Annotated in this window: 45 protein-coding genes (1 of these 45 running past the window's edge); 31 read left to right on the top strand and 14 right to left on the bottom strand. The window is 55.6% G+C overall.

Features of this window, described 5'->3' with window-relative positions; genetic code table 11:
- Nucleotides 1-250: 250 nt before the first annotated feature.
- The 3 genes from B2T33_RS10155 to B2T33_RS10145 form a co-directional block, all read right to left on the bottom strand.
- Nucleotides 251-1,204, bottom strand: coding sequence for a glycosyltransferase family 2 protein (locus B2T33_RS10155; RefSeq protein ID WP_197145469.1), 954 nt, complete (start codon nucleotides 1,202-1,204; stop codon nucleotides 251-253).
- Nucleotides 1,205-1,417: 213 nt separating this feature from the next.
- Nucleotides 1,418-3,376, bottom strand: coding sequence for a 3-hydroxyacyl-CoA dehydrogenase NAD-binding domain-containing protein (locus tag B2T33_RS10150; RefSeq protein ID WP_197145468.1), 1,959 nt, complete (start codon nucleotides 3,374-3,376; stop codon nucleotides 1,418-1,420).
- Between the two features lies 1 nt (nucleotide 3,377).
- The gene (locus B2T33_RS10145; RefSeq protein ID WP_197145467.1) at nucleotides 3,378-4,214 is read right to left on the bottom strand and encodes an alpha/beta hydrolase; all 837 of its coding nucleotides are present in this window, start codon (nucleotides 4,212-4,214) and stop codon (nucleotides 3,378-3,380) included.
- Between the two features lie 180 nt (nucleotides 4,215-4,394).
- Here B2T33_RS10145 and B2T33_RS10140 point away from each other — a divergent pair, with 180 nt between their 5' ends.
- From B2T33_RS10140 to B2T33_RS10070, 15 genes are all read left to right on the top strand, one after another.
- The gene (locus B2T33_RS10140) at nucleotides 4,395-6,689 is read left to right on the top strand and encodes a bifunctional salicylyl-CoA 5-hydroxylase/oxidoreductase (protein ID WP_286791923.1); all 2,295 of its coding nucleotides are present in this window, start codon (nucleotides 4,395-4,397) and stop codon (nucleotides 6,687-6,689) included.
- A 5-nt stretch (nucleotides 6,690-6,694) separates the two neighbouring features.
- Nucleotides 6,695-7,453 (top strand): SDR family NAD(P)-dependent oxidoreductase, encoded by a 759-nt coding sequence (locus B2T33_RS10135; protein ID WP_286791922.1) that lies wholly within the window; start codon nucleotides 6,695-6,697, stop codon nucleotides 7,451-7,453.
- A 2-nt stretch (nucleotides 7,454-7,455) separates the two neighbouring features.
- Complete coding sequence (locus B2T33_RS10130) at nucleotides 7,456-7,950, top strand: MarR family winged helix-turn-helix transcriptional regulator (protein WP_245227956.1); 495 nt, start codon at nucleotides 7,456-7,458, stop codon at nucleotides 7,948-7,950.
- Nucleotides 7,943-8,755 carry an enoyl-CoA hydratase family protein gene (locus tag B2T33_RS10125; protein ID WP_286791921.1) on the top strand — a complete coding sequence of 271 codons (813 nt, stop codon included), beginning with the start codon at nucleotides 7,943-7,945 and terminating at the stop codon, nucleotides 8,753-8,755. The genes B2T33_RS10130 and B2T33_RS10125 overlap by 8 nt, the downstream gene beginning before the upstream one ends.
- Nucleotides 8,755-9,906, top strand: coding sequence for an acyl-CoA dehydrogenase family protein (locus tag B2T33_RS10120; protein ID WP_286791920.1), 1,152 nt, complete (start codon nucleotides 8,755-8,757; stop codon nucleotides 9,904-9,906). Before B2T33_RS10125 ends, B2T33_RS10120 begins: the two co-directional genes overlap by 1 nt.
- Before the next feature lie 25 nt (nucleotides 9,907-9,931).
- Complete coding sequence (locus B2T33_RS10115) at nucleotides 9,932-11,557, top strand: AMP-binding protein (protein ID WP_286791919.1); 1,626 nt, start codon at nucleotides 9,932-9,934, stop codon at nucleotides 11,555-11,557.
- The gene (gene kynU / locus B2T33_RS10110) at nucleotides 11,554-12,747 is read left to right on the top strand and encodes a kynureninase (RefSeq protein ID WP_286791918.1); all 1,194 of its coding nucleotides are present in this window, start codon (nucleotides 11,554-11,556) and stop codon (nucleotides 12,745-12,747) included. The genes B2T33_RS10115 and kynU overlap by 4 nt, the downstream gene beginning before the upstream one ends.
- A 1-nt stretch (nucleotide 12,748) precedes the next feature.
- The gene (kynA, locus tag B2T33_RS10105; RefSeq protein WP_286791917.1) at nucleotides 12,749-13,597 is read left to right on the top strand and encodes a tryptophan 2,3-dioxygenase; all 849 of its coding nucleotides are present in this window, start codon (nucleotides 12,749-12,751) and stop codon (nucleotides 13,595-13,597) included.
- A gap of 137 nt (nucleotides 13,598-13,734) precedes the next feature.
- Entirely contained in the window at nucleotides 13,735-14,874 is a 1,140-nt protein-coding gene (locus tag B2T33_RS10100) for an ABC transporter substrate-binding protein (RefSeq protein WP_008891971.1), read from the top strand.
- A 79-nt stretch (nucleotides 14,875-14,953) separates the two neighbouring features.
- Nucleotides 14,954-15,871 (top strand): branched-chain amino acid ABC transporter permease, encoded by a 918-nt coding sequence (locus B2T33_RS10095; protein ID WP_286791916.1) that lies wholly within the window; start codon nucleotides 14,954-14,956, stop codon nucleotides 15,869-15,871.
- A complete protein-coding gene (locus tag B2T33_RS10090; protein ID WP_064781973.1) occupies nucleotides 15,871-16,857 on the top strand; it encodes a branched-chain amino acid ABC transporter permease in 987 nt (328 codons plus the stop codon). The genes B2T33_RS10095 and B2T33_RS10090 overlap by 1 nt, the downstream gene beginning before the upstream one ends.
- A complete protein-coding gene (locus B2T33_RS10085; protein ID WP_064781972.1) occupies nucleotides 16,850-17,599 on the top strand; it encodes an ABC transporter ATP-binding protein in 750 nt (249 codons plus the stop codon). The genes B2T33_RS10090 and B2T33_RS10085 overlap by 8 nt, the downstream gene beginning before the upstream one ends.
- Before the next feature lies 1 nt (nucleotide 17,600).
- Complete coding sequence (locus B2T33_RS10080; RefSeq protein WP_064781971.1) at nucleotides 17,601-18,290, top strand: ABC transporter ATP-binding protein; 690 nt, start codon at nucleotides 17,601-17,603, stop codon at nucleotides 18,288-18,290.
- A 1-nt stretch (nucleotide 18,291) separates the two neighbouring features.
- Nucleotides 18,292-18,723 carry an acyl-CoA thioesterase gene (locus B2T33_RS10075; RefSeq protein WP_064781970.1) on the top strand — a complete coding sequence of 144 codons (432 nt, stop codon included), beginning with the start codon at nucleotides 18,292-18,294 and terminating at the stop codon, nucleotides 18,721-18,723.
- Nucleotides 18,716-19,111, top strand: coding sequence for a RidA family protein (locus B2T33_RS10070; RefSeq protein ID WP_063090420.1), 396 nt, complete (start codon nucleotides 18,716-18,718; stop codon nucleotides 19,109-19,111). The genes B2T33_RS10075 and B2T33_RS10070 overlap by 8 nt, the downstream gene beginning before the upstream one ends.
- Before the next feature lie 85 nt (nucleotides 19,112-19,196).
- On the opposite strand, the gene B2T33_RS10065 is transcribed toward B2T33_RS10070, so the two are convergent.
- The 4 genes from B2T33_RS10065 to B2T33_RS10050 form a co-directional block, all read right to left on the bottom strand.
- A complete protein-coding gene (locus B2T33_RS10065; protein ID WP_064781969.1) occupies nucleotides 19,197-20,357 on the bottom strand; it encodes an ABC transporter permease in 1,161 nt (386 codons plus the stop codon).
- Nucleotides 20,354-21,274 carry an ABC transporter permease gene (locus B2T33_RS10060; RefSeq protein WP_064781968.1) on the bottom strand — a complete coding sequence of 307 codons (921 nt, stop codon included), beginning with the start codon at nucleotides 21,272-21,274 and terminating at the stop codon, nucleotides 20,354-20,356. Before B2T33_RS10060 ends, B2T33_RS10065 begins: the two co-directional genes overlap by 4 nt.
- A gap of 13 nt (nucleotides 21,275-21,287) precedes the next feature.
- Nucleotides 21,288-22,385, bottom strand: coding sequence for an ABC transporter ATP-binding protein (locus B2T33_RS10055; protein ID WP_120225340.1), 1,098 nt, complete (start codon nucleotides 22,383-22,385; stop codon nucleotides 21,288-21,290).
- Nucleotides 22,386-22,543: 158 nt separating this feature from the next.
- On the bottom strand, nucleotides 22,544-23,686 hold the full coding sequence (locus tag B2T33_RS10050) for a substrate-binding domain-containing protein (protein WP_286791915.1): 1,143 nt from the start codon (nucleotides 23,684-23,686) through the stop codon (nucleotides 22,544-22,546).
- 234 nt (nucleotides 23,687-23,920) lie between these two features.
- Here B2T33_RS10050 and B2T33_RS10045 point away from each other — a divergent pair, with 234 nt between their 5' ends.
- Entirely contained in the window at nucleotides 23,921-25,435 is a 1,515-nt protein-coding gene (locus B2T33_RS10045) for a PLP-dependent aminotransferase family protein (protein WP_286791914.1), read from the top strand.
- A gap of 68 nt (nucleotides 25,436-25,503) precedes the next feature.
- Here the strand turns inward: B2T33_RS10045 and B2T33_RS10040 are convergent, their stop codons facing one another.
- Entirely contained in the window at nucleotides 25,504-26,823 is a 1,320-nt protein-coding gene (locus B2T33_RS10040; protein ID WP_286791913.1) for an aminotransferase class III-fold pyridoxal phosphate-dependent enzyme, read from the bottom strand.
- 196 nt (nucleotides 26,824-27,019) lie between these two features.
- On the opposite strand from B2T33_RS10040, the gene B2T33_RS10035 reads away from it, so the two are divergent.
- The 4 genes from B2T33_RS10035 (at nucleotide 27,020) to B2T33_RS10020 (ending at nucleotide 32,132) form a co-directional block, all read left to right on the top strand.
- Nucleotides 27,020-27,754, top strand: a complete 735-nt coding sequence (locus tag B2T33_RS10035; protein WP_197145453.1) for a TSUP family transporter — start codon at nucleotides 27,020-27,022, stop codon at nucleotides 27,752-27,754.
- 36 nt (nucleotides 27,755-27,790) lie between these two features.
- A complete protein-coding gene (locus B2T33_RS10030; protein ID WP_197145452.1) occupies nucleotides 27,791-28,549 on the top strand; it encodes an SDR family oxidoreductase in 759 nt (252 codons plus the stop codon).
- Nucleotides 28,550-28,686: 137 nt separating this feature from the next.
- Nucleotides 28,687-30,120, top strand: coding sequence for a sigma-54-dependent transcriptional regulator (locus B2T33_RS10025; RefSeq protein WP_197145451.1), 1,434 nt, complete (start codon nucleotides 28,687-28,689; stop codon nucleotides 30,118-30,120).
- The gene (locus B2T33_RS10020; protein WP_286791912.1) at nucleotides 30,117-32,132 is read left to right on the top strand and encodes a sensor histidine kinase; all 2,016 of its coding nucleotides are present in this window, start codon (nucleotides 30,117-30,119) and stop codon (nucleotides 32,130-32,132) included. The genes B2T33_RS10025 and B2T33_RS10020 overlap by 4 nt, the downstream gene beginning before the upstream one ends.
- On the opposite strand, the gene B2T33_RS10015 is transcribed toward B2T33_RS10020, so the two are convergent.
- Nucleotides 32,101-32,679, bottom strand: coding sequence for a GNAT family N-acetyltransferase (locus B2T33_RS10015; RefSeq protein ID WP_252723954.1), 579 nt, complete (start codon nucleotides 32,677-32,679; stop codon nucleotides 32,101-32,103). The two genes, B2T33_RS10020 and B2T33_RS10015, sit on opposite strands and share 32 nt — an antisense overlap.
- A 410-nt stretch (nucleotides 32,680-33,089) precedes the next feature.
- On the opposite strand from B2T33_RS10015, the gene B2T33_RS10010 reads away from it, so the two are divergent.
- The 8 genes from B2T33_RS10010 to B2T33_RS09975 all read left to right on the top strand — a co-directional run bounded on the left by B2T33_RS10010 (nucleotide 33,090) and on the right by B2T33_RS09975 (nucleotide 43,301).
- On the top strand, nucleotides 33,090-34,814 hold the full coding sequence (locus B2T33_RS10010; RefSeq protein WP_286791911.1) for an OFA family MFS transporter: 1,725 nt from the start codon (nucleotides 33,090-33,092) through the stop codon (nucleotides 34,812-34,814).
- 307 nt (nucleotides 34,815-35,121) lie between these two features.
- Nucleotides 35,122-36,015 (top strand): LysR family transcriptional regulator, encoded by an 894-nt coding sequence (locus B2T33_RS10005; protein WP_286791910.1) that lies wholly within the window; start codon nucleotides 35,122-35,124, stop codon nucleotides 36,013-36,015.
- Between the two features lie 111 nt (nucleotides 36,016-36,126).
- Complete coding sequence (locus B2T33_RS10000; RefSeq protein WP_286791908.1) at nucleotides 36,127-36,591, top strand: formate dehydrogenase subunit gamma; 465 nt, start codon at nucleotides 36,127-36,129, stop codon at nucleotides 36,589-36,591.
- Nucleotides 36,588-38,144 (top strand): formate dehydrogenase beta subunit, encoded by a 1,557-nt coding sequence (locus tag B2T33_RS09995; RefSeq protein WP_286791907.1) that lies wholly within the window; start codon nucleotides 36,588-36,590, stop codon nucleotides 38,142-38,144. The genes B2T33_RS10000 and B2T33_RS09995 overlap by 4 nt, the downstream gene beginning before the upstream one ends.
- 4 nt (nucleotides 38,145-38,148) lie before the next feature.
- Nucleotides 38,149-41,028: a formate dehydrogenase subunit alpha gene (fdhF, locus tag B2T33_RS09990; protein ID WP_286791906.1), complete on the top strand. Its 2,880-nt coding sequence runs from the start codon at nucleotides 38,149-38,151 to the stop codon at nucleotides 41,026-41,028.
- Nucleotides 41,029-41,121: 93 nt separating this feature from the next.
- Nucleotides 41,122-41,346, top strand: coding sequence for a formate dehydrogenase subunit delta (locus tag B2T33_RS09985; RefSeq protein ID WP_063090392.1), 225 nt, complete (start codon nucleotides 41,122-41,124; stop codon nucleotides 41,344-41,346).
- The gene (gene fdhD, locus B2T33_RS09980) at nucleotides 41,343-42,152 is read left to right on the top strand and encodes a formate dehydrogenase accessory sulfurtransferase FdhD (protein ID WP_286791905.1); all 810 of its coding nucleotides are present in this window, start codon (nucleotides 41,343-41,345) and stop codon (nucleotides 42,150-42,152) included. The genes B2T33_RS09985 and fdhD overlap by 4 nt, the downstream gene beginning before the upstream one ends.
- Before the next feature lie 237 nt (nucleotides 42,153-42,389).
- Nucleotides 42,390-43,301 (top strand): dihydrodipicolinate synthase family protein, encoded by a 912-nt coding sequence (locus B2T33_RS09975; protein WP_286791904.1) that lies wholly within the window; start codon nucleotides 42,390-42,392, stop codon nucleotides 43,299-43,301.
- Nucleotides 43,302-43,326: 25 nt separating this feature from the next.
- Here the strand turns inward: B2T33_RS09975 and B2T33_RS09970 are convergent, their stop codons facing one another.
- Nucleotides 43,327-44,055 (bottom strand): GntR family transcriptional regulator, encoded by a 729-nt coding sequence (locus B2T33_RS09970; protein ID WP_286791903.1) that lies wholly within the window; start codon nucleotides 44,053-44,055, stop codon nucleotides 43,327-43,329.
- A gap of 209 nt (nucleotides 44,056-44,264) precedes the next feature.
- Between B2T33_RS09970 and araD the strand changes: the two genes are divergently transcribed.
- The 3 genes from araD to B2T33_RS09955 all read left to right on the top strand — a co-directional run bounded on the left by araD (nucleotide 44,265) and on the right by B2T33_RS09955 (nucleotide 48,313).
- Nucleotides 44,265-45,998 (top strand): L-arabinonate dehydratase, encoded by a 1,734-nt coding sequence (gene araD / locus B2T33_RS09965; protein ID WP_286791901.1) that lies wholly within the window; start codon nucleotides 44,265-44,267, stop codon nucleotides 45,996-45,998.
- Between the two features lie 11 nt (nucleotides 45,999-46,009).
- Nucleotides 46,010-46,729 carry a ribonuclease activity regulator RraA gene (locus tag B2T33_RS09960; RefSeq protein ID WP_286791899.1) on the top strand — a complete coding sequence of 240 codons (720 nt, stop codon included), beginning with the start codon at nucleotides 46,010-46,012 and terminating at the stop codon, nucleotides 46,727-46,729.
- 69 nt (nucleotides 46,730-46,798) lie between these two features.
- Entirely contained in the window at nucleotides 46,799-48,313 is a 1,515-nt protein-coding gene (locus B2T33_RS09955) for an aldehyde dehydrogenase (NADP(+)) (RefSeq protein WP_120225326.1), read from the top strand.
- Between the two features lie 107 nt (nucleotides 48,314-48,420).
- On the opposite strand, the gene B2T33_RS09950 is transcribed toward B2T33_RS09955, so the two are convergent.
- The 4 genes in view from B2T33_RS09950 to B2T33_RS09935 are tightly spaced (at most 58 nt apart) and all read right to left on the bottom strand, a layout consistent with a single transcriptional unit that may run on beyond the window.
- The gene (locus tag B2T33_RS09950) at nucleotides 48,421-49,692 is read right to left on the bottom strand and encodes an ROK family transcriptional regulator (RefSeq protein WP_286791896.1); all 1,272 of its coding nucleotides are present in this window, start codon (nucleotides 49,690-49,692) and stop codon (nucleotides 48,421-48,423) included.
- Nucleotides 49,693-49,750: 58 nt separating this feature from the next.
- A complete protein-coding gene (locus tag B2T33_RS09945) occupies nucleotides 49,751-50,932 on the bottom strand; it encodes a fumarylacetoacetate hydrolase family protein (protein WP_008892003.1) in 1,182 nt (393 codons plus the stop codon).
- A gap of 17 nt (nucleotides 50,933-50,949) precedes the next feature.
- Nucleotides 50,950-51,777: an ATP-binding cassette domain-containing protein gene (locus tag B2T33_RS09940; RefSeq protein WP_120225323.1), complete on the bottom strand. Its 828-nt coding sequence runs from the start codon at nucleotides 51,775-51,777 to the stop codon at nucleotides 50,950-50,952.
- Nucleotides 51,778-51,788: 11 nt separating this feature from the next.
- Nucleotides 51,789-52,510: the 3' portion of a sugar ABC transporter permease gene (locus tag B2T33_RS09935; RefSeq protein WP_286791893.1), read on the bottom strand. The gene runs 544 nt beyond the window's last position; the window shows 722 of its 1,266 coding nt (coding positions 545-1,266); its start codon lies off the right edge, out of view; the stop codon is at nucleotides 51,789-51,791.

Here is a 52,510-nt window from a genome sequence, read left to right as displayed (position 1 = left end):
CCTGCCCCCGCAACCAACATTAAAAAGCTCGCCCTTGTGGCGGGCTTTTTTAATGTTCGCTTGCCGGGTGCATACGGATTGGAACATCGCAAACAGGCCAATGCCTGTTTGCAGGTTCTTTGCGAAGGCCAATGGCCGGAGCTGGCGGAGCCCATAGGGCGCAGACTAATCCTGCCCCCGCAACCAAAACGACAAACCCCGCCATTGGCGGGGTTTGTCGTTTTAGTCTTGGGTCAGAAACCAAATGAGCTCAACCCTTTGCGGTCGGCGGAATGCGTACCCCGCGGTCAGGGCGGAAAGAAGCACAAGTGGCTAGTGTGCGGTCAAAGGCACTTCCGATGTTTGGGAAAATCTTAGCGTTAAGATACCGACAAAATTCTTTAGAAAACACGGTCGCGTTTTCTTGTCGTTTCACCCATGTCCAAGCGCGGCTTGTCGCGCGTTGAAGCATTTTGGTACGAACATTTGTATCCATATTGGGATGGTCGTAGATGAAATATGCAAGTGCAGCATTGAGGTCATGGAGAACCTGAGATCCTCCAGCCAACGCGGAAGCACGGTTGTTGGTCTTTTCGACGGTTGGGCACCAATTCAGAATGCTTGGAACAAGGACAAAGTCTGTCTGGTTTGCGAGGCGCAGCGTGAAAGAATAATCTTGAATAAAGACGCGCGGGTCACATCCGCCTGCAGCACGAACTGTTTCTGTCTTGGCGAGAACACACGTCAGGTTGAAAATTGCCAGTTTGAGGGCGCGCTCGATTGGATTAGCCAGGAGCTGTGGTTTTTCGTCTGACAATGGTAGGTCTGGTGCATCCATCTTCTCGGAGTTCGCGGAAACGACCTCGCCCAAGCTCCACGCGAGCCCGACATCGAACTGCTTTAGTGCCTTATAAAGTTCTATGGTCGCGCGAGGATGGAGAATGTCATCACCGTCGCAAAACTTGATAAAGGGACGTGTTGCTGCGTCAATGCCGACATTGGTTGCGATCGCGGGGCCAGCGTTTTTCTGGGTGATGATCTTTACGTTGTCGCGATTATTTGAACATTCTTCTAAAACAGCAAGGCTATTATCCGTCGAGCCGTCGTCGATGAAGATGTATTCACAGTCTCCGACGTCTTTTTGAGCAAAAATCGCGCTCAGTACATTGGGGATGAAATCTTCTTTGTTATAAAATGTTGCGACAAAGCTGACATCTGGCTTCAACGGTCCAATTCCTTCACAAGGCTTGCTGTTTGAGTGCTGCAATCAAGAATTTTGGTTGTTTTTGGTTCTCCAAGTGGACGCTTTTATCAGGCCCAACTGCATTAGTCACCTCTGTGGTCAGGCTGTCAAAGAGACCGGTCTTCACGCTGACGAAATGTCTAAAAACTGGAGGCGAGGTCTTCTGATAATGAATTACGCATACTGTTGCACCGCTTAGTCAGATACCGTCATAAATATCGGCCCACCCTTATGCCTCGGGAAGCCGTACCCATTGACCATGACAACATCGATGGCATCAGCACTGGTGGCGATCCCTTCTGACATGATCTTGTCGCCTTCATTCCGCATGGCGGTCAGGATGACATTCATAATTTCCGTGCTGGTGAAATCACGCCGGGTAATGCCCTTTTTCTCTGATTCGGCGATCACCAATGCATCGACCTCCGGATCAGGCTGAGCCTTGCCGTGTTCATCGTAACGATACCAGCCAAGGCCGTTCTTTTTGCCAAAACGTCCCATCTCGCAAAGGTAATCCCCCAAAGCGACATAACGTTCTGACGGATCGCGGAACGGGGCGAGGCGTTTGCGGGTGGCCCAGGAAATCTCAAGGCCCGCCATATCCTGCATGGCAAACAGGCCCATCGGGAAGCCGAATTCAACCATCGCGGCATCAATTTGATGAGGCAGTGCGCCGTCTTCGAGCATATATTCACAATGCTTGCGATAAGCCGACATGATCCGGTTGCCAATAAAGCCATCGCAGACCCCGCACGGTACCGCAATCTTGCCAAGGGCGCGGGCGAACTCGAATGCGGTCGCGAGGCTTTTGGCGTCGGCCTTGTCGGTTCGGACAACCTCAAGCAGCTTCATGATATGGGCGGGTGAGAAGAAATGCAGACCAATTACGCGCCGCGGATTAACGCTGCGCGCGGCAATTTCATTGATGTCGAGATAGGATGTGTTGGACGCAAGCACCGCATCGGCTTTGCAATGGAGGCCTAGTTTGCCAAAGACATCATGTTTGACGGCCATATCTTCAAACACAGCCTCGACCACCAGATCGGCATCAGACAAGGCAGCGTAATCAATGCTGGTCGAAAAGGACGCCATCAGAGCATCAAAACGATCTTGGCTGATCAGGCCGCGCTTGAGGCTGCCGGCAAGGTGTTTTTCAACCGTCGCACGGCCATTGTCACAGGCAGCTTCATCGCGTTCGATGATCGTGACATCAAAGCCCGCGAGCAGGGATGCAGTGGCAATGCCAGCCCCCATGATGCCGCCGCCAATCACACCGACCTGGCGGATCGGGTTCGGTTCGACACCCTTGAGTTCGGGCAGTTTGGCAACAGAGCGTTCGGCAAAGAAGATGTGACGCAGCGCCTTTGACTGATCGCTGTCACGCAGTTCGATGAATTTTTCGCGTTCAAAATCAAGGCCTGCATCCGGGCCGTGTTCGATACCATTTCGGATGGCGGAGATGGCCGCAAGCGGGGCGACCTGACCACGGGCCTTCTTTTTCGTCGCGGATGTTATGTCATCCCATTGCGCAGAGCTCGGCGCAGCAATGGGATCACGGGCAAGAAGCGATGCCGGTGTTTCACGACTGAGGATGGTTTTGGCAAAGTCGCGTGCGGCATCGCCCAAGGCACCGTGGGTAATCGCATCAAGCAAGCCGATCTCGTTGGCCTTGGTGGCCGAAACCGGTTTGCCGCTGGTAATCATCGAGATGGCCTCTGCGACCGGGACAAGTCGTGGCAAGCGGACCGTGCCACCAGCCCCCGGGATCAGGCCGAGGTTGACTTCCGGCAGGCCAAGTTTGGCGGTGCTATCGGCAATGCGGTAATGACAACCAAGGGCCACTTCCAGTCCACCACCAAGAGCGTGACCATGAATGGCGGCGATGACCGGTTTGGTTGCGGCCTCTATGCGTTTGATCACGTCGGGCAGGATCGGCGCCTTTGGCGGTTGGCCAAACTCGCTGACATCGGCACCGGCAATGAAGGTCTTGCCGTCGCAAATCAGGATCGCGGCGCGGATGTCATCATTGGCATCAATCTGATCGAGGGCATCGACGATCCCGCTGCGCACAACGTGGCTGGTCGCGTTAATTGGCGGGTTGTTGACGGTGATAACCGCAATGGCGTTTTCAAGTGTCAGTGTGACGGTCGACATTTTATGCGTCCTCTGCACTGATGGGGGAAAGCAGACAGGCAACGAGATCGGAATCCGGGTTGGCGAGATCGGCAATCACATTGAAATGATGTTTGTCCGGGGCATGCACACTTCGCGTGCGGGCGCCAAGGCCGGTCCAGATATTGGCCAGCAGATCGTTCTGGCGAACAAATTCCGGACGTTCATCCGCCCCGACCCAGCAGGTGATCGAGCACGATAACGCGGGCTTCAGAAGGGCAGCACTTTCATGTTCGGCTTCGGCCGCGTCCAGTCCGAGGGTATCGTTCATCGAGGTCCTCAGCAGCGGGCGAAGATCATGAAGGCCGGAAATGGAAACCGTGTTTTCGATCCGTGCCAGAATGGAGGACGAAAGCGGTGACGTGTGGCTGACCATGCGGCTAACCAGATGGCCGCCAGCCGAATGCCCCGTGATGCGGAGCGGACCTGCAATCTGGTCCGCGGCATGGGTGATTGCAGCCCCGATCTGGCGGGTAATGTCGGAAAGGCGCGCATCAGGGGCGAGTGTGTAGCTTGGCATGCAGACAGCCCATCCCTTGGTCACGGCACCATTCGCCAGATGCGACCAACTGGATTTGTCAAACGCCTTCCAGTAGCCACCATGCACGAACACGACCAAGCCCTTTGGCGTGCCGGCCGGGAGGAAAAGATCGTATTTTTCGCGGGGGGCGTTGCCATAGGCGATGTCAAGCCGGGCGCGATTGTCGCCACTCAGCTCGTCGCGAAACTTTGCCGACTGGGTCGCCCAAAGTTCCGGATAGGTTGCGGCATCGGCAATGTAATCGCCATTGGCATAAGCATCATCCCAGTCGGTAATCATTGTCGGTTCCCTGAAATTTCGTGCAGCACCTGTCTGGTGCATTCTGGTTATGGATCAAATTCTAGGCAAATCCGTAGATATTTCAAACTTAAAATATTTGTGCTTGAAATAAAATAAAACGAGGCGTACCGTTTTATCAGTTTCCCGAAACAACCAAACAAATCAGGAAGGGAAAAGCTGGTGAGAGTAGCTTGTCTGGGTGGCGGTCCTGCGGGGCTTTATTTTGCAATCTCGATGAAATTGCGCGACCCCGCGCATGAGGTTGTTGTGATTGAACGCAACAAGCCTGATGACACATTTGGCTGGGGCGTGGTGCTGTCTGACGAGACGCTGGACAATCTGGCCGAGAATGACACCAAAAGTGCCGAGGCCATTCGCGCCAACTTTTCCTATTGGGATGACGTTGCGGTTCAGTATCGGGGCGAAAAGACAATTTCCACCGGTCACGGGTTCTGCGGCATCGGCCGCAAAAAGCTTCTGATCTTGTTACAAGATCGGGCACGCGAACTTGGTGTTGAGCTTCGGTTTGAGACCGAGGCCGAAAGTGCCGCGCATTACGCCAAGGAATTTGATCTTGTCGTTGCCAGTGACGGCCTGAATTCCAGAACCCGCACGGAATTTGCCGAACATTTCCAGCCTGATATCGATACCCGCAAATGCAAGTTCGTCTGGCTGGGTACGCATCAGAAATTCGATGATGCCTTTACCTTTATCTTTGAGGAAACCGACAAGGGTTGGGTCTGGGCGCACGCCTATCAGTTTGATGACGAAACCGCGACCTTCATTGTCGAATGCACGCAGGAAACCTGGAATGCCTATGGTTTTGGCGAGATGTCCAAGGAAGAGTCGATTGCGACTTGCGAGGATATCTTCAAGGATCATCTGGGCGGTCACAATCTGATCAGCAATGCGCATCATATTCGTGGTTCGGCCTGGCTGAGCTTCCCGCGCGTTCTGTGCAAAAGCTGGTCACATGAAAACATCGTTCTGATGGGCGATGCGGCGGCAACAGCGCATTTTTCCATCGGGTCGGGCACCAAGCTTGCACTTGAAAGTGCGATTGCGCTGGCGAACTACCTGCATTCCGAAGGTGACCTTAAATCGGCCTTTGGCAAATATGAAGACGAACGCCGTCTTGAGGTCCTGCGTCTGCAGTCGGCTGCACGTAACTCGATGGAGTGGTTTGAAGAAATCGAACGTTATTTCGATTTTGATCCGACCCAGTTTACCTATTCGCTTCTGACCAGATCGCAGCGCATCAGTCACGAAAACCTGCGCCTGCGCGATGCCAAATGGCTTGAAGGTGCGGAAAAATGGTTCCAGACGCAGGCGGGTCTTCCGGAAAGTGCACCGGTGCGTCATCCGATGTTCGTGCCTTATCAGTTGCGCGATATGTCGCTTAAGAACCGCATCGTTGTCTCGCCGATGGCACAGTATAAGGCGGTTGATGGCTGCCCGACCGACTGGCATCTGGTGCATTACGCCGAGCGCGCAAAAGGCGGGGCAGGGTTGGTTTATACCGAAATGACCTGTGTCTCGCCGGAAGGCCGCATCACGCCGGGCTGCCCGGGTGCGTATGATGTCAGCCAAGAGAAGGCCTGGACGCGGATTACAGATTTCATTCATGCCGAGACGGATGCCAAGGTCTGCATGCAGATCGGTCATTCCGGGCGGAAGGGCTCGACCCAGCTTGGCTGGGAAGAAATGGATGCACCATTAAAGGATGGCAACTGGCCGCTGATGTCGGCATCTGCCATCGCATGGTCGGACCGCAATGCGGTGCCAAAGGCCATGACGCGTGAAGACATGGATATGGTTCGTGATCAGTTTGTTGCATCTGCCAAAATGGCCGATCGCGCAGGCTTTGACATGATCGAGGTTCATGCCGCGCATGGCTATCTTCTGTCATCTTTCATCAGTCCGGTCAGCAATATCCGGGACGATGAATATGGCGGATCGCTTGAAAACCGGATGCGTTATCCGCTTGAAGTCATCAATGCCGTTCGTGCGGCATGGCCCGAGAATAAGCCGATGTCGGTACGTATTTCGGCCAATGACTGGGTCGGTGATGAGGGGATTACGCCCGAAGAAGCGGTCGAGATTGCCCGGATGCTGAAAGCCAATGACGTCGATATTTGTGACGTTTCGGCGGGGCAAACGACAACGGATGCCAAGCCGGTTTATGGCCGTATGTTCCAGACGCCGTTTTCCGACCGTATCCGCAACGAGGCCGGTATTCCGACCATGGCGGTTGGCAATATCTATGAGGCCGATCACGTCAATTCGATCCTGATGGCCGGGCGTGCTGATCTTGTTTGTCTGGCGCGACCGCATCTGGCCAACCCTTATTGGACACTGCATCAGGCAGCCGGCCTTGGCAATCGCACCGAAAACTGGCCGGCGCCATACTATGCCGGGCGTGATCAGATGTGCCGTCTGGCCGAGCGGGCTGAAACCATGACCGGAAAGGTATAAGCCACATGCGCGATCTTGCTGTTCATAACGCATTGATCACCGGCGGCGGTTCTGGTGTCGGGGCCGTGATGGCCCGGATGCTGGCTGATTCCGGGGTGAAGGTTGTGGTATCCGGACGGCGATCAGATGTGCTGGCCGAGGTTGCCGAACATCAAAACATCACTGCCATCGTGGCCGATGTCACCGATGAAACATCAGTGCAAGATATGTTCACAACCATGGTCGATGTGGTCGGCACCCCCGATCTGGTGATCGCCAATGCCGGCATGGCCGAGAGTGCACCGATTGGCAAAACATCGGTCGATCTTTGGCAACGGACCATGGATGTCAATCTGACCGGTACGTTTTTGACGTTCCGTGAAGGATTGGCTGCGATGGACAAGACCAAACCGGGGCGGCTGATTTCAATCGCCTCGACAGCGGGGCTCAAGGGTTATGCCTATGTCACGGCATATTGTGCGGCAAAACATGGCGTTGTGGGCATGGTCAAGGGCATGGCGGCAGAGTTGGCCACCAGCCCGATCACGATCAATGCGGTTTGTCCGGGCTTCATGGAAACGCCGATGTTGGCAACGTCGGTGGAAAACATCGTTGCCAAAACCGGCATGACCAAGGACGCCGCGCGCGCAAGCCTTGCCAAAATCAATCCGCAAAACCGGTTCATTCAGCCTGAAGAGGTTGCTGAAACCGTCATGTGGCTTTGCAGCCCCAAGGCGGCATCGATAACGGGACAGACGATTTCCGTTTCGGGAGGAGAAGTATGAACATGAACAAATCCGAAGCACTTTCCGAACGGGCAGGAAATGAGACGTCTGATTTGTCGAAGGCACGGTTACGCGCCTGGCTGCAAATCCTGAAGGTGTCGCGCAAGATCGAAGGCGAGCTGCGCGAAAAGATGCGCCTTGAGTTCGGATCAACGCTGCCGCGCTTTGACGTGCTGGCCGCCCTTTATCGCGAACGCGATGGCATGCGCATGAGCGAGCTTTCAAAGTCGCTGATGGTATCAAACGGCAATGTTACCGGGATTGTTGATCGTCTGGTGGCAGAGGGATTGGTTGTTCGCATGCCGGTCGAAAATGATCGCCGAGCATCGATTGTTCGTCTGACCCCGGCCGGTGAAAAGGATTTCGCTGAACGTGCGCTGGTGCATGAGGGTTGGGTTTCGGATCTGTTTTCCGATTTGTCGTCTGGCGATGCCGATGCCCTGATCCGCATCCTGCGCAACATTTCCCATCATAACGAGGCGCCCCACCATGACTAAGATGGCGAACATCACGCCCAAACATTTCAACTGGCGCATGGAAGGCGACGTTGCGGTCATTTCGCTTGATCGCCCGGATCGGAAGAACCCGCTGACATTTGATAGCTATGCCGAGCTTCGCGATACATTCCGCGATCTGGTCTATGCCGATGACGTCAAGGCGGTCGTGTTTGGCTCGAACGGGGGCAATTTCTGCTCTGGCGGGGATGTACATGACATCATCGGCCCGTTGATCGACAAGGACATGAAGGGCCTTCTGGAATTCACCCGCATGACCGGTGATCTGGTCAAGGCGATCATTGCCTGTGGCAAGCCGGTGATTGCGGCGGTTGATGGTGTTTGTGTCGGCGCCGGGGCGATCATTGCCATGGCATCTGATTTGCGACTGGCGACGGCGGCATCGAAAACCGCCTTTCTGTTTACCCGGGTCGGGCTTGCCGGATGTGACATGGGGGCATGTGCCATCCTGCCACGCATCATCGGACAGGGCCGCGCAGCAGAGCTTCTTTATACCGGCCGATCCATGTCGGCAGAGGAAGGCGAGCGTTGGGGCTTTTATAATCGTCTGGTCGATGCAGATGTGCTTGAGGCCGAAGCGATTGCACTTGCGACCCGTATATCCCAAGGCCCGAACTTTGGTCACATGATGACCAAAACCATGCTGGCCCAAGAATGGAATATGTCGATCGAACAAGCGATCGAGGCCGAAGCACAGGCGCAGGCAATCTGCATGCAGACCGAGGATTTCAATCGCGCCTACAAGGCATTCGTTGCCAAGGAAAAACCGGTGTTCGAGGGCGACTGATGGCAGATAAGACCTATCTTGATTGGCCATTCTTTGAAGACCGCCATCGTGAACTGGCGGCAAAGCTTGATGATTGGGCCGCAAGCAACATCAAGGGCATCAATCACGAAGATGTCGATGCGGCCTGTCGCGATCTTGTGGCACGTCTGGCCAGTGGCGACTGGTTGCGTCATGCCGCGATTGATCCGGCTGATGCGGGATCAAAGCTTGATGTCAGATCGCTTTGCCTGATCCGTGAAACACTGGCGCGTTATGACGGGCTGGCTGATTTTTCATTTGCGATGCAAGGTTTGGGGAGTGGCGCAATCTCCTTGTTCGGAACAAACGACCAGAAAGATAACTGGTTGCCCAAAGTCCGTTCCGGCAAGGCGATTGCCGCCTTTGCGCTGACCGAACCGCAATCGGGATCGGACGTTGCCAATATCGCGCTTGAGGCAAAGCGTGATGGCGATGACTTCGTCCTGAACGGTGAAAAAACCTGGATTTCGAACGGCGGCATCGCTGATTTCTATTGTGTCTTTGCCCGCACCGGTGAGGCCCCCGGGGCCAAGGGGCTTTCGGCCTTCATCGTTCCGGCGAACGTGCCCGGCTTTGAAATTGCGGAACGCCTGCACACCATCGCGCCTCATCCGTTGGCACGTTTGAAATTTACCGATTGCCGTATTCCGGCCTCGGCCCTGATGGGCAAGGGTGGGGATGGGTTCAAGATCGCGATGTCGGTTCTGGATGTTTTCCGATCGACCGTTGCCGCAGCCGCCCTTGGCTTTGCGCGTCGGGCACTTGATGAAACCATCACCCGCGTTCAGGAACGCGAACTGTTTGGCGCGCCACTTTTTGATTTGCAGATGGTTCAGGGGCATGTCGCGGACATGGCGCTTGATATCGATGCCTCGGCCCTTCTGGTGTATCGCGCTGCTTGGCTTAAGGACAGTGGTGCTGCGCGCGTCAGTCGCGAAGCGGCAATGGCCAAGCTTTATTCAACCGATCATGCACAAACCGTCATCGATAAGGCGGTGCAAATTCATGGCGGCGATGGTGTGCGCAGCGGGCACATCGTTGAATCGCTTTACCGGGAAATTCGCGCTCTTCGCATTTATGAAGGCGCATCCGACGTCCAGAAAATAATCATCGCACGGCAAACGCTGGCGTAATAATGGCTGTATCAGGGACTTCACAATGCTCGGACCAACCGCACATACCGATAGCTTCACACGGGATAAATTGCCCCCGTTTGCAGAATGGCCGGATATCAATCTGGATGGGTTTTATTATCCCGAATATCTGAATGCCGGGGTCGAACTGACCGACAAAATGGTCGAACAGGGATTTGGCGATAACACCGCCCTGATCGGCAATGGTCGCCAGCGGACCTATAAGGAACTGGCAGACTGGACCAACCGGATCGCCCATGCGCTGGCTGAGGATTACGGTGTTAAGCCCGGCAATCGCATCCTGATCCGGTCGGCCAACAACCCGGCCATGGTAGCCTGCTGGCTGGCCGCGACCAAGGCCGGGGCGGTTGTGGTCAATACCATGCCGATGCTCCGTGCCGGTGAACTGGGCCAGATCGTTGACAAGGCCGAGATAGAATTTGCCCTGTGCGACACGCGTCTGATGGATGAATTGGTGGCGTGCGCCAAGGACAGCAAGTTCCTTAAAAAGGTGATCGGCTTTGACGGCACGGCCAATCATGATGCGGAGCTTGATCGCATTGCGCTGACCAAATCGGTCAAGTTCGAAGCGGTCAAGACCGGGCGCGATGATGTTGCCTTGTTGGGCTTTACATCGGGCACCACCGGCAGCCCGAAGGCGACCATGCATTTCCACCGGGATCTTTTGATCATTGCCGATGGCTATGCCAAGGAAGTGCTGAATGTCACCCCTGATGACGTGTTTGTAGGCTCCCCGCCGCTGGCCTTTACATTCGGGCTTGGCGGGCTTGCGATCTTTCCGCTGCGGTTCGGGGCGACGGCGACGCTGCTTGAAAAGGCGTCCCCACCCAACATGATCGAAATTATCGAAACCTATAAGGCAACTGTTTGCTTTACCGCACCGACTGCGTATCGCGTGATGTTATCAGCCATGGAAGATGGTGCGGATCTGTCATCGCTGCGCGCCGCTGTGTCGGCCGGTGAAACCCTGCCAGCCCCGGTCTATGAAGCGTGGATGGCAAAAACCGGTAAGCCGATGCTTGATGGCATCGGTGCGACCGAGATGCTCCATATCTTTATTTCCAACCGGTTCGGTGACAGCCACCCGGCCTGCACAGGTCGGCCGGTAACCGGATACGAAGCCAAGATTGTCGATGACAAAATGAACGAAGTGCCGGTCGGAACCGTCGGGCGCCTTGCGGTTCGTGGTCCCACGGGATGTCGTTATCTGGATGACGTGCGTCAGAGCGTTTATGTCCGCGATGGCTGGAACCTGACGGGGGATGCGTTCTTTGTTGATGAGGACGGCTACTATCATTTCGCGGCCCGCAACGACGATATGATTGTGTCGTCGGGCTATAACATCGCCGGGCCAGAGGTCGAGGCCGCCTTGCTGGCGCATGCGTCGGTGGCGGAATGTGCGGTTGTTGGCGCGCCCGATGAAGAACGCGGAACGATCGTTCAGGCGCATATTGTCCTGGCCGAAGGGTTCGACCCAACGCCCGAGATGGCCAAAGCGCTTCAGGATCATGTAAAAGCGACCATCGCGCCGTTTAAATATCCGCGCTCCGTCGTCTTTATCGAGGCGTTGCCAAAAACCGCGACTGGAAAAATCCAGCGCTTCAGACTTAAACAGGAACCGTCTGCATGACCGACTTTGCCGCCACCAAATCCCTGTTCCATATCCCGGAAGGTTTGATTTACCTTGATGGGAACTCGCTTGGTGTGCTGCCGAAAACGGCGGCCAACCGCGCCAAGGAGATGATCGAACAGGAATGGGGGGAAATGCTGATCCGTGGCTGGAACGATGCCAAATGGATGGAGCAACCCGAACGTGTCGGCAATCTTGTCGCGCGTTTGATCGGGGCGGCACCCGGTACTGTGGTGATGGGCGATACCCTGTCAATCAAGGTCTATCAGGCACTCGCAAGTGCGCTTGAAATGCGCCCGGATCGCAAGGTGATCGTTTCTGACAATGGCAACTTCCCGACTGACCTTTATATGGCTGACGGCCTGATCAAGTCGCTTGATCGTGGTCATGTGTTGAAAACACCGAACCCGGAAGACGTCGAAAGCCTGATCAACGAAGATCTGGCGGTGCTGATGCTGACCCAGGTGGATTATCGCACGGGCCGCATGCATGATATGAAACGCCTAACCGATCTGGCGCATGCCGCTGGTGCGCTGGTGATCTGGGATTTGGCGCATTCGGCCGGGGCTGTGCCGGTTGATCTGGCGGGATGCAATGCCGATTTCGCTGTGGGATGTACCTACAAGTATCTGAATGGTGGTCCGGGTGCACCGGCCTTTATCTATGTCCGCCCAGATCATGCAAAATCTGCCCGCCCGGCACTTTCGGGCTGGTTGGGGCACGCAGCCCCCTTTGCCTTTGATCCCGATTATACCCCGGCACCGGATGTATCGCGCATGCGTGTCGGCACACCGCCGGTCATTCAGATGACCGTGTTGGAAGAAGCCATGAAGGCATGGGACGGCGTTGACATGGCCGATATCCGCAAACGCAGTATCGAGCTGTGTGAACAATTCATCGCCGGGGTCGAGGCAAATTGCCCGATGCTGGAACTGGCAAGCCCGCGCAATCCCGAAGAACGTGGATCGCAGGTGTCGTTCAAGTTTGATCAGGGATATGCCGTCATGCAGGCCTTGATCGCGCGCGGTGTGATTGGTGACTTCCGCGCACCGGATGTCATCCGCTTTGGCTTTACCCCGCTTTATATCGACAAGGGTGATGTTGATGGTGCGGTGAAGATTTTGGCTGAAATCATGGAAACCCGCGCTTGGGACAAGCCGGAATTCCACAAACGCAACGCGGTGACCTGAGATGGCAAAGCAGACCTCGCCATATGATCCAAGCACGGAAGGTGCGCGCACGGATTTCTCCGATCAGATGTCCTATGGTGATTATCTGTCACTTGATGCGATCCTGACGGCTCAGCACCCGCAGTCCGATGCCCATGATGAAATGCTTTTCATCATTCAGCACCAGACGTCAGAACTTTGGATGAAGCTTGCCATTCGCGAAATCAGTGCGGCCCGCAAGGCGATCCATGGCGGCGATCTGCGCCCGGCGTTCAAGATGCTGGCGCGTGTGTCGCGTATTTTCGAACAACTGAACAATGCATGGGATGTCCTGCGCACTATGACGCCAAGCGATTATACAACGTTTCGCGATGCGCTTGGCCCGTCATCAGGGTTCCAGTCCTATCAGTATCGCCTGATCGAATTCATGCTGGGCAATCGTAACCATGCGATGTTGCGTCCGCATGCGCACCGCGAAGACATCACCGAAATGCTCAAGGCGGAGCTGGCAACACCCAGCCTTTATGACGAAGCCCTTTGCTTGCTGAATGCAGAGGACGGAATTGAGGTGCCAGCAGACGTTCTGAACCGTGATGTGTCGGCCCCCTATGCGGCGAATGATGCGGTGATCGCCGCCTGGCAAAAGGTTTACAGCGATCCGGGCAAATACTGGTCGCTTTATGAATTGGCGGAAAAGCTGGTCGATTTCGAAGACTATTTCCGGCGATGGCGCTTTAACCATGTCACGACGGTCGAACGCGTGATCGGGTTCAAGCGTGGCACTGGCGGCACGGGAGGCGTCAGTTACCTGAAGAAAATGTTGGAAGTAGAACTGTTTCCGGAACTCTGGCGGGTTAGAACCGCGCTTTGAGGATGGACGGACCGGATGCAAATACTGCAAAATCAGGGGCAGGCATCAGGTTCACTAAAACCGTGGCGCATAAAGACATAAATGTCGCGGGATCAACGTGTTGCTAAATGAAAAATTGTATAAACACGGAGGCTTAAATGAAGGGTATTAAGACAACCATCGCAGCAGCTGCTGCTTTGCTTGCAGCCGGAGCTGCGCAGGCAGAGCCGGTCAAGGTGGGTATGATCACCACACTTTCTGGCGGTGGTGCAGGGCTTGGTATTGATGCACGTGACGGCTTCATGCTTGCTGTCAAACAGGCAAACAATCCCGATCTTGAAGTCGTTATCGAAGACGATCAGCGCAAACCGGATATCGCGGTTCAGTTGGCCGATAAAATGATCCAGCAGGACAAGGTTGATGTTCTGACCGGTATTATCTGGTCGAACCTTGCGATGGCCGTTGTGCCGTCTGCTGTGGCTCAGGACAAGATCTACATGTCGGTTAACGCTGCTCCGTCGCAGCTGGCCGGCAAGGGCTGCAACAAGAACTATTTCAGCGTTTCTTATCAGAACGACAACCTGCATGAAGCAGCCGGTGGCTATGCTTCGAGTGCTGGTTATGAAAAGGCGTTCATCCTTGCGCCGAACTATCCGGCGGGTAAAGATTCACTGACCGGTTTCAAGCGCTTCTTCTTTGGCGATATCACCAACGAAGTTTACACCAAGCTTGGCCAAACCGACTACGCAGCTGAAATCGCACAAATTCGTGCGTCGGATGCGGATCACGTATTCTTCTTCCTGCCGGGTGGCATGGGCATTGCGTTCATGAAGCAGTATGCCCAGTCTGGCGTCGACAAGCCGCTGATTGGTCCGGCCTTCTCGATGGATCAGGGCATCCTCGGTGCCGTTGGTGACGCAGCACTTGGTGTGAAAAACACCTCGAACTGGTCGAAAGATATCGACAATCCGACCAACGCAGCTTTCGTTGAGACCTTCCAGGCTGAATATGGTCGTCTGCCGTCGCTCTATGCATCGTTTGGCTTCGATACCGCCAATCTGCTGCTGTCGGCGATGGATAAGGCAAGCATTTCGGACAAGGATGCCTTCCGTGAAGCCCTGCGTGCGGCTGATTTCAATTCCGTGCGCGGCAAGTTCACCTTCGGTCCGAACCAGCATCCGATCCAGGATCTGTATGTCCGCGAAGTCGTCAAAGAAGGCGATGTGCTGACCAACAAGATCATTGGTACGGCGCTGACGGATCACTCTGACGCCTATGCGTCGGAATGCTCGATGTAATAAAGAGCTGACAAGAGGCCGGGGACCGGTTTCGATTTTGTAATCGGTCCCCGACCACCTTGTGACGGAGTTTCCAATAATGTTCTCTCTTTTTCTGGAGCAGCTGTTAAACGGCCTTCAGTCCGGGGTGATGCTGTTTTTGATGGCATCCGGGCTGACGCTGGTTTTCGGTGTGATGGGGCTGATTAACCTTGCCCATGGCTCCCTTTATATGATCGGTGCGTTTGCCTGTGCGGCTGTGGCTGCATGGACCGGGTCTTTCTGGCTGGGGCTTGTCGCCAGTCTGATGGCGGCTGCCATTGCCGGTGCGCTGGTCGAAATGTTGATTATCCGCCGTCTTTATAACCGTGATCACCTTGATCAGGTTCTGGCGACTTTTGCGCTTATTTTGATTTTTTCCGAAGGCACCCGCTGGATTTTCGGATCCTTCCCGCTGTTTTTAAGCGTGCCTGATTTCCTGACCGGCACTGTTGTCCTGCCGGGCGGATCGCAATACCCGCTTTTCCGTTTGGCTATTATTGTCGCCGGGCTTGCTGTTGCGGTCGGGTTGTTCCTGTTGATCGGCAAAACCCGTCTTGGCATCCGCATCCGCGCGGGCGAGGCTGACCGTGGCATGATCGCGGCCCTTGGTGTCGATATTGATCGTCTTTACACCATTGTCTTTGCCCTTGGGGCTGCGTTGGCCGGGCTTGCCGGTGCCTTTGTTGGCACGACACAATCGGTTCAGGTTGGCATGGGCGAACCGGTTCTGATTTTGGCCTTTGTCGTGATCGTCATTGGCGGCATCGGCTCCATTAAAGGCGCGTTGGTCGGCTCGTTGCTGGTTGGGTTTACCGATACGATGGGGCGCTTCCTGTTGCCGCATGCTTTTGCGACCTTCCTTGATCCGTCAAGTGCCACGGCGATTGGCTCGGCACTGGCATCCATGTTGATTTATATCGTGATGGCGCTGGTTCTGTTCCTGCGGCCAAGCGGTCTGTTCGGGGCGACTTCCTGATGACCATGAACCGCGAGTTTCTGATTAATTCCATCCTTGCGATTGCGCTCATCACCGTTCCGCTGATCGCGCTTGGCATGGATGAACCATTTATCATCACCCTGGCCACAAAGGTCGCGATCTTTGCCATGGCCGGTGTCGGGCTTAACCTTGTGCTGGGCTATGGTGGGCTTGTGTCGTTCGGGCATGCGGCGTTCTTTGGTATTGGCGGTTACGCTGCCGGTATTCTTGCCAGCCATGCGCTAAACTATGAACCGATCATGGAAAGCCCGTTCCTGATCGAAGGTACAACCCAGATGATCGTCATCTGGATTGTTGCCCTTGTGGTCTCGGCACTTGTTGCGCTGGTGATCGGGGCGATCACGCTGCGCACCAGCGGGGTCTATTTCATCATGATCACGCTGGCCTTTGCGCAGATGATCTATTACTTCGCAATCTCCTGGCCAGCTTATGGTGGGGAAGACGGGTTGTCGATCTATGTGCGCAATGGCTTCCCGGGGATCAACACCCTTGATCCGATCAGCTTCTTCGCGCTTTGTGCCGTGATGCTGGCGATTGCGATGGTGTTCTCGGCCGTTCTGATCCGCTCGCGCTTCGGTCTTGCCCTTCAGGGGGCGCGTCAGAACGCGCAACGCATGACGGCGGTTGGTATTGCGCCGTTTCGCATTCGGCTGGTTGCCTTTGTGATTTCGGCGATGATCACCGCCCTTGCCGGTGCGCTTTATGCCGACCTCAACCGCTTTGTCAGCCCGACAATGCTGTCCTGGCACATGTCAGGTGAAATCATGGTGTTTGTCATTCTGGGCGGGGTCGGGCGTTTGTTTGGTCCGCTTGCCGGTGCGGCCCTTTACATCATTCTGGAACATCTTCTGGGGGGTGTCTGGGAATTCTGGCAGTTGCCGCTGGGCGTGTTGCTGCTTCTGGTCGTGCTGTTTGCGCGCGGTGGACTTGTCGGTGTTCTGGCGGGGGAGCGTAAACATGTCTGATGCCATTCTTTCGCTTTCCGATGTCACCAAGCAGTTCGGGTCACTTCTGGCCAGTGACAGCGTCACGCTTGATTTGCGAGCGGGCGAAATTCACGCCCTGATCGGTCCGAACGGAGCAGGTAAATCCACCCTGATCAAACAGATCGCGGGCGAGATTAAATCTGACCGCGGCGATATCCATTTCAACGGTCAGAACATCAACGCGCTTGATGCGGTGGCGCGATCCCGCATGGGGCTGGCCCGAACGTTTCAGGTATCGTCCCTGATGCCGGAATTCTCGGTCCTGCAAAACGTGATGCTGGCGCGCCAATCGGTTAGCGGCAAGGTGTTTCGCTTCTTCAAGCCGGTTCTGGGTGACAAGTCGCTGGTTGATCCAGCGATGGCACAGCTTGAACGGGTTGGCTTGGCAGATCGTGCGCAAATGCGTGCAGCCGACATCTCACACGGCGAACGTCGCCAGCTTGAAATGGCCGTCGCCCTTGCACTTGAACCCAAGGCATTTCTGCTTGATGAACCGATGGCCGGCATGGGGCCAGAGGGCTCCAAACGCCTGACCGGTTTCCTTGATGGATTGCGCGGACAGGCACCGATCCTTCTGGTCGAACATGACATGGATGCGGTCTTTGCGCTCGCAGACCGGATTTCGGTTCTGGTGTATGGCCGGATCATTGCCACCGGCACGGTGGACGAAATCCGCGGCAATGATGATGTCAAACGTGCCTATCTCGGGGAGGAAGCCTGATATGACTGCACTTCTCGAACTTAGTGGCGTTACCGCGTTTTATGGCGCATCGCAGGCCCTGTTTGGCATTGATTTGTCCCTCAACGAAGGCGAGGCCGTCGCCCTTATGGGCCGTAACGGCATGGGCAAAACCACCACGATCAAAACCATCTGTCGCATGATGGAACATCGTGATGGTTCGATCCATTTTGCCGGGCAGGATCTGGCGAAGATGCCATCGCACAAGGCGGCCCGCCTTGGTCTTGGTCTGGTGCCCGAAGGACGCCGGTGCTTTGCCCAGCTTAGCGTAACCGAAAACCTGATTGCTGCTGCCCGCCCGGGCGAATGGGATTTTGATCGTGTGGCGGGACTGTTCCCGCGTCTGGCCGAACGCCGTGATCAAAAGGCCATGACCCTTTCGGGGGGCGAGCAACAGATGCTGGCGATTGGCCGGGCGCTGATGACCAACCCACGTTTGCTGATCCTTGATGAAGCAACCGAGGGACTGGCCCCCGTCGTGCGTCAGGAAATCTGGGCGGCGATCAATCAGCTTAAACAATCGGGGCTGACTATCCTTGTGGTCGACAAGTCGCTTAAGGAACTTTCGGGTGTCGCTGATCGCTATGTGATTGTCGAAAAGGGCATCACGGCCTGGAGTGGGGCGGTGAATGAACTGACCGACGATCTGGCTGACCGGTATCTGGGGGTCTGATATGGGGGCATTCACCTATCAGCAGAAGGTTCTGTTCCAACATTGCGATCCGGCGGGGATTGTTTTCTATCCCCGCTATTTCGAGATGGTGAATGCCACGGTCGAGGAATGGTTTGATCAGGTCATCGGGTTCGGGTTTCCGACCATGCATGGCCCGATGAAGGTTGCCGTGCCGACAGCGGCACTCAGTGTCGCGTTTACTGCGCCAAGCAAGCTTGGCGATGTTTTGGAATTCTGTCTGATCCCGACCCGGATCGGACGTTCCAGTTTAGAGCTGGAAATCACCGCACGATCAGGTGCCGAGCAACGCCTGAAAACAACGGTCACCCTGGTCTTTACGAAACACGGGGCCGGAAAGTCAGTGGCATGGCCAGATGATTTGCGTGCCAAAATCGAAAAAGAAATCAATCAAGTGGTAGAAAACAATGCATAAAATCATTCAGCCGGACGGATGGAAACAGCCCAAGGGATATGCCAACGGCGTCTTGGCCGATGGTGCCCGACTTTACATCGGTGGCCAGATTGGCTGGAACGAAGATCAGGTCTTTGTTGCCAAGGATTTTGTCGGCCAGATGGAACAGGCGCTTAAAAACATTGTTGCCGTTCTGGAAGCCGCTGGTGGCAAGCCCGAACACATTGCCCGACTGACCTGGTATGTCACGGATAAAAAGGAATATCTCGCCCATCAGCGCGAAGTCGGGCAGGCCTATCAGCGCGTTCTTGGCAAGCATTTCCCGGCGATGACCATGGTTGTGGTCAAGGAACTCGTCGAAGACGAAGCTCTGGTCGAGATCGAAGCAACCGCCGCCATCCCATCCTGATCAAGCATTAGGACATGACGGAACAAAAAAGGGCAGCACATCACGTGCTGCCCTTTTTGTTGATCAGCTTGCCGGAAGGTGATTTTTAATTGCCTTCCCGGGCACTGGTTCCGAGGTTCTCGGGCGAGAAGATGTTGTTGCCAAACGGGCTTGGTGCCGATGCACCGCCCTCATCACCGCCAAGCGGGCCAAGGTTGGGCATGGTCGGGGCTGGCACAGCCTGTTGTGGTGTGTTGATCGATTGCTGTTCCATCAACTGCTGTTGCAGGGCGCGCTTTTCTTCAAGGACTTGCGCCGTGCAGACACTGGAATCATGGTTCTGGATAAACAGAACCGCGGCAAGTGTCAGAACCCCCAAAATCACGGCCACCGTTCCTGGATGGGTCGCGATCTTCAAAGCCGGACGTTCGGCAATCACATGGGCCCAGCCCTTGGTGTAATAGCGATTGCGGCATTCATAAATGATCGCACCGATGAGCGTGATGGCGATAATAATCACCGCCACGGCCGAGATTGACGGGTCAAGACCATACCGCACCTTCGATGACAGAACCGTGGTGAAGGTGCTGCTTGAAACAATCGTAAACACGGTGGTGTTGTAGTTTTCAAGCGATGCCAGAAACGCAAGAACCGTCGCCGAACCAATCGCCGGTGCCATGAAGGGCAAAAGCACTTTGACAAACGCCTGTGTTGGCGTGGCCCCCATATCAAGGGCCGCTTCGGTAAGCGTGGTGTCAAACCGCTGGATACGTGACAGGAACACAAGCATCGAATAAGCGGCGATGAAGGTCACCTGACCAAAGATGGTCAGGAACGTTCCGTCATAAAAGAAGCTCTCATACGGTGCATTGAAAAGGGTGCCGATCCTGTCCCAGAAAATCAGGGTCGAAAGACCGATGACAACGCCGGGTACGAGAATGGGCGCAATGAAGATCGTATAAAGGGCTGCGCGTAATTTGGGCCCAACCTGTGACAGTGTGATTGCGGCTGCCAGTCCGATTGGAATGGCAACACAAACAACGCCCACCCCGATCAAAAGCGAATTACCAAGCCCGGAAAGAAGCTTGTCATCGCTGGCAAGCTTGCCAAACCAGTCGGTGGTAAAACACTCCCACGGCGATACGCGCGGGAAGGTCGATGAGTTGAACGCGGTGATCACCATAATGATCAACGGTCCGAACAAATAGGCAAAGAACAGGGTCAAATACAGACCGGGGATCAATGCAGTCGGGGATTTCATCCTCATTGTTTGATCTCCCCGATCGATACCTTGAACAGGCGCATCACCAGCAGGACAAGCGCGATACAGACAATCAGCAGAACCATCGCATAGGCCGACCCACGCGGCCAGTTGCCGCCGGAGTTAAACCATTGATAGACTAGCTGCGTGAACCACAGGTTCGATGGGCCTCCCAAAATCTGCGGTGCAGCAAGGGCGCCGGATGTCAGCATGAAGACCATCGTCATGCCCGATGCAATGCCCGGCTTGGCATAGGGAATGACAACCTTGGCATGGACCTGCCACCAGTTGGCGCCCATGTCACGCGCGGCTTCGATCTGGTTACGATCAAGGCTTTCAATCGCGTTATAAAGCGGGAAGATCATCAAAAGGATGTAGGCATAAGCCAACCCGGCATAGAGCGCGACGTCCTGGCGGATAAAGTCAATTGGCGTATCCCAAAGGCCAAGCCCCATGCCGGTTTCATTGATCACACCCGTGGCGCCAAACAGAATACGAAACGCAAAGGCACGCAGGATTTCGTTGATCCAGTACGGCACGATAAGCGCCAGTACCAGCAAGCGCGCCTTGGCACCGGTCGATGATTTCGCCAGCACAAAGGCCACCGGATAACAGATGATCAAATCGAACACTGTGACAAACACAGCCGCAAGCAGCGTTTTGAACAGGATGCCGATATCAAGGGTATTTAACCCGTCGGACGCGCCACTTCCCTGGAAGAAATAGCGATATTGCTCAAGGGTATAAACGTCTTCGGGGCCGCCAATCTTGGCCGGTGGCAGGTTAAAGCGGAACGAATAATCCAGCATGGTCAGTTGCGGCAGGATGATCAGAATGAACACCCAAAGGCTGACCGCAAGCATCAGATAGATCGAGACAGCCATCCCGTTGCGTCTGACAAGGTCGTAAAAAAGATCACGCATGATACGGGCCCCCTTACGCGCTGGCCAATTCGCCCGGTTTGAGCGCAATGCCCATTTCCGGTGCGAAATCGAGTTTGACCGGGGTATTGGCATCAATCGCGTTGGTGCCATCATTGATCAGCGAAAGCTTAAGGTCCGTGCCACTCGCATTCATCACGATATGGCGCATATTGCCTTCGAACTCTTCGGTAACGAAGTTGGTTTCGAACTGATTGATTGCACTATCGTCTTTCGAAAGCCGAAGCGCTTCGGGACGCACGAACAGATGACACGCATCCCCGGGCGCCAAGGCAGGGCCGCCCGCCGGATGGTTTTCGACCGTAAAGGGGGTGCCAAGACCCGCATCGATTTTCATCACCTTGCCGTCGTTGGACAAAACCGTGCCATCAAGCACATTGTTTTCACCGACAAATGACGCGACAAAGCTTGTCGTCGGGTGATCATAGATCGCCTTGCCATCGCCGATCTGTTCGATCTTGCCCTTGTTCATCACGGCAATGCGGTCTGACATGGTCAGTGCCTCACCCTGATCGTGGGTGATGTAGATAAAGGTCAAACCGACTTGTTTTTGAATGGCGCGCAATTCGGTGCGCATGTGTTGACGCAGTTTAAGATCAAGGGCCGATAACGGTTCATCAAGAAGAAGAATGTCAGGCTCAACCGCAAGGGCGCGGGCAATCGCCACACGTTGTTTCTGACCACCGGAAAGTTCGCTGACTTTTTTGTCGCCCTGACCGGGCAGAGCAATCAGTTCAAGCAATTCATCGGCACGTTTGCGCCGGGTTTTCTTGTCGACACCGCGCACTTCAAGCGGGAAGGCGATGTTATCAGCGACCGAGCGAAGCGGGAAAAGGGCAAGGTTCTGGAAAATAAGGGCGGTGGGGCGTTTGTTCGGGCCAACGCCACGCATGTCCTGACCACCGATTTTAACCTTGCCGCGTGTCGGTTCCTGAAAACCGGAAATGCAGCGCAAAAGCGTTGTCTTGCCACAACCTGATGGGCCGAGAAATGAAAAGAACTCGCCACCCGCGATGTTCAGATTTGCTTTATGGACAGCGGTGAATTCGCCGAACTCTACCCAGACATGCTCAAGCGAAATTTCTTTGGTCATAGAACTGACAACCCCCTGAAAACGTCAAAGCCCGTCCGCCCGTAAACACAGGCGATACCGGAATTATTGTTGTTTGAAATGGATCGGCCCTAGGATCATATCCCTGGAAACCCAAAAAGGGCGACACGCGCAAAGTCGTGCCGCCCCAAAGATCGGAATCAGGCGCTTTCGAAGCGGTTCACATATTCAGTACGCATGTCGGCATACCACTGTGGTTCGGACGGCCAAGGGTTGAGGTTGGCCAATGCTTCGCCCGGATAGGCATCGGCAAAGTTCTTGGCATAGGCTTCGCCAGCGAACTTGTCGGCACCCAGAACCGGGGAGTTGTAACCGTGATGGTCAATTGCCTCACCTGCCAGTTCCGGCATGTAGGCATATTTGATGAACTCATAAGCCTGTTCGATGTTTTCGGCACCGGTCGGCAGGGCAAGGCCATCGACCCATGCCAGCGCACCTTCTTTCGGGGCACGATACATGACCGGTTCGCCAGCCGTTTTAAGTGCAAGCGGCGGGCCATCCCAGGTCTGGCCAACAATGACGCCTTCGTTCAGAAGACCGTTCTTCTGGGTGTCGGCATCGTTCCAGATCAGTTTGATGTTGCCTTTACGCGCAATGCACCATTCGGTGATCTTTTCCCAGACCGGGCGCATTTCTTCTTCGGAGGTGTAGGCCTTCCAGACCGAACCCGGGGCCAGTTTGCCCGTGGTTTCCATGTAAAGACCTGCACCCAGCATCATGGAATGCGCGCGGCCCATGGTTTTGCCGGCATTGGCTTCGGACCAGACATCGCCGTAGGACGGGAACATGCCTTCTGGCTGGAACATATCGGTACGCCACGCCATGCCTTCGGTGCCCCAGATATGTGGCAGCCAATAGGTGGAGCCAGCCTCAAACGCCCAATCGGTGCTGCCGATCTTGGCCATTGCCGGGTTCACGGCCTCAATGGCGACTTTGGACATGTCAAACGGTTGAAGCAGTTCCAGTGCCTTCCACTGAAGGGCACGGTTGTTGGTCGGCGATACGATATCAAAACCGCGACCTTTGGAAGCCTTCATCTTGTTGATGATTTCCTCGTTCGAGCCGATGCCGGTGTAGTTCACCTTGATGCCCGTTGCATCGGTAAACGATTTGAGGAACGTCTCTGGCAGATAATCAGACCACATCAGAATGTTGATTTCGCCAGAGGATGCGAGTGCTTTTCTGCTGATAATTGCAGGCATTGCAAGTGCCGAACCGGCGGCAAGCGAACCTTTAAGAAGTGTGCGCCGGTTAAGTTTCGGGCCGGAAGTGAACTTGGTCATCCGTATGTCTCCTGATAGCCGGGATTTTTCCCTTATGTGCGGCGCACCATGCGCCTCCCTGGTGGACATAACTTCCCTGAACCGACCGCATTATGATCGCGGTTCTTGTTCCTGCTTTATCGCATTGACAAAATGGTATATCTGCCGGTTACTCTAGTAATAGAGCCACAAGGCAAAAACTATGGTGCCACGCCGGTTAACGTGCTGCAGTGCCGAATAAAAGGGGCATAACCGATGCTCGACATTCGACTTGAGGATCCGGCAATTGCTGGTCAAACCCTGCAGCAACAGCTGCATCAGGGCCTCGTCGATGCGATTCTTGAAGGTCGGTTGCCGTCGCATGAACCCTTGCCGTCGACCCGCGATCTGGCGTCCGCCCTTAAGGTGTCACGCAATACGGTGGTGCTGGTTTATCAACGCCTGCTCGATGATGGATATCTGACAGCCGTCTGGCGGCGCGGGCATTTCGTCAATGAGCAATATATTCGCCAGCAACTGCGCCTGAGTGTGGATACGCGCACCGCTTCGCTGTTTACCAAGGAACGCGATCCTGATTTGTGGCGACGCCATTTGCAGTTCCGCCCGACCGAGGCGCGTAACATCGTCAAACCGGCCAACTGGCGCGATTTTCCCTATCCGTTCATTTACGGACAGGTCTCACCTGACAAAACCACCATTTCGCGCTGGCGCGATTCCATGCGGCTGGCCGGGTCGCTTGCCCATTCGCAAAGCTGGGTTGGTGATCAGGTCGATATGGATGACCCGCAACTTCTCGAGCAGATCATTACTCGCATTCTGCCCCATCGCGGTTTGCGCGCCCATCCGGAACAGTTGCTGATTACCATCGGTGCGCAAAACGCGCTGTTTCTTGTCGGGCAGCTTCTGGCAGGGCGGGGCAGGACAGTTGGCGTCGAAGACCCGGGCTATGTGGATGCGCGCAATATCTTTGCCTCCACGGGGGCTGAAATCTGCCCGCTTCCGATTGATAGCGACGGTCTTGCCAACTCATCCGTGCTGTCGAACTGCGATATGGTCTACACCACGCCATCGCACCAATGCCCCACCAGTGTGACCATGTCACTGGATCGCCGTCTTCAGCTTGTTGAACGGGCGCGCAAGGATGACTTCATCCTGGTTGAAGATGATTACGAGCATGAGCTGAATTACCTTGGTCATCAGCGCGCGGCCCTTAAAAGCTACGATAATTCCGGCCATATCATCTATATCGGCAGTCTGACCAAGCTGATGTTCCCCGGCTTGCGGATTGGTTACATCCTTGCCGACAGTGAACTGATCAAGGAATTGCGTGCGCTGCGTCGCCTGAATTACCGCCACCCATCCGCGCAGGATCAGCGCGCCATGGCGTTGTTCATCGGCGAAGGTCATCTGGACTCACACCTGCGCCGGACGCGTGATCGCCTGTCGGAAAAGTGGCAATTGATGCAAAACGAAATTTCCCGGCAACTACCCGAATTGAATGTCACCCCGACCACGGGCGGGTCAGCAGTTTGGGTTAAACTGCCCGACAATATCGATGCTTGGGCCGTCCATCGCGAAGCCGCTAAACGCGGGGTTTTGGTCGAGCCGGGCGATGTGCATTATTGTGATCCCGACCGCGCACCGCGTGATCGCCTCAGACTGGGGTTTGCCGTGATTGAGCGCGATCAGATTGCGCCCGGCATCACTCAGTTGCGCAATGCCATCATGGCGGTGATTGCTGAAAACAGGAAAGGGACCGCCGCACAGTAAACTGCATGGCGATCCCTTCATCCCGACCCCACTCCCCCGAGATCGGCATCTGTGCCCGGCAAAGCAGATTAGATCGGCGAACCAAGTACCTTCTGCAGGATGGCTACCATATCGTCGATATCCTGTTCGGTGCTGACGAAGGCGGGCGCGAAAATGATCGCATCGCCGGTCGCCTTGACGTGCAGGCCTTCGTCAAACAGTGCACGCTGTGCCCAACTGCCTTTTGCACCCGGCGCATCACCGGGGGTCAGTTGGATACCCGACATCATGCCATAGCCGCGAAGATCGCTGACATGGGGCAGGTTGCGCAGGCCAAACACACCATCAAGGAAGTGCGAAGACAATTCGTTGGCACGTTCAAACAGTTTGTCCTTGGCATAGATATCAAGGGCTGCGATCCCGGCGGCACAGGCCACCGGATGGGCGGAATAGGTATAGCCATGGAAGAATTCCGGGCGGTCCGCATCGCCGGCGGCGTCAAAGACAGCCGCCTGAATTTCGGCACTGGTGGCAACGGCACTCATGGGAATAGCGCCGTTGGTCAGTGCCTTGGCCATGGTGATCAGGTCCGGCTTGACTGCGAATGCCTGGGAGGCGAAAGCAGAACCTGTTCGGCCAAAACCGGTAATCACTTCATCAAATACCAGCAGGATGCCGTATTTGTCGCAAATCGCGCGAAGCTTTTCGAGATAGCCTTTGGGCGGCACGATGGTGCCAATCGATCCGGCAATCGGTTCGACAAAGACCGCAGCAATCGTATCGCCGCCATAGGTCTTGCAGATTTCTTCAAGATCGTTGGCCAGATCGGCATCGGTTTCCGGCTGGCCGCGGGTGAATTTTTGTTCTTCGGTCCATGTGTGACGCATATGCACGACATCACAGGTAATCCCGGAAAAATCACGACGGTTATTGACCATGCCTGCAAGCGACGTACCGCCAAGGTTCACCCCGTGATAGCCCCATGCCCGCGATACAAAACGGGTGCGCTGCGCATTGCCGGTCGCACGGTGATAGGCGAGGCACATCTTCATTGCGGTATCAACCGCCTCGGAACCTGATCCGGCAAAGAACACACGATCAAGCCCGTCTGGCAGGATACCGGCCAGCTTTTCGGCAAATTCAAACGACACGGGGGCCGCGCGCTGGAAATGCGGTGAATAATCCAGCGTGCTCAGCTGTTTATAAACCGCATCGGCGATTTCCGGGCGTCCATGCCCGGCCGCACAGCAAAACAGACCCGACGAACCATCCAGAATTTCACGGCCTTCCGGGGTCCAGTATTTCACACCTTCTGCCTTGGCAAACATCTGCGGTTCTTCATGAAACAGACGGTTGTTGGTGAAAGGCATCCAATGGTTGGTCATGTTCGGCTTGACGGACACGTTCATGCTGGCTCCTGTCGGCAAGAGTGTGGGGCGGAAATATTATGCTGCTAGCTAAACCCGTCCCCTCGCATGGCGTTAGTGCCAGAACTCGATAATATTTGGGTCCAGATCGCTATGTGGCTCCATCAAAAGGGACGATGTGGCTCTATTGTCGACGCCATCAGTGGCGTAATTCAGGTCTGTAACAACGAGGAATTCCATGGAACTGATCTTGTCTGGTATGGTTGTCGCGGTTGCCGCCCTGTTTCGTGGCGTCACCGGATTTGGCTTTGCATTGCTGGCAGCACTTGGTCTTTCAAGCTTGCTGGCCCCGGCAACGGCAACGCCAATCATCCTGATCATTGATATTGTACTGACCGGCTTGATCCTGCGTGATTTTGATCGGGCCAAGGTCGACTGGCGGGCCTGTTCGATCCTGCTGAGTTTTGGACTTTTCGGGGCGGTGCTTGGCCCGTATGTCGCCTTTGCACTGGATGATCAGACCATCCGGATTGCCACCAACCTTGCAATTGCGGTGGCGGCACTGGTTGCCATGTTGCACCATCCGCCAAAATGGATGGGACATTTTGTTATCGGGGCACTGCTGGCCTGTTCGGTCGGTATTCTGATGTCGGGATTTGCCGTTGGCGGCCCGTTGGTTGCGGCCTGGCTTTTGGCCGGTGGCACGCAAGATGTCCGGGTGCGCAACACGCTTGCGATTTATTTCGGCGCGGTCGATGTGCTGGGATTTATCACCCGGGCGGCCGCGGGCATGTTGCCCGATGATTTCATCGCACTTGTCTTGCCGCTGCTGGTGATTGCCATGATCGCCTATTTCCCCGGCGAGATGATCTATCGGCGCATGTCGGCAACCACCTGGCGGCGTGTTTGTGCCATCAGCCTCGTTCTTATTGCCATTATCGGTTTCGCGCAGACCATCGCACTTGGTCTGTAAGACATTTACCATCTACTCACACCACCGGAGTTCCCCATGACCAAAACAGCACTCATTACCGGCGCAACTTCTGGCTTTGGCGCGGCAACGGCCCGGCGTTTTGTCAAGGAAGGCTGGAAAGTCATCGTAACCGGCAGGCGTGCCGAACGGCTTGACGCGCTTGTCGATGAACTCGGTGGGGCATCGGTTGCCCATGCACTTTGCTTTGATATTCAGGATGCTGATGCAACCCGGAACGCAATTAACAGCCTTCCGGCCGACTTCGCCGAGATCGATCTTCTGGTTAACAATGCCGGTTTGGCGCTTGGCACCGGTCCGGCACAGGAATGCAATCTGTCAGACTGGATGACGATGATTGATACCAATACCAAGGGGCTGGTCGCCATTACCCGTATCCTGCTTGATAAGCTGATCGAACGAAAAGGGGCGATTGTTAATCTGGCCTCCATCGCATCGAACTGGCCTTATCCGGGCGGGAATGTCTATGGCGCGACCAAGGCGTTCGTTCAGCAATTCTCACTGGGTATTCGCTGTGACCTTGCGGGAACGGGTGTTCGCGTCACCTCGATCGAGCCGGGGCTTTGTGAAAGCGAATTCACGCTGGTCCGTACCGGCGGCAACAAGGAAGCCTATGACAAGCTTTACAGTGGTGCCGATCCGATCCAGCCCGAAGACATCGCCGAAAGCATCTTCTGGGTGGCGAACTTGCCAGCGCATGTGAATGTCAACTCGCTGGAAGTCATGCCGGTCAGCCAAAGCTGGTCGCCATTTGCCATTCATCGCAAGCAGGCTTGACCCGTATTTTGCACATTCGTTGGTGAAGGTAACTTCTGTGTCAGAATGAGCTAACCCTCACCAACGGTTTTGCTTTTCTCTTTCCGCTGAACTAAGCTTTTAAAAAAACAAAAAGCATGTTTCATCGGAGGGACATCATGAGATCGACCGTTCTGGGCGCGTCAGATGGGGCAGCGCCGCCTGCCGGCAATGACGCAAGCCATGGCGGGCCGGGGCCCGAATTTGGGCCGTGGCTTGAAAAGGCATCCATCCTGATCGTCGATGACGAACCGGGCATGCGCAATTTCCTTGTCCGTACCTTGGGGCCACGTGCCAAACGCGTCGAAGAAGCCGCCGACTGCGAAGAAGCCACAGCCCTTCTTGATCAGCACCATTTTGATGTCGTCATCCTTGATAACATCATGCCCGGCAAAAGCGGGGTGGAATGGCTGACCGAACAGCGCGAAATCGGCTTTTTCTCTGACGCCATCCTGATGACGGCCTATGCCGATCTTGATACCGCGATCAAGGCGCTGCGTGCCGGTGCGGTCGACTTTGTCCTGAAGCCATTTCGCTCCAACCAGATTTTGAACGCGGTGGCGCGCTGTCTGGATCGCATGCGGTTGCGCCGTGAAAACCATGTGCTGCGCCACGAATTGCGCGCCACGTCCGATCACGTGTTGCTGCGTGACAAGCTGATAGGCTATTCGCCGCAAATTCAGGAAATCCGTGAAACCATCGCCCGCGTGGCACCCCTTCCGACATCCATTCTGATTTCGGGGGAAAGTGGCACGGGAAAGGAAGTCACCGCACGTTCGTTGCATGCGCTTTCTGATCGCGCTGAAAAGCCGTTTGTGCCGATTAACTGTGCCGCCATTCCGTCTGAGATGATCGAGGCGGAATTGTTTGGTCACGTCAAAGGGGCCTTTACCGGCGCGCAATCCGCACGCGATGGGCTTTTCATGCATGCGCAGGGCGGAACACTGTTTCTGGACGAAGTCGGTGAGTTGTCGTTGGCGACCCAAAGCAAGCTTTTGCGCGCAATTGAGAGCCGCCGTGTCCGCCCGGTAGGCTCAGAACGCGAAGCACCTGTTGATTTGCGCTTTATCTTTGCCACCAATGCCGATCTTGAGGCCGAAGTCGACGCCGGACGTTTCCGCGCTGATCTGTTTTATCGCATCAATGTCATGCATATCGAAATGCCACCGCTTTCGGCCCGCGGGGATGATGTCCTTGAACTGGCGGAGCTGTTTATGACCAAACTGTCCAAGCAGCTTGGCGTGCGTGCTGTGCCCATGGATGCGGCTGTGCGCGCCGGACTGACACGGTATGACTGGCCGGGTAATGTGCGTGAATTGCGCAACCTGATTGAACGGACACTTATTCTTGGCAAGTTCCCGGAGGAATTCCGCGATGAACTTGCCGATCAGGGATCGCCGGTTGACCGTGATGAAACATTGGACGAGATGGAACGTCGTCACATTCTGGCGATGTTGCACAAGACCAGTGGCAATCGCAACGAAGCCGCCAGACGGTTGGGGGTATCGCGCAAGACCATTGATCGAAAATGCGCAAGCTGGGAACAGGAATGACCGACGCGTCATTGTCGGGCGCCACCAAGCCCCCCGCCAAAAGAACAAGATCCGTTCGTTTCAAATTGCTGGCGATTGCGCTTTTGCCAACGCTTGTGATCTTGCCATTGTTGCTTGGCGTGATGATGGTGCGGTGGAATACCAAATTCGACGCACTGCTAACATCAAAGGTCAGTGGCGATCTGACGATTGCCCATCAGTACTTCACGCATATCCTTGAAAATACCGGCGAACAAATCCAGGCACTTGGCCAATCGGTTGCCTTTCGCGAAGTGCTTGCCAACGGTGATGCTGCAGAGGTCGACGGGCTGCTTGCGGAACGCCAAAGCAAGCTTGGCCTTGATTTCCTTTATCTGTCACCCGCGCCGGGTGGCACAGGTTCAGACCAACCCAATGCCGACTGGCCGGTGATTGCCAGTGCCTTGCGCGGGCAATCGATGACCAGCATTGATATTTTCAGCAACAATGACTTGGCGGCGATTTCGCCCGATCTGGCCGAACGCGCCCATCTCGATCTGATTGATACGCCCAATGCCGTGCCCTCGACACGCAATGCCGAAACGCGGGGCATGGTTGTGCATTCGGCAAGTCATGTCGAATTGCCAAACGGGCAAAATGCGGCCTTGGTCGGGGGTATTTTGCTCAACCAGAATTTGGCTTTCATCGATACGATCAACGATCTTGTCTATCGCCAAAGCAGCCTGCCCGAAGGCAGTCAGGGGACGGCGACCCTTTTCCTTGATGATGTGCGGGTCAGCACCAATGTCCGCCTGTTTGCCGATCGTCGCGCCCTTGGTACGCGGGTTTCCAGTGCGGTGCGCAAAACTGTTCTTGAAGATGGCCAAGTCTGGCTTGATCGCGCCTTTGTGGTCAATGACTGGTATATCTCGGCTTATGAGCCGATCAAGGACAGCTATGGCAAACGGGTTGGTATGCTTTATGTCGGGTTTCTTGAAGCCCCGTTTGCCCAGACCAAATATGAAAGCCTGCTGATCCTGATCGGGGCGTTTTTGTTTGTCGCAGCCCTGTCTGTGCCGATCTTCCTGCGCTGGGCACGGGGTATTTTCAAACCGCTTGAACGCATGGCCAATACCATTGGTCGGGTCGAAAACGGCGATCTGTCGGCCAGAACCAATATTGATCAGGTGCAGGACGAGATCGCCCTTGTCGCTGACCATCTTGATGACCTTCTCGATCAGGTGCAGGAACGCGATAAACGCCTGCGCGCCTGGAACGATCAGCTGAACGAACGGGTTGATGCCCGCACCAGCGAGCTGCGCGAAGCCAATCGCCAGCTCGAAGCCACCACCCGGCAATTGATCATGTCCGAAAAGCTTGCGGCCATTGGTGAAATCACCGCCGGTGTCGCGCATGAAATCAATAATCCGGTGGCCGTGCTTCAGGGCAACCTGGATGTTCTCCGTGATTTGTTGGGCGAACATGCCAAATTGGGCGATACCGAATTCCGCCTGATTGATGAACAGGTTAATCGCATCAATCTGATCGTCACCAAGCTCCTGCAATTCGCCAAGCCCGAAGAATATGCCGGATATGTCGAACGCCACAGCGTGGCCGAGGTGATAGACGATTGCATGCCGCTGGTCGCCCATCTGCTTAGCCGGGCCGATATCAATGTTGTGCGCGAACATCATTCAACCCGGCTGGTTCTGATGAACCGGACCGAGTTGCAACAGGTTCTGGTCAATCTGATGGTCAATGCCCTGCATGCCATGTCCGAGCGCGGGACACTGACCCTGACCGATATTGATCAGGACCGCGATGGCCTGCCGGGTATTCTGATCACGGTGCGCGATACCGGATCGGGTATGGATGCCGAGGTGCTGAACCGTATCTTTGATCCGTTCTATACCACCAAACGGCGCGAAGGGACGGGGCTTGGTCTGTCGATTACGAAGACCCTGATTGATCGACAGGGTGGCGGGCTTGAAGTGGAAAGCAAACCCGGAAAGGGCACCACATTCATGATCTGGCTGCCCGAAGCTGATGAGTAGCACGGGTTATTGCAGCCATTCTTTTTTCAGAATGGCATACAAAAAAAGTATTTTCGTATTTGGGTGTGCCGTCCGGGTTGTTAACAAACGAAATAAACTCCTCAAAGCAAGCCTCTTTGCGCATGCCAAGTTTTTCGCAAAGCTTCTGCGATTTGAAATTGTTGTCCTCGACATAGGCATAAAGCCTTCTTGCGTCGCGCTGTGTGAACAGATGCTCAAACAAGGCTTGTGCGCTTTCACTGGCATATCCCTTGCCTTCAACCTTTTCGTTGAAGTTCCAGCCGACGGAATAGGTGTCTGCTTGTTCCGGGCCATCGTGATGAAGCAACAGCTCACCAATTAAGGCTCCTGTTTCTTTCAGGCAGACCGCAAGATACGTCTTATCCTTTGCACGTTTCCGGGCCTTTGCCTTCGCTTGTTCCAGCGTTGTGACTTTGTCATCCATAAAGCAGTTTACGCGCGGGTTGGAAATGTACTCGAATAGTTCTGCGGCATCAGCTTCAACAAAGGGTCTGATGATCAATCTGTCTGTGATGATGTCGCTCATATGCGTCCTTCGCGGGTAAGCGGATGGTAACAGGCTCATCGCCCTTTCTTACTAAAGCGGTACGCGCAATGAAAAGGGTTATCGCAGCGTGATTTTTCAATCCCCCAAAATCCTGTCCAAACCCGGAACGCGCGTTGGGGCATCGCATTGAAATTGCTGCGGTTGCGAGTGGACATTTTGTCCATTTGCACGTTATGCGCGAAAAAAGATGTGGACATTTTGTCCATGCGTGTGCGCTGCAGCAGTCCATTTCAGTTTGGAAGAATGACAGAAAACGGCGCTTGTTATGCAATGGCATGGCGATTGCGATGTTGAGAGTTCCGGATTTAACCGTGTTTGCCCTGCACCATGACCAATTGTGCGACGGGGAAGGGCAAGGAAAATCCAAAGACCGGGAGGACAACATCGCTATGTTTGACAAGCTCAAAAAAGAACACATCGTCGCTGGTGACGATTTCAATCGCTGGAAAGTGCCACCAGCATCCATTGCTATTCATTTGTGTATTGGCTCCGTCTATGCCTGGAGCATCTTCAACCCGCCACTGATCAAGGAATTTGGCGTGGTCAGCGCAAGCTCCGGCGACTGGGGTCTGCAATCCGTTGTCTGGATTTTCTCTGTTGCCATCGTCTTCCTTGGCCTTGCGGCGGCATTTGGCGGCAAATGGCTTGAAGAAGTCGGCCCGCGTATGGTCGGCGTCGTTGCCGCCTTTTGTTGGGGTGGTGGTTTCATCATCGGTGGCCTTGGCATCATGACCCATCAGCTTTGGCTGGTGTATCTCGGCTATGGCGCGCTTGGCGGCTGTGGTCTTGGTCTTGGCTATGTATCGCCGGTATCAACGCTTATTCGCTGGTTCCCGGACCGCCGTGGTATGGCGACCGGCATGGCGATCATGGGCTTTGGCGGCGGTGCGATGATCGCAACCCCGATCAAGGAAGGCCTGCTGTCGGCGTTTTACAAAGTTCCTGATTATCTTGGCCCGGAAAGTGCCGTAAACCTTGTTACCGAGGGCGGCAAACGCATGGCCGAAGTGGGTGGCCAGATGGTTGAAGTCGTGGTCGCAGGTGCCGCACAGGTTGCCTCGGCCCCGGTGCCGATCGAAGAGGGCGTTTATGTTGTCGGAACCGGTAACACCGGTGCGGCTGCGACCTTCTTTACGCTTGGTGTTGCTTATTTCATCGTGATGGTCATTGCGGCATTTTCCTATCGCGTGCCGCGCGAAGGCTGGCTTCCGGCTGGCTGGACGCCGCCGACTGCCGATGCCGCATCCAAACGCATGATCACGCATGCCAACGTTCATATCGATCAGGCGCTTAAAACCCCGCAATTCTATCTGCTGTGGATTGTGCTGTGCTTTAACGTGACGGCGGGCATCGGGGTGATTGGCGTTGCCAAAACCATGATGACCGAAATCTTTGGCACGACCTTGCCGCTGGTTGTGAACTCTGCCTTTGCGGCGACCTATGTGTTCATGATTTCGGTCTTTAACATGTGCGGTCGTTTCTTCTGGGCGTCGATGTCGGATTATATCGGGCGCAAGAACACCTATTACTGCTTCTTCATTCTGGGCATCGCGCTTTATCTGTCGATCCCGTTTGCCGCAGAACAGGTCAGCATCAACCCGGCTGTGACATGGCTTGTCATGTTCTATGCCGCAACCATGATCATCTTCACGATGTATGGCGGTGGCTTTGCAACCATTCCGGCCTATCTTGCCGATATCTTTGGCACCAAATATGTCGGTGGCATCCACGGTCGTCTTCTGACCGCATGGAGCACAGCCGGTGTTCTTGGTCCGCTTGCCATCACCCAGTTGCGTCAGGCCTCGGTCACAAGTTCGATCAAGGATCTGGCCTCAAAGGTGGATCCGGCTGCCTTCCAGGAAAAGTTCGGTGCCGGCATTGCCCAGCTTGACCAACTGGTTGCGGCCAAAACGGTGACCATCGGGCGTCTGATGGAAATCGCCCCGGCAGGGACGGTCGATCCGACCTCGAGCCTCTATAACACCACCATGTATGCCATGGCAGCACTGCTTGCGATTGCGCTGGTTGCCAACAAACTGGTCAGCCCGATCCATGAAAAGCATCACATGGAAACGCAGCAAGCTGGCGGAAGCGAGGCTCCGTCCAAGGCCTAACCTGACCAAGGGCGCTGGCCAACATACCCATGGCCAGCGCCCGTTTTGCCGGTTCCACTTTCCAGCAAAACCGGGCATGAGTGGGACATCATGCCAAAGCGTCAGGGGCAGATCCGGGCTCTGTTCATCCGGCCCGGATCTGCGTTCTGTTGCAGGAATAACCTTTATGCCCGAAGGGGTAATCGGTTATCCTGCAACCAGAACACTTCCCCGCGACGTAGAGTGTTCAGTCAATAATACCGCGACCCGAAAACAGGATCGCGATCACAGCTATAAAAAGCATCCGCCTTGCGATGCCGGATACGCCATGATTGATAAACTCGAAATGTTTATGGTTCTCGCCCGCGAGCAGCATTTTGGCCATGCTGCCGAACATTGCGGCGTGACCCAGCCAACCCTTTCAAGCGCCTTGCGCCAGCTTGAAGATCACCTTGGCGTCGTGCTGGTCAAACGCGGGTCGCGCTATCAAGGGCTGACACCAGAAGGCGAACGGGTTCTGGAATGGGCGCGCCATATTGTCGGCAGTACCCGATCCATGCGCGATGAAATGCGCGCCATGCGCTTTGGCCTGACCGGGCAGGTGCAAATTGCCGTCATTCCGACCGCCCTTGCGATGGTCCATGAACTGACCACGCCGTTTCGCGAAAAGCACCCCGATGTCAGCTTTGCCATCCTGTCGCGAACCTCGGTTGAAATTCAGGCATTGCTTGATGATCTTCGCATTGATGCCGGGATTACCTATCTTGATAACGAACCCCTGGGGCGTGTCACCGCCATTCCACTATATCGGGAACGCTATCATCTGGTGACGTCCAACATGGATGATCTGACCGGGCGTGACACAATCACCTGGCGCGAAGCCGCCAAACTGCCGCTTTGCCTGCTGACGCCTGATATGCAAAACCGCCGCATCATTGATCAGCATCTTGATGCTGTTGGCGCAAAAGTAAGCGCGACGCTTGAAAGCGATTCCATGATTGCGCTGTTCACCCATGTGCAAACCGGCAACTGGGCCAGCATCATGCCGGAAAAAATGGTCGAAAGTTTCGGGATGCGCGATCGGGTCAAATCAATCCCGATCATTGAACCGGATGCGACACACACGGTTGGCCTGATCGCGGCAAAACGCGAACCTGCGACCCCTGTGGTTTCGGCACTTTTGAAAGAAGCCGCCCGAATATCGGAGCTGCAAACCGCTTGATAGGTTTTCGCTATCGCGTAACGGGATGGCTTTATTGAACAGGTCGGGACAATGCCCGACAATGTTCATAATAAACAAGAATTTGATAACATGCTTGAGAGAGAGGCTTGCATGTCGGAAACGACCGAGGACCAGAATGTCCGCGTCGCTGCCATTTGTGATCAATTGATCGCTTTGGAAGGACCGTTATTGCCAATTCTGCACGAGGTGCAGGAAGAATTTGGCTATATCCCCGATGGCGCGCTTCAGACAATTGCCAAGAAGCTAAACCTCAGCCGGGCGGAAGTCCACGGGGTGGCAAGCTTCTATCACGACTTCCGCGAAGAAAAGGCGGGCAAGCATGTCATCAAGATCTGCCGGGCCGAAGCCTGTCAGGCGATGGGCGCTGATGCCCTTGGTGATCAGATCCGTCGTCATTTGAAAGTCGACTGGTCGCAAACCACCGCCGACCGTAAAGTCACTTTGGAACCTGTCTTTTGCCTTGGCCTCTGTGCCTGCGCACCAGCCGCGATGATTGATGGCAAGGTTGTTGGTCGCGTCAATGCGGATCGCATTCTTCAAAAGGTGGGGTCATGAGCATCAAGGTTTACGTTCCACTTGATTCCGGTTCTGTCGCACTGGGGGCCGATGACGTCGCAGCCGCGATTGCCGCCAAGGCATCGAAGGCCGGTTCGGATGTCAAGATCGTGCGCAACGGCTCGTTTGGCATGTATTGGCTGGAACCGATGGTCGAGGTCGAAACCCCGCGCGGGCGGGTCGCCTATGGCCCGGTCAGCACCGATGATATCGACGCATTGTTTGAGGCCGACTTCCTGACTGGCGGCCCACACAAGCTGTATCTTGGCCGTACCCAGGATATCCCGTTTCTTAAAAGCCAGTCGCGCCTGACGTTCCAGCGTTGCGGCATTGTTGATCCGGTATCGCTTGACGATTATCGCGCCAACGATGGCCTTACGGGGCTTGAAAACGCGCTTAAGATGACGGACGCAGAAATCGTCAAGGCCGTCACCGACAGCGGCCTGCGGGGCCGCGGTGGTGCCGGTTTCCCGACGGGCATCAAATGGAATACCGTCCGCGAGGCGTCAGCCGATCAAAAATACATCGTCTGTAATGCCGACGAAGGCGACAGCGGGACCTTTGCCGATCGCATGATCATGGAAGGCGAACCGTTTGTTCTGATCGAAGGCATGATCATTGCCGGTCTCGCCACTGGTGCGACCAAGGGCTATGTCTATACCCGTTCGGAATATCCGACCGCGATTGATGTCATGAACGAGGCGATCAAGGTCGCCCGCGCCGCCGGTGTTCTGGGCGATAACATCCTTGGGTCCGGCAAGGTGTTCGATATGGAAGTCCGCATGGGGGCTGGTGCCTATGTCTGTGGCGAAGAAACATCCCTTCTGAATAGTATGGAAGGCAAGCGCGGTGTTGTCCGTGCCAAGCCGCCATTGCCCGCCCTTGAAGGTTTCCTTGGTCGACCGACTGTCGTCAATAACGTGATTTCGCTGTGCTCTGTGCCAGTCATCCTGGAAAAGGGCCCGGAATATTATCGCGACTATGGCATGGGCCGGTCGCGCGGCACCATCCCGATCCAGATTGCCGGAAACGTCAAACATGGCGGGCTTTATGAAGTCGGCTTTGGTCTGACCCTTGGTGAAATCGTCGAACAGATCGGCGGTGGGACGGCCACAGGGCGTCCGGTCAAGGCGGTTCAGGTCGGTGGTCCTTTGGGGGCCTATTTCCCCAAGGAACTGTTTGATACGCCGTTTGATTACGAAGAATTCGCCAAGCGCGATGGCCTGATCGGCCATGCCGGTGTTGTTGTGTTTGATGACACTGTCGACATGATGAAGCAGGCCCGCTTTGCCATGGAATTCTGTGCAATTGAATCGTGCGGCAAATGTACGCCGTGCCGTATTGGTTCGATCCGTGGCACCGAAGTCGTTGACAAGCTTGAACGCGGTGAACAGCCTGAATTGCAGATCGAGCTGCTGCGTGATCTGTGTGAGACCATGAAGTTCGGCTCGCTGTGCGCACTGGGCGGCTTTACCCCGTACCCGGTCCTGAGTGCACTGACCCATTTCCCTGTTGACTTCAAGCCACGCGCGCTTGATATAGCTGCGGAGTGAAACGATGTCCTTGATCAAAGAAGTTGACTACGGAACCCCCGCCAAGAAATCCGAAAAGACGGTAACCCTGACCATTGATGGCAAGGACATTACCGTGCCCGAAGGTACCTCTGTCATGCGGGCCTCGATGGAGGCCGGCATTCAGGTCCCTAAACTCTGCGCGACCGACATGGTCGATGCGTTCGGATCGTGCCGCCTGTGTCTGGTTGAGGTCGAAGGCCGCAACGGCACCCCGGCATCCTGCACGACGCCGGCCGCTGACGGCATGGTTGTTCATACCCAGACCGAACGGCTTAAGAAAATCCGCAAAGGCGTGATGGAGCTTTATATCTCTGACCATCCGCTCGATTGCCTGACCTGTGCCGCCAATGGCGACTGCGAATTGCAGGACATGGCAGGGGCGGTTGGCCTGCGCGATGTGCGTTATGGCTATGAGGGTGAAAACCACGTTCAGGTCCGCCAGAACGGCGAAGAAAACCCGCGCTACATGGCCAAGGATGAAACCAACCCGTATTTCACCTATGACCCGTCGAAATGCATTGTCTGTTCGCGCTGTGTGCGGGCCTGCGAAGAAGTGCAGGGCACCTTTGCGCTGACCATCGAAGGTCGTGGCTTTGAATCCCGCGTGTCGCCGGGCATGCATGAAAACTTCTTGGATTCCGAATGCGTATCTTGCGGTGCCTGTGTGCAGGCCTGCCCGACCGCAACGCTTCAGGAAAAATCGGTCATTGAAATCGGGCAGCCGGAACATTCAGTCGTTACCACCTGTGCTTATTGCGGGGTGGGTTGCTCGTTCAAGGCGGAAATGCGCGGCGAAGAACTTGTCCGCATGGTCCCCTATAAGGACGGCAAGGCCAACCGGGGGCATTCCTGTGTGAAGGGGCGCTTTGCCTATGGCTATGCCAATCACAAGGACCGCATCCTCAACCCGATGATCCGCGAAAGCGTCGATGAACCCTGGCAGGAAGTCAGCTGGGAAGAAGCCCTTCGCTTTACCGCCGACAAGTTCAAGGGCATTCAGGCCAAATACGGCAAGGGCGCGCTGGGCGGGATTACCTCGTCACGGTGCACGAACGAGGAAACCTTCCTTGTTCAGAAACTGATCCGTGCCGGTTTTGGCAATAACAACGTCGATACCTGCGCGCGTGTTTGCCATTCACCGACCGGGTATGGCCTTAAAACCACGTTTGGTACCTCGGCCGGGACGCAGGATTTTGATTCTGTTGAACATACCGATGTCGTCATCCTGATTGGCGCCAATCCGACCGATGGCCATCCTGTATTTGCCTCGCGCCTGAAAAAACGCCTGCGTCAGGGGGCGAAACTGATCGTCATCGATCCGCGCCGTATTGACCTTGTTCGTTCCCCGCATATCGAGGCGGTCGCCCATATCCCGCTGCGCCCGGGCACCAACGTTGCGGTTTTGACATCGCTTGCCCATGTTATCGTCACCGAAGGCCTGTTTGACGAGGCGTTCGTGCGTGAACGCTGTGACTGGGACGAATTCCAGGATTGGGCAACCTTTGTTTCCGATCCGAAACACAGCCCCGAAGCCATCGCTGAGATGATCGGTGTCGATGCCGAAACCATGCGCAAGGCCGCACGCACCTTTGCCACCGGCGGCAATGGCGCGATCTATTACGGTCTTGGTGTCACCGAACACAGTCAGGGCTCCACCACCGTGATGGCGATTGCCAACCTTGCCATGGCGACCGGCAATATCGGTCGTCCGGGTGTGGGTGTGAACCCGCTGCGTGGTCAGAACAACGTGCAAGGTTCGTGTGATATGGGGTCGTTCCCGCACGAACTTCCGGGCTATCGCCATATTCAGGACAGCGCCACCCGCGATATTTTTGAGGATATCTGGGGTGTCAAACTGGATGACGAACCGGGTCTTCGTATCCCCAATATGCTCGATGCGGCTGTCGAAGGCACATTCAAGGGCATCTATATTCAGGGCGAAGATATCCTTCAGTCTGACCCGGACACCAAACATGTGGCAGCCGGTCTGGCGGCAATGGAATGTGTGGTCGTCCACGACCTGTTCCTCAATGAAACCGCCAACTACGCGCATGTCTTCCTGCCGGGGTCGACCTTCCTTGAAAAGGACGGGACCTTCACCAACGCCGAACGCCGCATTAACCGCGTGCGCAAGGTGATGACGCCGCTTAATGGCTTTGCCGACTGGGAAGTTACCCAGAACCTGGCCCGTGCGATGGGGCTTGACTGGAACTACACCCATCCGTCTCAGGTCATGGACGAAATCGCCAAGACCACGCCAAGCTTTGCCAAAGTCAGCTATGACTTGCTGGAAGAAAAGGGCTCGGTCCAGTGGCCGTGTAATGACAAGGCCCCCGAAGGGACCCCGGTCATGCATATCGATGGCTTTGTTCGTGGCAAGGGCAAGTTTGTGGTCACCGAATATGTTGCAACCGATGAACGGACTGGTCCGCGCTTCCCGCTTCTACTGACGACGGGGCGCATCCTTAGCCAGTATAACGTGGGTGCCCAGACCAGGCGCACGGAAAACACCACCTGGCATAAGGAAGACTTGCTGGAAATCCACCCGCACGATGCCGAACAGCGTGGCATTCGTGAAGGCGACTGGATCCGTCTGGCATCCCGGTCGGGCGAGACATCCCTTCGTGCCACCATTACCGACCGCGTCGCACCGGGGGTGGTTTACACAACCTTCCACCATCCGGGCACACAGGCCAACGTGATCACCACCGACTATACCGACTGGGCGACAAACTGCCCGGAATACAAGGTTACCGCGGTTCAGGTTTCGCCAAGTAATGGCCCGACCGAATGGCAGGTCGAATATGATCGTCAGGCCGAACAGTCACGCCGGATCAAACCGCGCGTCGATGCCGCCGAATAGGATAACGCGCCAGACATTGTGCTATACTCCCTTGGTATGATGTCTGGCACTTCCTGCTTGAATACAAAGTTTACAGTCAAAGAGTGAACCGCAATGGCACCCGACAAACTTGTCTATATGGCCAATCAGATCGCGACCTTCTTCAAATCCCAGCCCGAGGGCGAGGGCGTTGATGGTGTTGCCAACCATATCAGCGATTTCTGGGAACCGCGCATGCGCAAGCAGTTGTTTGACATGATCGCCGAAGGCAAGGCCGACTTCCATCCTTTGGTGATCAAGGCTGCCCCGAAAATCCGGAAGGTCAAGGAAACCGCATGATGGCCAAGCCATCGGAAAATCGCATTCTGGACGGGCGCGACGTTGATCTTGCGCGTGCCGTATCAGGCGATGATGGTAATGATGACGCGCCGATCATGTTGCAGCCGGAAGTCCCGGCTGCTTTGACGTTTAATGGTCAATCGCACGCGGTGATGATGGTATCCCCCCATGACCTTGAAGACTTCATGGTCGGCTTTGCCCTGTCCGAAGGCATTGCCGATGACATTTCCCAGATCACGCTGCGCGACGTGCGCAAGACCCTGCAGGGCTATGTGATCGAGGCTGATCTGCATGACGACGTGTTTGATCGTCTGGCTGATCGTCAGCGCACCCTTGAAGGTCGATCTGGCTGTGGTTTGTGCGGTGTGCAATCGCTTGAAGCCGTCGCCATGGACAAGATCGGGGCGGTCAAGCCATCCAACATGACCCAAGATGTTGTCTTGCGGGCGATTGACGCACTTCCGGAATATCAGACCCGCAATCGCGAAGGCGGCGGGTTGCTACATGCCAGCGCCTTTGTCGATGGTAGCGGTAACATCGTTCTGGTCCGTGAAGATATCGGACGCCACAACGCGCTTGATAAGGTGCTTGGTGCTGTGGCGCGACAGGGGATCGATCCGACCGGCGGGTTCATTCTGATGACCAGTCGTTGCTCCTATGAAATTGTCACCAAGACCGTGCAATTTGGGGTGGGCGGGCTTGTGACCCTTTCGGGCCCGACATTGACGGCGGTGAACCTTGCGCGCAAGGCCGGTTTGACGATGATCTGCCGCGAACGGCGTGGTCTGTTTCGCCGCTTTGCCTGACCTGTAAACGGCTTTTCCCAACTTGTAATTTTCTGATGATCACCTGTTTGCAACACAGGTGTAATTGTACACGTCTGCCTGAACCGCGCTTTCCGGTGTCTTAAGCGCATAATTGGAATTGCCATATCCGCGCATACTTGTTATTCAAGATGTAATTAAATATTACAAGATGGTCCCGCCAGTCAGTCGGATATTTGATCTGCTGCGCGCGGGCCACGGCACGGGGATAAGGAAACCATGGCACTTTCAAAAACTGAATTGCGCGCCGTTTTGTCGGGGATTTCGGGCATTCTTGTCACGCCCTATGATGACAATGGCGATGTCGCGCCCAAGAAGCTCGTGCCGGTGATTGATCGTGCGCTGGCCGCGGGGGTGCATTTTCCGGTTGTGAATGGTAATACCGGCGAATTTTATGCCCTGACCACCGACGAAGCGATCTTGATGGCGAAGTCGGTCGCTGAAATGGTCGATGGTCGTGCGCCGATGCTGGCCGGGATTGGCCGCGGTGTGCGTGATGCCTGTGCGCTTGCCAAGGCATCGGCCGAGGCCGGGGCAGAGGCATTGATGATCCATCAGCCGCCAGACCCGTTTGTCGCCCCGCGCGGTGTTGTGGAATACATCAAACGGATTGCCGATGCGTCCGGTGGTCTGCCGATGATGCTGTATTTGCGTAACGATGCCATTGGCACCAAGGCCATTACGGAACTGTGTGCCGTCGAAGGTGTTGCTGGTGTTAAATGGGCAACGCCAAACCCGATGAAGCTGGCCGAGGCAATTCAGGCCTGCGATCCGGATATCGTCTGGGTCGGGGGGCTTGCGGAAACCTGGGCACCGGCATTTTATGCCGTTGGCGCCCGTGGATTTACATCTGGCCTGATCAATGTCTGGCCGGAACGCTCCATGGCCATTCACGCGGCCCTTGAAGCCGGCGACTATGCCAAGGCGCGCCAGTTGATCGCCGAAATGAAGGCCTTTGAAGAAGTCCGGGCCGAGGAAATGAACGGCACCAACGTAACCGGTGTGAAGGCAGCCCTGAAATTACTGGGTGATGATTGCGGGGCTACGCGCCCGCCGTCCGCCTGGCCGTTGACCGACGCGCAAGCCGAAAAGCTTTCAAGCTTCATGAAGGGAAACGGCCTGATCGGTTAGGTCGCCTAGGGGTAACTGCGCCGTCCTAGAAGAAGGATGGATGGCGTTCGCGGATGGCATCGACGGTGGCAAGGGTTCCCATCAGATGTTCGCGAACGACCTCGCAGGCGGTATCGGCCTCACCCTTGTCAATGCAGGCCAGAATGCGCGCATGGCAATCAAGGATCGATGCCGATTTTCCCGGGTCGGGCAGGTTAAGCTTGCGCAGGCGGTCAATGTGGCCGGACCTGGCTTCAACCACGCCATAGAGTTGGGCAACACCGGCAGCCTCATAGAGCGCGTAATGGAAATCGCGATCAAGCTTGCCAAAGGTATCAAGATCGTTTGCGGCACTGACCGCATTTTGCTGAGCAAGGATGGAGTGCGCTTTGACAGTCAGGGCAGGGTCTTTGGCATTGGCGAGACGGCGGGTGACCTCCAGCTCGACCGAAAGACGCAGGAACTGGGTTTCCAGCGCTTGCTCGACATCGATGCGCGAGACCTCTGTCTTGGATTGCGGGAAGGTGTCAACAAGGCCTTCTTCTTCAAGCTTGAGCAACGCATCACGGACCGGTGTCTGGCTGACCCCGTATTCTTCGGCGATTTCGGCCCGCGACAGGTATTGGCCCGGGGCAAGTTCCAGATCGATGATGCGTTTGCGCAAAGAATCATGGAGCTGCGTACTTGCCGAGCCACGTTTGAGTTTGGGCAGGCGCTTTTTGGCGATCGGTGCGTCTTTCAAAAGGTTTTCGACCATGATGTTCCCGCAATTCATTTCTGGTCACACAATTTGTATACAGGCGTCTTGCTCGACATGCACTAATATATTACTATATCAAATAGTCAAAAGTGAATATCTTTCTGTGCCTGTCAGCGGCGGCGGAAATCCTCAGGCCATGGCGTTTACGTCCAAGACCGGAGATCGCCTTTCTGAGTGCCACCCGTTGCAAGCATGGTCGCGTTTTACATTCCGAGGATAAGATAATGAGTAAGAAACAGCCTCAGGACCTGAGATCGGCACGATGGTTCGCCCCCGACGATCTGCGGACATTTGGCCATCGATCACGGATGATGCAGCTTGGCTATTCCGAAGACGATTTTCGCGACAAGCCAATCATCGGTGTCCTGAATACCTGGTCGGAGCTCAATACCTGTCATTCGCATTTCCGCGAACGAGTTGTTGATGTGAAACGCGGTGTTGCACAGGCGGGTGGTTTTGCCGTCGAACTGCCGTCGCTTTCCGTTGATGAAAGCTTCACCAAGCCGACTTCGATGCTTTATCGCAACCTGCTTGCCATGGAGACCGAGGAAATGATTCGGTCCCACCCGCTTGATGGTGTGGTTTTGATGGGCGGCTGTGATAAGACCACGCCGGGTCTGGTGATGGGTGCGATTTCGGCCGGTGTGCCGATGATCTATCTGCCTGCCGGGCCGATGTTGCGCGGTAACTATGCGGGCAAAATCCTTGGGTCGGGCTCTGATGCCTGGAAATACTGGGATGAACGGCGCGCGGGTAATATCAGTGACGAAGAATGGCTGGGTATTCAGGGCGGGATTGCCCGATCTGCCGGGACCTGCATGACCATGGGAACCGCATCGACCATGACGGCGATTGCCGACTCAATGGGTCTGACCTTGCCGGGTGCATCATCGATCCCGGCGGTTGATAGCGGTCATCAGCGCATGTCGGCTGATTGTGGACGCCGCATTGTTGAGATGGTCTGGGAAGACCTGACACCCGATCAGATCATCACCGACGCATCCTGCCGAAATGCGGCCATCGTTGCCATGGCAACCGGTTGTTCCACCAACGCCGTGGTTCATCTGATCGCAATGGCCAAACGTGCCGGTGTGGGGCTTAAGCTTGAAGACCTTGATGAACTTGGCCGCACCACACCGCTGATCGCCAATGTCCGGCCATCGGGCAAGGATTACCTGATGGAGGACTTCTTCTATGCCGGGGGCCTGCGCGCCCTGATGAAGCAGGTGGAAGATCGTCTGGATACCAGTTGTATGACGGTGACTGGCAAGACCCTTGGTGAAAACCTTGAAGGCGCGGTGGTCTATAATGATGATGTCATCCGCCCGCTTGATAATCCGGTCTATAAGGAAGGCTCCCTTGCCGTGCTTAAGGGCAATCTGTGCCCGAACGGTGCGGTGATCAAGCCAGCTGCCTGCGATCCGAAATATCATGTTCATGAAGGCCCGGCACTGGTGTTTGACAGCTATCCGGAAATGAAAAAGGCCGTTGATGACGAGAACCTTGATATTACGCCTGATCATGTAATGGTTTTGCGCAATGCCGGTCCGCAAGGCGGCCCCGGCTTCCCGGAATGGGGCATGCTGCCGATCCCCAAGGCGCTGATCAAACAGGGCCATCGTGACATGCTGCGGATTTCCGATGCCCGCATGTCTGGCACGTCTTACGGCGCGTGTGTTCTGCATGTCAGCCCTGAAAGCTATATCGGTGGGCCACTCGCACTTCTGAAAAATGGCGATACGGTCCGCCTTGATCTGCCCAATCGCTCGCTTGATATGCTCGTCCCCGAAGAAGAGCTTGAAGCGCGGCGCAAGGCCCTGACACCGCCAGAACCGCGTTTCGAACGTGGGTATGGCTACATGTTCTCGCGCCATGTGACCCAGGCCGATCAGGGCTGTGATTTTGACTTCCTTGAAACCGATTTCGGCAAAACTGCCGGCGAACCTGACATTTTCTGAGGACACCGACCATGACGGAATATGTATTGTCTGATGCCACGCGCGAAAAGCTGATGCGCACCTCGACGGCGTCTGTTGCCACCCAGCTTTACAAGCGGGGCCTGCGCAACCAGTTCATTCAGGGTGTCCGGCCCGTGGCACCGAAAAAGAAAAACATGGTCGGGCAGGCCTTTACGCTGCGCTATATCCCCGCACGCGAAGATCGCAACCCGATCGAGGTGTTCCGCAACGAGGACCATCCGCAACGTGTTGCGATAGAAACCTGCCCGCCGGGCCATGTTCTGGTGATGGATGGTCGCAAGGATGCGTCTGCGGCATCGGCCGGGTCGATCCTTGTTACCCGTCTTGCGGTGCGCGGCGGTGCCGGGATCGTCTCAGATGCCGGTTTCCGCGATGCCGAGGGGATTGGTGAACTTGACATGCCTGCCTACTACGCCGGCCCGTCAGCCCCGACCAACCTGACCAAGCACGAAGCACTTGATATCAATGTTCCGATCGCGTGCGGCGATGTTGCCGTCTTCCCGGGTGATGTGCTTGTTGGCGACACGGACGGGGTCATGGTGATCCCCGCACATCTGGCAGACGAGATCGCTGATGCCTGTGCAGGCATGGAAAGTTACGAGGCCTTTGTGATCGAACAAGTGGCCAACGGGGCGTCAATTATCGGACTTTATCCCTGCACCAAAGAAGAGAATCAGAAAAAGTATGAGGAATGGCTGGCAAGTCAGTAAAATCGCGGTTACGTTGACCTTCATGTAATCAATTTACCCCTATCCACGCATTCCAGAGGATCGATTGAAATGTCTTATACCCTGACAGGAAAACATCTGATTGCCGGTGAATGGGTCGCTGGCGAGACGACCTTCCAGTCCGAGCCGGCCCACGGCCCGGCCAACACCTTCCCGGTCGGCACGCCCGCACTGGTTGATCAGGCCGCAAAGGCCGCCGAAGAGGCCTTTTGGACTTACGGTTATTCAACCCGCGAAGAGCGCGCGAAATTCATCAACACCATTGCCGATGAAATCGACGCGCGTGGCGATGAAATCACCGAAATCGGCACCCAGGAAACCGGCCTGCCCGAAGCGCGCCTTCAGGGTGAGCGCGGCCGTACCGTCGGTCAGCTTCGCCTGTTTGCCAGCCACATCCTTGATGGCGAATATCTGGACCGTCGTTATGACGAAGCTCTTCCGGATCGTGCACCGCTGCCGCGTCCTGACCTGCGTTTGATGCAGCGTCCGATTGGCCCGGTTGCTGTGTTTGGTGCGTCCAACTTCCCGCTGGCCTTCTCGGTCGCGGGTGGTGATACCGCATCGGCACTGGCTGCTGGGTGCCCGGTCGTGGTTAAGGGTCACTCGGCCCATCCGGGTACCGGCGAAATCGTTGCCCAGGCGATTGACGCCGCGATCAAGAAATGTGGTGTTCACCCGGGCGTATTCAGCCTGATCCAGGGCGGCAAACGTGACGTTGGCCAAAGCCTGGTGCAGCATCCGCTGATCAAGGCGGTTGGTTTTACCGGATCGCTTGGCGGTGGCCGTGCGCTTTATGATCTTTGTGCTGCCCGTCCGGAACCGATCCCGTTCTTTGGCGAACTTGGTTCGGTCAACCCGATGTTCCTGCTGCCGGCCGCTGTTAAGGCGCGCGGTGCGGAAATCGGTAAAGGTTGGGCAGGGTCGCTGACCATGGGTGCCGGCCAGTTCTGCACCAATCCGGGGATCGCCGTTGTGATCGAAGGTCCTGATGCGGATGCATTCGTTGCCGCCGCCAAGGAAGGCCTTTCGGGTGTTGGTCCGCAAACCATGCTGACCGATGGTATGGCAGAAACCTATCGCGCCGGTGCAAAGCGTGTGGCGGCGACTTCGGGTGTCAAAGAAGTTCTGACCACGTCTTGTGATCTGCGCAATGCGACGCCGTATCTGTTTGAGACCACCGGTGAAAACTGGCTTGCCAACCATGAGCTTGGCGAAGAAGTCTTTGGCCCGCTCGGCCTTGTCGTTCGCGTCAAGGACGTTGCCGAAATGCGCAAGATTGCCAAATCGCTTGAAGGTCAGTTGACCTGCACGCTGCATCTTGATGCAGCCGATGCGGCAGATGCTCGTTCGCTTCTGCCGATCCTTGAACACAAGGCAGGCCGCGTTCTGGCCAACGGTTTCCCGACCGGTGTGGAAGTGTCCGACACCATGGTCCATGGCGGACCATACCCGGCATCGACCAACTTCGGTGCGACCTCTGTCGGGACCATGGCGATCCGTCGCTTCCTGCGTCCGGTTTGCTATCAGAACATCCCGACCGATGTTCTGCCCAAAGACATCGCCTAAGCGATATCTTCGCGACAGCTTTGCTGAAACGAAAAAGCCGCCCATTTGGGCGGCTTTTTTTATTAATCCCGGATTTGTTAGTCGCGGATTTGTTAGTCCCGGATTTGTTAGTCCCGGACCGTTGCGGTGGCCTGAAACATGTTTTCGTCGTGCCTGAGCAGGCTTTGGCCAATCGCCCCTTGAAGGGCGAGGTCCTTGTCCCACGGAAGATAGGTGATGGTCGGATTTCGGCTGAGTTCCGGTACCTGTGCCTCGTCCAGACCGCGCCTGAGTTCCGGTTCCATCATGTCGAATGCCCGCGCACCCGATCCGGTAATGAAAATTTGTTTGGGTCCAAGCAGGGCAATCAGGTTGGCGATGCCATATCCCAATACCTTGCCAGCATGGCGGAAAAGTTCGGCAAGACCGGTGTCGCCGCGGCGGGCCCGGGCCACGAGATCCATCATCTGTTCTTCGCTGGGGTGCAGGTTGTTGGTATCGGGCAGGTCAATCACGCCGCGTGCATCACGCAGGATGGCATAGTCCCCGATATAGGCTTCAAGACACCCACGCCGGCCGCAATTGCACAATGGCCCGTCAGGTTGGTATTTGGTATGGCCGAATTCCGCAGCGGTGCCAAAGTCACCGTTATAGACCTTGCCATTCAGAACCAGTCCCATACCGATCCCGTAGCCCAGCATGATCACGGCAAAGTCGCCATCATTATGCAGGTTGGTGTTTTGCGAGATCGCCGTTGCGATGCAGTTTGCATCGTTCGACATCTGAACAGCGCTGCCATATCGTTCGCTGAGTGACTTGACCAAGGGAATATGGCGATGACGCAAGGCGGGCGACCAGATGATCTCGCCGCTGTTGCTGTCGGTTACCCCTTGAATGGCGATGCTGATGCCCGCGGGCGGATGGATGCAGAAATCACGATTGCGTTCGAGAAACCGGTCAATCAAGGCAATCAGGGTTCTGGTCAATTCGTCCGCGCCAAGATCGCGGGTATTAATGCAGTGTTCGATGCTGCGTTCAATCTCTCCCTTGAAATTGCCCAGCGCAATTTCGATCAGATTGATGGTGATTTTGACCCCGATGACGCAGGCCGCATTCGGCACCAGATCCAGCAACACCTTGGGGCGGCCACGCGTGGTGCCAGTCCCGTTGCCAGTGCCGTTCCCATTGCCATTTGCGTTGCCGTTATTGTTGCTGCCTTCGCTTTCCTTTACCAAACCCTGCGCCATCAAGTCGGCGGTTAGCGACGTGACAGTCGCAGGGCTTAGTCCAGTTGCCGTACCGATATCAATGCGCGCAGCAGGGCCATGCATGCGCAGATAGCGCAAGATCGCCGTCTGGGAGGGCTGGCGCGGTGTTTCGCTTTCTGTACGGCGCATCATGTGGTTGATCAGTATCCTTGTTAACATGCCCGTTCGGGCAATTTATATGTGCCCGCGGTCAGAGCAATCCCCGACGTGCAAGGTTGTTCATCAACGCGCTGATCCCGAACGTCCAGGGTTTAATGGCATCTGATCGGTCGACCTGATTGACCAGTTTGCCAAGGCTTGGTGTCGAGATGCTGACAAGGTCGCCCATTTCATGGGTAAAGCCCTTGCCCGCACCACCTCGGTCGTCGGTCGGGGCAAACATGGTTCCCAGAAACAGCATGATGCCATCCGGATATTGATGATGTTTGCCGATCGCCTGTGAAACAAGGCTTTCGGGTGTGCGGCTGATCTGGCTCATGGAGCTGACCGCATCAAGGTGATATCCCTCGGGTCCATCAACGGCCATGGCGATATCTGCCGATTTGACAGTTTCCAGCGTGAACTTGCCGTCAAACAGGCGGATGAACGGCCCAATCGCACAGGATGCGTTATTGTCCTTTGCCTTGCCGAGTAGCAGGGCAGAGCGCCCTTCGACATCGCGCAGGTTGACGTCATTGCCAAGTGTGGCGCCGACGATCTTGCCCTTTGACGTCACGGTCAGAACCACTTCGGGTTCCGGGTTGTTCCAGGTTGAAATCGGGTGCAGGCCAACATGCGCACCATGCCCGACAGCTGACATGACCGGCGCCTTGGTAAAGATCTCCGCATCCGGACCGATGCCGACTTCAAGATATTGCGACCACGCGCCCTTTTCGAGCAGTACGGTCTTGATGTCGGCGGCCTTTTGCGAACCCGGTTCGATCTGTGAGAGGTCATCACCAATAATGCCGGTGATTTCGGTGCGGATCTGATCGGCTTTGCTTGAGTCACCGCGCGCCTGTTCCTCGATCACGCGTTCAAGAAGGCTTGCAACAAAGGTCACGCCGCTTGCCTTGATCGCCTGCAGATCGTTGGGGGACAGAAGGTGCGGGGTGTTTTCATCGGCCCCAGGACGGGACTGGTCAAGAATATCACTGAGTGTGGCGACAGTCGGGAAGCTTGCCGGATTTGAAAGCTTTGCCAGAACGTCATCAAGTTCAAGGATTTCGCTGACGGTTGGTGCGACACTGCTGATATCGCGCAACGTTTCACCATCAAGAAGCACCGGTGTCGGTCCGGAAACGCGCGGGTCCCAGATGCGCCCGATCAGGACAGCATTACTTGCGTCATCGGGCAGGATGTCTTGGGCGTTGATGGGGAAGCCTGTGGTCATCTCGGTGTCTCGCTTGTTTATCTGTGGGTGGTGCCATTCGCGGCACCCGTTGCATTGGTCGCGCCAGGGCCAGCCAGATGCAGGAGGTGCTCGGGCATTTTGCCAAGAATGATCATCCCAAGTACGTCGTCATGTGTGACATCTTCGGTTCTAACGCTGCCAACCAGTTTTCCGTTCTTCATGACATGCAACCGGTCAGAAAGGTCAAACACATCATGAAGATCGTGGCTAATCAACAAAATACCCAAACCGTCACGCTTTAATTGGTCAATCAGTTCGCCGACCATCTTTGTTTCATGAACGCCAAGGGCCGCACAGGGTTCATCCATGATCAGCACCCGTGCCTCAAACAGCAAAGCACGTGCAATCGCAACCGACTGGCGCTGCCCGCCCGAAAGGGCAGACACGGGGGAGGTGAACTTTTTGAAGTTCGGGTTCAGGCGATGAAGGACTTCGCGCGCCTTGTGTTCCATGGCGGCATCATCAAGAAACCCGAACTTGTCAGTAATTTCGCGTCCCAGAAACAGGTTCTGGGCGGCATCCAGATTGTCGGCAAGTGCCAGGTTCTGATAGATCGTTTCGATATTGTTGTCGCGTGCGTCACGCGCGTTCTCGATCTTGGCTTCCTTGCCATCGACAATGATCTTGCCAGTGTCGGCCTGATAGGCACCGGATAGAATTTTGATCAGCGTAGATTTGCCCGCACCGTTATGGCCCAGAACGCCAACCACTTCGCCGGGATAAAGATCAATTGATACGCCATCGACAGCCTTTACCCCGCCAAAGCTGATATGGATATCTTGCATTTCGACCAGCGGATCTTTGGTCATGTTTGGATCAGTCATCACGGGTCTCCTTACGCGGTCGGGTCGCTGTAACGGCGATGGAAATACTTGTCGCTAAAGACGGCGACGACAAGAACCAGGCCGATGACGATGCTTTGCAATGAGGTATCGACCCCTAAAAGCGCCATGCCGCTTTGCAGGCTTTGCATCACAAGCGCCCCGATCAGCGCGCCATAGATCGTGCCAAGCCCACCCGCAAGCGACGTGCCGCCAATGACCACGGCTGCAATCACGCGAAGTTCGTCAAGCGTGCCCAGATCGTTGCCCGCTGATTGCAGGCGGGCCGATGAAATCGCCGCACTGATCGCGCAAAGAACACCCATCAGGGCAAAGACTGCCACGGTCATGCGTTTGACGTTGATCCCGGCCAGTTCGGCCGCCTGCGGGTTGCCGCCAATCGCAAAGACATAGCGACCGAAACGGGTGCGTTTAACCGCAATGGTCAGGATGATCGCGACAAGCGCAACAATCAGAAGCGGGATCGGAATGCCGTGCGAAATTTCAAGGTTTTCTGGCGTGACCGGAATGCCCTTGTTTTCCAAAAGGCGTTCTGCCGCGCGCGTTGGCAGGTGATAGGCATTCAGTGTCGCGACAACAATCAGGACCAAGCCAGCCTTGATGATCGTGTTGGTGTATTCGGCCCAGATTGGTTTGACCGGAAATTCGAAAGACAGGCGACGACGGCGTTCCATGATCGCGGCGTAAATGATCGCAAGAATGGCGATCAGGGCGA

Source organism: Thalassospira sp. UBA4513 (genome assembly GCF_002388495.1).
GTDB lineage: Bacteria > Pseudomonadota > Alphaproteobacteria > Rhodospirillales > Thalassospiraceae > Thalassospira > Thalassospira tepidiphila.
This window is presented reverse-complemented; position numbering and strand designations above follow the sequence as displayed.

What these genes read in the sequence shown, in the direction of transcription:
- B2T33_RS10015 (WP_252723954.1), bottom strand. Translation starts at nt 32,679, where the DNA reads ATGAGCGACATCATCACAGACAGATTGATCATCAGACCCTTTGTTGAA.
- B2T33_RS09940 (WP_120225323.1), bottom strand. Translation starts at nt 51,777, where the DNA reads ATGACTGATCCAAACATGACCAAAGATCCGCTGGTCGAAATGCAAGAT.
- B2T33_RS10135 (WP_286791922.1), top strand. Translation starts at nt 6,695, where the DNA reads ATGCGCGATCTTGCTGTTCATAACGCATTGATCACCGGCGGCGGTTCT.
- B2T33_RS09950 (WP_286791896.1), bottom strand. Translation starts at nt 49,692, where the DNA reads ATGATGCGCCGTACAGAAAGCGAAACACCGCGCCAGCCCTCCCAGACG.
- kynA (WP_286791917.1), top strand. Translation starts at nt 12,749, where the DNA reads ATGGCAAAGCAGACCTCGCCATATGATCCAAGCACGGAAGGTGCGCGC.
- B2T33_RS10050 (WP_286791915.1), bottom strand. Translation starts at nt 23,686, where the DNA reads ATGACCAAGTTCACTTCCGGCCCGAAACTTAACCGGCGCACACTTCTT.
- B2T33_RS10120 (WP_286791920.1), top strand. Translation starts at nt 8,755, where the DNA reads ATGGCAGATAAGACCTATCTTGATTGGCCATTCTTTGAAGACCGCCAT.
- fdhF (WP_286791906.1), top strand. Translation starts at nt 38,149, where the DNA reads ATGTCCTTGATCAAAGAAGTTGACTACGGAACCCCCGCCAAGAAATCC.
- B2T33_RS10070 (WP_063090420.1), top strand. Translation starts at nt 18,716, where the DNA reads ATGCATAAAATCATTCAGCCGGACGGATGGAAACAGCCCAAGGGATAT.
- B2T33_RS10095 (WP_286791916.1), top strand. Translation starts at nt 14,954, where the DNA reads ATGTTCTCTCTTTTTCTGGAGCAGCTGTTAAACGGCCTTCAGTCCGGG.
- B2T33_RS10150 (WP_197145468.1), bottom strand. Translation starts at nt 3,376, where the DNA reads ATGTCGACCGTCACACTGACACTTGAAAACGCCATTGCGGTTATCACC.
- B2T33_RS10010 (WP_286791911.1), top strand. Translation starts at nt 33,090, where the DNA reads ATGTTTGACAAGCTCAAAAAAGAACACATCGTCGCTGGTGACGATTTC.
- B2T33_RS10045 (WP_286791914.1), top strand. Translation starts at nt 23,921, where the DNA reads ATGCTCGACATTCGACTTGAGGATCCGGCAATTGCTGGTCAAACCCTG.
- B2T33_RS10060 (WP_064781968.1), bottom strand. Translation starts at nt 21,274, where the DNA reads ATGCGTGATCTTTTTTACGACCTTGTCAGACGCAACGGGATGGCTGTC.
- B2T33_RS09995 (WP_286791907.1), top strand. Translation starts at nt 36,588, where the DNA reads ATGAGCATCAAGGTTTACGTTCCACTTGATTCCGGTTCTGTCGCACTG.
- B2T33_RS09985 (WP_063090392.1), top strand. Translation starts at nt 41,122, where the DNA reads ATGGCACCCGACAAACTTGTCTATATGGCCAATCAGATCGCGACCTTC.
- B2T33_RS10080 (WP_064781971.1), top strand. Translation starts at nt 17,601, where the DNA reads ATGACTGCACTTCTCGAACTTAGTGGCGTTACCGCGTTTTATGGCGCA.
- B2T33_RS10035 (WP_197145453.1), top strand. Translation starts at nt 27,020, where the DNA reads ATGGAACTGATCTTGTCTGGTATGGTTGTCGCGGTTGCCGCCCTGTTT.
- fdhD (WP_286791905.1), top strand. Translation starts at nt 41,343, where the DNA reads ATGATGGCCAAGCCATCGGAAAATCGCATTCTGGACGGGCGCGACGTT.
- B2T33_RS10030 (WP_197145452.1), top strand. Translation starts at nt 27,791, where the DNA reads ATGACCAAAACAGCACTCATTACCGGCGCAACTTCTGGCTTTGGCGCG.
- B2T33_RS09945 (WP_008892003.1), bottom strand. Translation starts at nt 50,932, where the DNA reads ATGACCACAGGCTTCCCCATCAACGCCCAAGACATCCTGCCCGATGAC.
- B2T33_RS09960 (WP_286791899.1), top strand. Translation starts at nt 46,010, where the DNA reads ATGACGGAATATGTATTGTCTGATGCCACGCGCGAAAAGCTGATGCGC.
- B2T33_RS10020 (WP_286791912.1), top strand. Translation starts at nt 30,117, where the DNA reads ATGACCGACGCGTCATTGTCGGGCGCCACCAAGCCCCCCGCCAAAAGA.
- kynU (WP_286791918.1), top strand. Translation starts at nt 11,554, where the DNA reads ATGACCGACTTTGCCGCCACCAAATCCCTGTTCCATATCCCGGAAGGT.
- B2T33_RS10005 (WP_286791910.1), top strand. Translation starts at nt 35,122, where the DNA reads ATGATTGATAAACTCGAAATGTTTATGGTTCTCGCCCGCGAGCAGCAT.
- B2T33_RS10000 (WP_286791908.1), top strand. Translation starts at nt 36,127, where the DNA reads ATGTCGGAAACGACCGAGGACCAGAATGTCCGCGTCGCTGCCATTTGT.
- B2T33_RS10130 (WP_245227956.1), top strand. Translation starts at nt 7,456, where the DNA reads ATGAACAAATCCGAAGCACTTTCCGAACGGGCAGGAAATGAGACGTCT.
- B2T33_RS10100 (WP_008891971.1), top strand. Translation starts at nt 13,735, where the DNA reads ATGAAGGGTATTAAGACAACCATCGCAGCAGCTGCTGCTTTGCTTGCA.
- B2T33_RS10085 (WP_064781972.1), top strand. Translation starts at nt 16,850, where the DNA reads ATGTCTGATGCCATTCTTTCGCTTTCCGATGTCACCAAGCAGTTCGGG.
- B2T33_RS09975 (WP_286791904.1), top strand. Translation starts at nt 42,390, where the DNA reads ATGGCACTTTCAAAAACTGAATTGCGCGCCGTTTTGTCGGGGATTTCG.
- B2T33_RS10055 (WP_120225340.1), bottom strand. Translation starts at nt 22,385, where the DNA reads ATGACCAAAGAAATTTCGCTTGAGCATGTCTGGGTAGAGTTCGGCGAA.
- B2T33_RS10115 (WP_286791919.1), top strand. Translation starts at nt 9,932, where the DNA reads ATGCTCGGACCAACCGCACATACCGATAGCTTCACACGGGATAAATTG.
- B2T33_RS10075 (WP_064781970.1), top strand. Translation starts at nt 18,292, where the DNA reads ATGGGGGCATTCACCTATCAGCAGAAGGTTCTGTTCCAACATTGCGAT.
- araD (WP_286791901.1), top strand. Translation starts at nt 44,265, where the DNA reads ATGAGTAAGAAACAGCCTCAGGACCTGAGATCGGCACGATGGTTCGCC.
- B2T33_RS10025 (WP_197145451.1), top strand. Translation starts at nt 28,687, where the DNA reads ATGAGATCGACCGTTCTGGGCGCGTCAGATGGGGCAGCGCCGCCTGCC.
- B2T33_RS09970 (WP_286791903.1), bottom strand. Translation starts at nt 44,055, where the DNA reads ATGAATTGCGGGAACATCATGGTCGAAAACCTTTTGAAAGACGCACCG.
- B2T33_RS10065 (WP_064781969.1), bottom strand. Translation starts at nt 20,357, where the DNA reads ATGAGGATGAAATCCCCGACTGCATTGATCCCCGGTCTGTATTTGACC.
- B2T33_RS10040 (WP_286791913.1), bottom strand. Translation starts at nt 26,823, where the DNA reads ATGAACGTGTCCGTCAAGCCGAACATGACCAACCATTGGATGCCTTTC.
- B2T33_RS10145 (WP_197145467.1), bottom strand. Translation starts at nt 4,214, where the DNA reads ATGATTACCGACTGGGATGATGCTTATGCCAATGGCGATTACATTGCC.
- B2T33_RS10090 (WP_064781973.1), top strand. Translation starts at nt 15,871, where the DNA reads ATGACCATGAACCGCGAGTTTCTGATTAATTCCATCCTTGCGATTGCG.
- B2T33_RS09955 (WP_120225326.1), top strand. Translation starts at nt 46,799, where the DNA reads ATGTCTTATACCCTGACAGGAAAACATCTGATTGCCGGTGAATGGGTC.
- B2T33_RS10125 (WP_286791921.1), top strand. Translation starts at nt 7,943, where the DNA reads ATGACTAAGATGGCGAACATCACGCCCAAACATTTCAACTGGCGCATG.